The organism is Cupriavidus alkaliphilus (assembly GCF_014191175.1).
Taxonomy (GTDB): Bacteria; Pseudomonadota; Gammaproteobacteria; order Burkholderiales; family Burkholderiaceae; genus Cupriavidus; species Cupriavidus alkaliphilus.
This window is the reverse complement of the sequence record NZ_JACHWE010000004.1, coordinates 281,704-336,555: the sequence shown is the minus strand read 5'-3', so window position 1 is coordinate 336,555 and position 54,852 is coordinate 281,704. Positions and strand designations below refer to the sequence as shown.

The 54,852-nt window shown below is 69.7% G+C and carries 54 protein-coding genes (2 of these 54 cut by a window edge); 27 read left to right on the top strand and 27 right to left on the bottom strand.

Annotated features, from left to right (window positions below; genetic code table 11):
* The 3 genes in view from fdhF to FHX60_RS16395 are tightly spaced (at most 30 nt apart) and all read right to left on the bottom strand, a layout consistent with a single transcriptional unit that may run on beyond the window.
* On the bottom strand, positions 1-973 hold the 5' portion of the coding sequence (gene fdhF / locus FHX60_RS16405; RefSeq protein ID WP_183283929.1) for a formate dehydrogenase subunit alpha. The gene continues 1,907 nt to the left of window position 1, outside the view; only the first 973 of its 2,880 coding nucleotides appear in the window; its start codon is at positions 971-973; the stop codon falls past the left edge of the window.
* Between the two features lie 30 nt (positions 974-1,003).
* Positions 1,004-2,566, bottom strand: coding sequence for a formate dehydrogenase beta subunit (locus FHX60_RS16400; RefSeq protein WP_183283928.1), 1,563 nt, complete (start codon positions 2,564-2,566; stop codon positions 1,004-1,006).
* A complete protein-coding gene (locus FHX60_RS16395; RefSeq protein ID WP_112773641.1) occupies positions 2,563-3,102 on the bottom strand; it encodes a formate dehydrogenase subunit gamma in 540 nt (179 codons plus the stop codon). The genes FHX60_RS16400 and FHX60_RS16395 overlap by 4 nt, the downstream gene beginning before the upstream one ends.
* 160 nt (positions 3,103-3,262) lie before the next feature.
* Here FHX60_RS16395 and FHX60_RS16390 point away from each other — a divergent pair, with 160 nt between their 5' ends.
* Complete coding sequence (locus FHX60_RS16390; RefSeq protein ID WP_112773642.1) at positions 3,263-4,363, top strand: substrate-binding domain-containing protein; 1,101 nt, start codon at positions 3,263-3,265, stop codon at positions 4,361-4,363.
* On the opposite strand, the gene fdxA is transcribed toward FHX60_RS16390, so the two are convergent.
* Positions 4,360-4,689: a ferredoxin FdxA gene (gene fdxA / locus FHX60_RS16385; protein WP_183283927.1), complete on the bottom strand. Its 330-nt coding sequence runs from the start codon at positions 4,687-4,689 to the stop codon at positions 4,360-4,362. The two genes, FHX60_RS16390 and fdxA, sit on opposite strands and share 4 nt — an antisense overlap.
* Before the next feature lie 141 nt (positions 4,690-4,830).
* The gene (locus FHX60_RS16380) at positions 4,831-5,298 is read right to left on the bottom strand and encodes a hemerythrin domain-containing protein (RefSeq protein WP_092307953.1); all 468 of its coding nucleotides are present in this window, start codon (positions 5,296-5,298) and stop codon (positions 4,831-4,833) included.
* Between the two features lie 260 nt (positions 5,299-5,558).
* On the opposite strand from FHX60_RS16380, the gene FHX60_RS16375 reads away from it, so the two are divergent.
* Positions 5,559-6,299 carry a recombinase family protein gene (locus FHX60_RS16375; RefSeq protein WP_243419793.1) on the top strand — a complete coding sequence of 247 codons (741 nt, stop codon included), beginning with the start codon at positions 5,559-5,561 and terminating at the stop codon, positions 6,297-6,299.
* 73 nt (positions 6,300-6,372) lie between these two features.
* On the top strand, positions 6,373-6,822 hold the full coding sequence (locus FHX60_RS16370) for a hypothetical protein (protein WP_112773908.1): 450 nt from the start codon (positions 6,373-6,375) through the stop codon (positions 6,820-6,822).
* Positions 6,823-6,838: 16 nt separating this feature from the next.
* Here FHX60_RS16370 and FHX60_RS16365 read toward each other — a convergent pair whose 3' ends face one another.
* From FHX60_RS16365 to FHX60_RS16330, 8 genes are all read right to left on the bottom strand, one after another.
* Positions 6,839-7,786 carry a glycosyltransferase gene (locus FHX60_RS16365; protein WP_092307949.1) on the bottom strand — a complete coding sequence of 316 codons (948 nt, stop codon included), beginning with the start codon at positions 7,784-7,786 and terminating at the stop codon, positions 6,839-6,841.
* A complete protein-coding gene (locus FHX60_RS16360; RefSeq protein WP_243419794.1) occupies positions 7,779-8,780 on the bottom strand; it encodes a glycosyltransferase family 9 protein in 1,002 nt (333 codons plus the stop codon). The genes FHX60_RS16365 and FHX60_RS16360 overlap by 8 nt, the downstream gene beginning before the upstream one ends.
* Positions 8,781-8,905: 125 nt before the next feature.
* Positions 8,906-9,913, bottom strand: coding sequence for a glycosyltransferase family 2 protein (locus FHX60_RS16355; RefSeq protein ID WP_183283926.1), 1,008 nt, complete (start codon positions 9,911-9,913; stop codon positions 8,906-8,908).
* Entirely contained in the window at positions 9,879-11,660 is a 1,782-nt protein-coding gene (locus FHX60_RS16350; RefSeq protein WP_183283925.1) for a carbamoyltransferase family protein, read from the bottom strand. Before FHX60_RS16350 ends, FHX60_RS16355 begins: the two co-directional genes overlap by 35 nt.
* Positions 11,641-12,879 carry a glycosyltransferase family 9 protein gene (locus tag FHX60_RS16345; protein WP_183283924.1) on the bottom strand — a complete coding sequence of 413 codons (1,239 nt, stop codon included), beginning with the start codon at positions 12,877-12,879 and terminating at the stop codon, positions 11,641-11,643. Before FHX60_RS16345 ends, FHX60_RS16350 begins: the two co-directional genes overlap by 20 nt.
* Complete coding sequence (locus FHX60_RS16340; protein WP_183283923.1) at positions 12,876-13,517, bottom strand: D-glycero-alpha-D-manno-heptose-1,7-bisphosphate 7-phosphatase; 642 nt, start codon at positions 13,515-13,517, stop codon at positions 12,876-12,878. Before FHX60_RS16340 ends, FHX60_RS16345 begins: the two co-directional genes overlap by 4 nt.
* On the bottom strand, positions 13,514-14,284 hold the full coding sequence (locus FHX60_RS16335) for an SDR family oxidoreductase (RefSeq protein WP_112773649.1): 771 nt from the start codon (positions 14,282-14,284) through the stop codon (positions 13,514-13,516). The genes FHX60_RS16340 and FHX60_RS16335 overlap by 4 nt, the downstream gene beginning before the upstream one ends.
* A gap of 183 nt (positions 14,285-14,467) precedes the next feature.
* Complete coding sequence (locus tag FHX60_RS16330; RefSeq protein ID WP_112773650.1) at positions 14,468-14,980, bottom strand: hypothetical protein; 513 nt, start codon at positions 14,978-14,980, stop codon at positions 14,468-14,470.
* A 392-nt stretch (positions 14,981-15,372) separates the two neighbouring features.
* On the opposite strand from FHX60_RS16330, the gene FHX60_RS16325 reads away from it, so the two are divergent.
* The 4 genes from FHX60_RS16325 to FHX60_RS16310 are packed head-to-tail and all read left to right on the top strand — an operon-like array spanning position 15,373 to position 19,461.
* On the top strand, positions 15,373-16,644 hold the full coding sequence (locus tag FHX60_RS16325) for a glycosyltransferase family 4 protein (protein WP_183283922.1): 1,272 nt from the start codon (positions 15,373-15,375) through the stop codon (positions 16,642-16,644).
* Between the two features lie 51 nt (positions 16,645-16,695).
* The gene (locus tag FHX60_RS16320; RefSeq protein WP_183283921.1) at positions 16,696-17,724 is read left to right on the top strand and encodes a UDP-glucuronic acid decarboxylase family protein; all 1,029 of its coding nucleotides are present in this window, start codon (positions 16,696-16,698) and stop codon (positions 17,722-17,724) included.
* Positions 17,725-17,751: 27 nt separating this feature from the next.
* Entirely contained in the window at positions 17,752-18,537 is a 786-nt protein-coding gene (locus FHX60_RS16315) for a PIG-L family deacetylase (RefSeq protein ID WP_183283920.1), read from the top strand.
* 15 nt (positions 18,538-18,552) lie between these two features.
* Positions 18,553-19,461 (top strand): glycosyltransferase family 2 protein, encoded by a 909-nt coding sequence (locus tag FHX60_RS16310; RefSeq protein WP_183283919.1) that lies wholly within the window; start codon positions 18,553-18,555, stop codon positions 19,459-19,461.
* Between the two features lie 30 nt (positions 19,462-19,491).
* On the opposite strand, the gene FHX60_RS16305 is transcribed toward FHX60_RS16310, so the two are convergent.
* Positions 19,492-22,200, bottom strand: a complete 2,709-nt coding sequence (locus FHX60_RS16305; RefSeq protein ID WP_112773655.1) for an ABC transporter transmembrane domain-containing protein — start codon at positions 22,198-22,200, stop codon at positions 19,492-19,494.
* 191 nt (positions 22,201-22,391) lie between these two features.
* On the opposite strand from FHX60_RS16305, the gene FHX60_RS16300 reads away from it, so the two are divergent.
* The gene (locus FHX60_RS16300; protein WP_183283918.1) at positions 22,392-23,000 is read left to right on the top strand and encodes a UdgX family uracil-DNA binding protein; all 609 of its coding nucleotides are present in this window, start codon (positions 22,392-22,394) and stop codon (positions 22,998-23,000) included.
* A gap of 4 nt (positions 23,001-23,004) precedes the next feature.
* On the opposite strand, the gene FHX60_RS16295 is transcribed toward FHX60_RS16300, so the two are convergent.
* The gene (locus tag FHX60_RS16295) at positions 23,005-23,286 is read right to left on the bottom strand and encodes a hypothetical protein (protein WP_183283917.1); all 282 of its coding nucleotides are present in this window, start codon (positions 23,284-23,286) and stop codon (positions 23,005-23,007) included.
* Positions 23,287-23,544: 258 nt separating this feature from the next.
* On the opposite strand from FHX60_RS16295, the gene FHX60_RS16290 reads away from it, so the two are divergent.
* The gene (locus tag FHX60_RS16290) at positions 23,545-23,928 is read left to right on the top strand and encodes a hypothetical protein (RefSeq protein ID WP_092307923.1); all 384 of its coding nucleotides are present in this window, start codon (positions 23,545-23,547) and stop codon (positions 23,926-23,928) included.
* A gap of 13 nt (positions 23,929-23,941) precedes the next feature.
* On the opposite strand, the gene FHX60_RS16285 is transcribed toward FHX60_RS16290, so the two are convergent.
* Entirely contained in the window at positions 23,942-24,883 is a 942-nt protein-coding gene (locus FHX60_RS16285; RefSeq protein ID WP_183283916.1) for a zinc-binding dehydrogenase, read from the bottom strand.
* A 212-nt stretch (positions 24,884-25,095) separates the two neighbouring features.
* On the opposite strand from FHX60_RS16285, the gene FHX60_RS16280 reads away from it, so the two are divergent.
* The gene (locus tag FHX60_RS16280; RefSeq protein ID WP_112773659.1) at positions 25,096-26,109 is read left to right on the top strand and encodes a LacI family DNA-binding transcriptional regulator; all 1,014 of its coding nucleotides are present in this window, start codon (positions 25,096-25,098) and stop codon (positions 26,107-26,109) included.
* A 75-nt stretch (positions 26,110-26,184) separates the two neighbouring features.
* Entirely contained in the window at positions 26,185-27,132 is a 948-nt protein-coding gene (locus tag FHX60_RS16275) for a LysR family transcriptional regulator (protein ID WP_183283915.1), read from the top strand.
* 922 nt (positions 27,133-28,054) lie between these two features.
* On the opposite strand, the gene FHX60_RS16270 is transcribed toward FHX60_RS16275, so the two are convergent.
* The 5 genes from FHX60_RS16270 to xseA form a co-directional block, all read right to left on the bottom strand.
* A complete protein-coding gene (locus FHX60_RS16270; RefSeq protein WP_260163941.1) occupies positions 28,055-29,734 on the bottom strand; it encodes an amidohydrolase in 1,680 nt (559 codons plus the stop codon).
* 93 nt (positions 29,735-29,827) lie between these two features.
* Entirely contained in the window at positions 29,828-30,808 is a 981-nt protein-coding gene (locus tag FHX60_RS16265; protein ID WP_112773662.1) for a tripartite tricarboxylate transporter substrate binding protein, read from the bottom strand.
* A 53-nt stretch (positions 30,809-30,861) separates the two neighbouring features.
* Complete coding sequence (locus tag FHX60_RS16260) at positions 30,862-31,956, bottom strand: porin (protein ID WP_112773663.1); 1,095 nt, start codon at positions 31,954-31,956, stop codon at positions 30,862-30,864.
* Between the two features lie 463 nt (positions 31,957-32,419).
* Complete coding sequence (sodB, locus tag FHX60_RS16255; protein WP_012351891.1) at positions 32,420-33,001, bottom strand: superoxide dismutase [Fe]; 582 nt, start codon at positions 32,999-33,001, stop codon at positions 32,420-32,422.
* A 200-nt stretch (positions 33,002-33,201) separates the two neighbouring features.
* The gene (gene xseA, locus FHX60_RS16250; protein WP_183283913.1) at positions 33,202-34,587 is read right to left on the bottom strand and encodes an exodeoxyribonuclease VII large subunit; all 1,386 of its coding nucleotides are present in this window, start codon (positions 34,585-34,587) and stop codon (positions 33,202-33,204) included.
* 1,083 nt (positions 34,588-35,670) lie between these two features.
* Here xseA and FHX60_RS16245 point away from each other — a divergent pair.
* The 7 genes from FHX60_RS16245 (at position 35,671) to FHX60_RS16215 (ending at position 41,023) form a co-directional block, all read left to right on the top strand.
* Positions 35,671-36,291 (top strand): MotA/TolQ/ExbB proton channel family protein, encoded by a 621-nt coding sequence (locus tag FHX60_RS16245; RefSeq protein WP_026164567.1) that lies wholly within the window; start codon positions 35,671-35,673, stop codon positions 36,289-36,291.
* A 23-nt stretch (positions 36,292-36,314) separates the two neighbouring features.
* Positions 36,315-36,740, top strand: a complete 426-nt coding sequence (locus FHX60_RS16240; RefSeq protein ID WP_092307908.1) for an ExbD/TolR family protein — start codon at positions 36,315-36,317, stop codon at positions 36,738-36,740.
* A gap of 154 nt (positions 36,741-36,894) precedes the next feature.
* Positions 36,895-37,998, top strand: coding sequence for a tetraacyldisaccharide 4'-kinase (gene lpxK, locus FHX60_RS16235; protein WP_092307907.1), 1,104 nt, complete (start codon positions 36,895-36,897; stop codon positions 37,996-37,998).
* Entirely contained in the window at positions 37,979-38,182 is a 204-nt protein-coding gene (locus FHX60_RS16230; RefSeq protein WP_012351886.1) for a Trm112 family protein, read from the top strand. The genes lpxK and FHX60_RS16230 overlap by 20 nt, the downstream gene beginning before the upstream one ends.
* Positions 38,183-38,193: 11 nt before the next feature.
* On the top strand, positions 38,194-39,003 hold the full coding sequence (gene kdsB / locus FHX60_RS16225) for a 3-deoxy-manno-octulosonate cytidylyltransferase (RefSeq protein WP_112773666.1): 810 nt from the start codon (positions 38,194-38,196) through the stop codon (positions 39,001-39,003).
* 402 nt (positions 39,004-39,405) lie between these two features.
* Complete coding sequence (gene adk, locus FHX60_RS16220; protein WP_018008913.1) at positions 39,406-40,071, top strand: adenylate kinase; 666 nt, start codon at positions 39,406-39,408, stop codon at positions 40,069-40,071.
* 193 nt (positions 40,072-40,264) lie between these two features.
* Positions 40,265-41,023 (top strand): 3-hydroxyacyl-CoA dehydrogenase, encoded by a 759-nt coding sequence (locus FHX60_RS16215; protein WP_183283912.1) that lies wholly within the window; start codon positions 40,265-40,267, stop codon positions 41,021-41,023.
* 18 nt (positions 41,024-41,041) lie between these two features.
* On the opposite strand, the gene FHX60_RS16210 is transcribed toward FHX60_RS16215, so the two are convergent.
* A complete protein-coding gene (locus FHX60_RS16210) occupies positions 41,042-41,851 on the bottom strand; it encodes an MmyB family transcriptional regulator (RefSeq protein WP_183283911.1) in 810 nt (269 codons plus the stop codon).
* Between the two features lie 159 nt (positions 41,852-42,010).
* Here FHX60_RS16210 and FHX60_RS16205 point away from each other — a divergent pair, with 159 nt between their 5' ends.
* Positions 42,011-42,790, top strand: a complete 780-nt coding sequence (locus FHX60_RS16205) for a class I SAM-dependent methyltransferase (RefSeq protein WP_183283910.1) — start codon at positions 42,011-42,013, stop codon at positions 42,788-42,790.
* A 33-nt stretch (positions 42,791-42,823) separates the two neighbouring features.
* Here FHX60_RS16205 and FHX60_RS16200 read toward each other — a convergent pair whose 3' ends face one another.
* A complete protein-coding gene (locus FHX60_RS16200; RefSeq protein ID WP_112773670.1) occupies positions 42,824-43,741 on the bottom strand; it encodes a LysR family transcriptional regulator in 918 nt (305 codons plus the stop codon).
* Positions 43,742-43,844: 103 nt separating this feature from the next.
* Between FHX60_RS16200 and FHX60_RS16195 the strand changes: the two genes are divergently transcribed.
* The gene (locus FHX60_RS16195; RefSeq protein ID WP_112773671.1) at positions 43,845-44,870 is read left to right on the top strand and encodes a bile acid:sodium symporter family protein; all 1,026 of its coding nucleotides are present in this window, start codon (positions 43,845-43,847) and stop codon (positions 44,868-44,870) included.
* 68 nt (positions 44,871-44,938) lie between these two features.
* Here the strand turns inward: FHX60_RS16195 and FHX60_RS16190 are convergent, their stop codons facing one another.
* Together FHX60_RS16190 and tsaE are read right to left on the bottom strand one after the other, a co-directional pair.
* The gene (locus tag FHX60_RS16190) at positions 44,939-46,441 is read right to left on the bottom strand and encodes an N-acetylmuramoyl-L-alanine amidase (RefSeq protein WP_112773672.1); all 1,503 of its coding nucleotides are present in this window, start codon (positions 46,439-46,441) and stop codon (positions 44,939-44,941) included.
* Positions 46,435-46,947, bottom strand: a complete 513-nt coding sequence (tsaE, locus tag FHX60_RS16185) for a tRNA (adenosine(37)-N6)-threonylcarbamoyltransferase complex ATPase subunit type 1 TsaE (RefSeq protein WP_112773673.1) — start codon at positions 46,945-46,947, stop codon at positions 46,435-46,437. The genes FHX60_RS16190 and tsaE overlap by 7 nt, the downstream gene beginning before the upstream one ends.
* Positions 46,948-46,963: 16 nt before the next feature.
* Between tsaE and queG the strand changes: the two genes are divergently transcribed.
* The gene (queG, locus tag FHX60_RS16180; RefSeq protein ID WP_183283909.1) at positions 46,964-48,178 is read left to right on the top strand and encodes a tRNA epoxyqueuosine(34) reductase QueG; all 1,215 of its coding nucleotides are present in this window, start codon (positions 46,964-46,966) and stop codon (positions 48,176-48,178) included.
* 21 nt (positions 48,179-48,199) lie between these two features.
* On the opposite strand, the gene FHX60_RS16175 is transcribed toward queG, so the two are convergent.
* Positions 48,200-49,093, bottom strand: coding sequence for an AEC family transporter (locus FHX60_RS16175; RefSeq protein WP_092307889.1), 894 nt, complete (start codon positions 49,091-49,093; stop codon positions 48,200-48,202).
* A 182-nt stretch (positions 49,094-49,275) separates the two neighbouring features.
* Here FHX60_RS16175 and FHX60_RS16170 point away from each other — a divergent pair, with 182 nt between their 5' ends.
* The 6 genes from FHX60_RS16170 (at position 49,276) to plsY (ending at position 53,787) form a co-directional block, all read left to right on the top strand.
* On the top strand, positions 49,276-49,947 hold the full coding sequence (locus FHX60_RS16170) for a chalcone isomerase family protein (protein WP_244981286.1): 672 nt from the start codon (positions 49,276-49,278) through the stop codon (positions 49,945-49,947).
* 102 nt (positions 49,948-50,049) lie between these two features.
* Positions 50,050-51,018 carry a tripartite tricarboxylate transporter substrate binding protein BugE gene (locus tag FHX60_RS16165; RefSeq protein ID WP_092307885.1) on the top strand — a complete coding sequence of 323 codons (969 nt, stop codon included), beginning with the start codon at positions 50,050-50,052 and terminating at the stop codon, positions 51,016-51,018.
* A gap of 105 nt (positions 51,019-51,123) precedes the next feature.
* A complete protein-coding gene (locus tag FHX60_RS16160) occupies positions 51,124-51,603 on the top strand; it encodes a methylated-DNA--[protein]-cysteine S-methyltransferase (protein ID WP_092307883.1) in 480 nt (159 codons plus the stop codon).
* Positions 51,600-52,538: a site-specific tyrosine recombinase XerD gene (gene xerD, locus FHX60_RS16155; RefSeq protein WP_183283907.1), complete on the top strand. Its 939-nt coding sequence runs from the start codon at positions 51,600-51,602 to the stop codon at positions 52,536-52,538. Before FHX60_RS16160 ends, xerD begins: the two co-directional genes overlap by 4 nt.
* A gap of 24 nt (positions 52,539-52,562) precedes the next feature.
* The gene (locus tag FHX60_RS16150) at positions 52,563-53,054 is read left to right on the top strand and encodes an aminoacyl-tRNA deacylase (protein WP_183283906.1); all 492 of its coding nucleotides are present in this window, start codon (positions 52,563-52,565) and stop codon (positions 53,052-53,054) included.
* A gap of 124 nt (positions 53,055-53,178) precedes the next feature.
* The gene (plsY, locus tag FHX60_RS16145) at positions 53,179-53,787 is read left to right on the top strand and encodes a glycerol-3-phosphate 1-O-acyltransferase PlsY (protein WP_092307877.1); all 609 of its coding nucleotides are present in this window, start codon (positions 53,179-53,181) and stop codon (positions 53,785-53,787) included.
* 203 nt (positions 53,788-53,990) lie between these two features.
* Here the strand turns inward: plsY and FHX60_RS16140 are convergent, their stop codons facing one another.
* A protein-coding gene (locus tag FHX60_RS16140) for an ATP-binding protein (RefSeq protein WP_183283905.1) crosses the window boundary here: on the bottom strand, positions 53,991-54,852 show its 3' portion. The gene runs 410 nt beyond the window's last position; only the last 862 of its 1,272 coding nucleotides appear in the window; its start codon lies beyond the right edge, outside the window; the stop codon is at positions 53,991-53,993.

The following is a 54,852-nucleotide window of genomic DNA, read 5'->3' as shown; positions in this document are numbered from 1 at the left end:
AGTCGATCGCCTCTTCCCACGACACCTCGCGCCACGGGTCGGTGATCTTCGCGCGGATCATCGGCTTGAGGATGCGGTCCTTGTGCGTCGCGTAGCCCCAGGCAAAGCGGCCCTTGACGCAGGCGTGACCCTCGTTGGCCTTGCCGTCCTTGTACGGCACCATGCGCACCACTTCATTGCCCTTCATCTCGGCCTTGAACGAACAGCCCACGCCGCAATAGGCGCAGGTGGTCACGGTGCTGTGCGAAGGCTGGCCCAGCTTGATGATGGACGTTTCGGTCAGCGTCGCGGTCGGGCAGGCCTGCACGCAGGCGCCGCACGAGACGCAGTCCGATTCCATGAACGACTGGCTGGTGCCGGGCGAGACGCGGGAATCGAAGCCGCGTCCGCTGATGGTCAGCGCGAAGGTGCCTTGCGTTTCCTCGCAGGCGCGCACGCAGCGGTTGCAGACGATGCACTTGGAGGGATCGTAGGTGAAGTAGGGATTGGATTCGTCCTTCTTCATCTGCGTGTGCGTCGCGATCGGCGCAGATGCCGGGCCGCCGTCGTTGTAGCGCACTTCGCGCAGGCCGACCACGCCGGCCATGTCCTGCAGTTCGCAGTTGCCGTTGGTGGGGCAGGTCAAGCAATCGAGCGGGTGGTCGGAGATATACAGCTCCATCACGCCGCGGCGCAGGTCGGCGAGCTTGTCGCTCTGGGTCTTCACCTTCATGCCGGCTTCCACCGGCGTGGTGCACGAGGCCGGATAGCCGCGCCGCCCTTCGATCTCGACCAGGCACAGCCGGCACGAGCCGAAGGCTTCCAGGCTGTCGGTGGCGCACAGCTTGGGTACGGCGATCTGCGCCTCCATCGCGGCGCGCATCACCGACGTGCCGGCCGGCACGGTGACGCTGACGCCGTCGACCTCCAGGGTGACCATGTCGGTCGAGGGGCTGGCGGGTGTGCCGAAATCAATGTCGTTGCGGGCGTTCATGGCGGTTGGTCTCCCGTGTCTCTGCCTGGCTCAGGCGGCCCTGGCCGGATTGGATGCGAGGCCGAAGTCCTCGGGGAATTCGTTCAGCGCGGACAGCACCGGGTACGGCGTCATGCCGCCCATCGCGCACAGCGAGCCGTTGAGCATGGTGTCGCACAGGTCGCGCACCAGCTGCACATGCCGCACCGGCTGCTCGCCGGCAATAATGCGGTCCATCACTTCGACGCCGCGGGTCGAGCCGATCCGGCACGGCGTGCATTTGCCGCACGATTCGATCGCGCAGAACTCCATCGCGTAGCGCGCCTGCCTGGCCATGTCGACGGTCTCGTCGAACACCACGATGCCGCCGTGGCCGACCACGCCGCCGAACGCGGCATAGGCCTCGTAGTCCAGCGGCACGTCGAAGCGCGACTCGGGCAGGTAGGCGCCCAGCGGCCCGCCCACCTGCACCGCGCGGATCGCGCGGCCGCTGCGGGTGCCGCCGCCGTAGTCGACCAGCAGCTCGCGCAGCGTGACGCCGAACGCCTTCTCCACCAGCCCGCCGTGCCGGATGTTGCCGGCCAGCTGGAACGGCAGCGTGCCGCGCGAGCGGCCCATGCCGAAGTCGCGGTAGAACTGCGCGCCGCGCGCCAGGATCACCGGCACCGTGGCCAGCGAAATCACGTTGTTGATCACCGTGGGCTGGCCGAACAGGCCCTTCAGCGCCGGCAGCGGCGGCTTGGCGCGCACCACGCCGCGGCGGCCTTCCAGGCTCTCCAGCAGCGCGGTTTCCTCGCCGCAGACATAGGCGCCGGCGCCCTTGCGCACTTCAAGGTGGAAGCGCCTGCCGCTGCCGCGGATGTCGTCGCCGAGCCAGCCCGCGGCGCTGGCGATGCCGATCGCGCTTTCCAGCACGGCGATCGCGTGCGGGTATTCGGAGCGGCAGTAGATGTAGCCCTGCTCCGCACCCACCGCCAGGCCGGCGATGGTCATGCCTTCGATCAGCATGAAGGGATCGTCTTCCATCACCATGCGGTCGGAGAAGGTGCCCGAGTCGCCCTCGTCGGCATTGCAGACGATGTACTTGATTGCGGACTGGGCGCCGAGCACCGTCTTCCACTTGATGCCGGTCGGGAACGCCGCGCCGCCGCGGCCACGCAGGCCCGAGTCGGTGACTTCCTGCACGATCTCGGCGGGCTGCATGGCCAGCGCGCGCTCCAGGCCGGCGTAGCCCTCGTGCGCGCGGTAGTCGTCCAGCGACAGCGGGTCGGTGATGCCGACGCGGGCGAAGGTCAGGCGCTCCTGCCGTTGCAGGAACGGGATCTGGTCGGTCGGGCCGTGCGCCAGCGCGTGCGCACCGCCCTGCAGCAGGCCGGCATCGAACAGGCCCGGCACGTCGGCCGCGCTGACCGGGCCGTAGGCGACGCGGCCGGCGGCGGTCTGCACCTCGACCAGCGGCTCGAGCCAGAACATGCCGCGCGAACCGTTGCGCACGATGCGCACGGTCTCGCCGCGCGCGGCGGCTTCGCTGGCGATGGCGCGCGCGACCTCGTCGGCGCCCAGCGCCAGCGCGGTGGAGTCGCGCGGCACGAACAGGGTGGTGACGGTGCTCATGCCTGGGCCTCCGCTTTTGCCGGGGTGGACGACGCGCGCAGCGCGCGCACCAGCGCGTCGAAGCGCGCGCCATCGACATAGCCGTGCAACTGCTCGCCGACCATCACCGCCGGGCCGCAGGCGCACTGGCCCAGGCAATAGACCGGCTCCAGCGTCACCTGCCCGTCCGCGCTGGTTTCATGGAAGCCGCAGCCCAGCGCGCGCTGCGCGTGCTCGGCCAACGCCTCGGCGCCGACCGCCTGGCACGCCTCGGCGCGGCACACCTGCACCACGTGGCGCCCTGCGGGCTGCTGGCGGAAGTGATGGTAGAAGGTGATCACGCCATGCACCTCGGCGCGCGACAGGTTCAGGGCGCGGGCGATCACGGGCACGGCGGTGTCGGGGATAAAGCCCTGGGTGTCCTGGATCTCGTGCAGGATCGGCAGCAAGGCGCCCGGCATGTGCTGGCGTGCCGCGACGATGGCGGCGATGTGCGCGGCATCGGCGGATGCCGTGGCACCGGGGGCACGGGGTGCGTGGGGGGCGATGTCTGGCATGGCGTCTCCTGTGAGGGCTCGCCAGGACCGGCCGAAGTGCCTGCCGGATCCCGCTTATATGCTATTTTTTTCCTATTTCCGGGCTAGCGGATCGCCGTTTCGCCCGTTAGGCGGACTATATTGGAGTGACAGCGGCCCTTCAATAAGCTATTTTCTACATATGATCCGCATCTCGATCCAACCTCACCTGCAAATCCGGGACGACGCCCGGCCCGGCACCGGGCCGCTGGACGTGTCGCGGCTGGTGGCCCTGCTCGGCCATATCGGGGAATCCGGCAGCATCAGCCAGTCGGCCCAGGCGGTGTCGCTGTCGTACCGCTATGCCTGGGGCATCCTGCGCGACGCCGAGGCGCTGTTCGGCGGTCCGCTGATCGACAAGACCCGCGGGCGCGGCAGCGCGCTGACGCCGCTGGCGCAGCAGCTGGTGTGGGCCAGCAAGCGGATCGGCGCGCGGCTGTCGCCGACGCTGGACAGCCTGGCGTCCGAACTGGAGATCGAGCTGAAGAAGCTGATGGCGCAGCCCGAGGCCACGGCGCGGCTGCATGCCAGCCACGGCTTCGCGGTGGCGGCGCTGCGCGACTTCCTCGACGAGCAGCAGGTGCGGCACGACCTGAAGTACTGCGGCAGCGTCGAGGCCGTGGCGGCGCTGGCCGAAGGCGCCTGCGACATCGCCGGCTTCCATGTGCCGGTGGGCGAGTTCGAGCATGGCATGTGGCGCCACTTCACCACCTGGCTCAAGCCCGAGACCCACTGCCTGGTGCACCTGGCGGTGCGCAGCCAGGGCCTGTTCGTGCGCCCGGGCAACCCGCTCGGCATCCATACGCTCGAGGACCTGACCCGGCGCGAAGTGCGCTTCGTCAACCGGCAGGTCGGCTCGGGCACGCGGCTGCTGCTGGACCTGATGCTGGCGGCGCGCGGCATCGACGGTGCGCGCATCGAGGGCTACAGCAATGGGGAATTCACCCACGCCGCGGTGGCGGCGTACATCGGCAGCGGCATGGCCGACGTGGGCTTTGGCGTGGAAACCGCGGCGCGGCGTTTCGGGCTGGCCTTCGTGCCGGTAATCAAGGAGCGCTACTTCTTTGCCATCGAGCGCGCCAAGCTGCGCAGCGCGGCGCTGGCCGGCGCGGTCGGGGCGCTGACCAGCGAGGCCTTCCGCCAGCGCGTCAATGCCCTGCCCGGCTATGACGGCACCCTGACCGGCACCGTGCTGACCTTGCCGGAAGCCTTCCCTGATTACCGCGACACACCGCCGCGCTAGCGTTGCAGCAACGACAGCCGGTCAGGATGGCCGGCCCACGGCTCATGGTCCGGCAGCGGTCCCTTCGCCTGCATCAGCGGCAGCCAGTCCGGCCGTCGCGACAGCTCGGCGTTGAGCGCAAGGAAATGGCGCTGGTCTTCCGGCAGGTCATGCTCGGAATAGATCGCGCCGACGGGGCACAACGGCACGCACATCGAGCAGTCGATGCATTGGTCGGGATCGATGGCAAGGAAGTTCGGCCCTTCGTGGAAGCACGACATCGGGCAGACTTCGACGCAGTCGGTATGGCGGCACTGGATGCAGGCATCCGTCACGACAAAGGTCATGGGGCAGTTACGGCACGGCGGGAAATCAGTGCGCGATGTTAACGCCCGGCCGGCGCGCGTGGGCGGCACCGGCTTTGTGCGAGTCCTTCAAATCCGCTGAAGCGGCGGGGCGCCGCGCGCGCCCCGCCCTGGCCCGCCGCGTCAGGCGGTCTCGCGCATCAGCGCTTCCTTGCGCGCCGCCATGGCCTGCGCCACGTCGCGCAGGTTGATCTTCTCCTTGATCACGTTCTTGAACAGCTCGCCTTCCTCTTCCTCGATGTGGTGGGAGACATATTCCGACAGCACTGTGTAGTTGGCCTCGAGCATGTCGCCGGCCGGGTCTTCCTCGATCGCCGCGATCAGGTCCTTGGCTACCTGGTGCTCGACCTGGGCCTCGTCCAGCATGTCGTCGATCTCGTCGCTGACGCCCCGCAACGCCGGGTAGAAGATTTCTTCCTCGATGGTGGCGTGCACCGTGAGCTGGTGGCACACGTCCAGCGCGATCGACTCCTTCTCGTCGCGGTCGTCGGTGTCCTTGAACGCCTTGAACTGCTTCTTGACCGCGCGGTGGTCGTCCATCAAGGCACCGAGCGCCTCGGCCTGGTCTGCGGGGATCTTCGACTTGTCCACGGTTTTCTCCTGGTGGGGGAGCCGGCACTGCGGCTTCGCCCCGCAACGCAGGCAGGTTCCGTGCCCGCGCAACCTCCAGCGCGGTGGCGCGCGCGCGGGCGGCCGGCCTGCGAGTCATTGCAATTCCTGCGCGAAGCCTTGTAATTGTGCCCGCGGCGGCGCGCGGGGCAACGCCCTGGGTCCCGCATCGCATGGCCGCGCCGGCAGAACGTTGCGCCGCCACGGCCACGAGGCGGAGCGCGCGGCATGAAAGTTGCGGCATGACCCGCAAGCCGGAACAGAGCCGCTGTCCGCAGCGCGCGCTGTCCGAACCGAATCACCAGCGCACGGCGTCCGCGCCGTCCGACACCATCATGCCGACCACCTTCCTCTACTCGAATTGCGCCGATGCACCGTCGGCCGTCCAGGATGAACTGCAGGCCGCCAGCGCCGCCGGCTATGGCGTCGACCCGCAACACGTATTCTGGGAAGTCGCGCCGGCTTCGGTGCCGGCGTTGCAGCGCCCGCGCCTGCGCGCGCTGCAGCACCAGGCCCAGCCCGGCGACGCGGTCGTGGCATTGCGCCTGTGCAGCCTCGGCTGGAGCGTGCCCGAAGTGCTCGCCACGGTCAGGCGCTTCCGCCTGCTGGGCGTGGCGCTGTACTGCGTGCAGCTGTCGCGCGACGACCTGGCCAGCGCCACGCCGCCCGAGGCGGTCGAGGTGTTGCGCGCGGTGGCCGCGCTGGAAGGCGCGACGCGCAGCGTGCGCGTACGCGAGAGCCTGGCCGCGGCCAAGGCCATGGGGCGCCAGGTCGGCCGGCCGCCCAAGCACACGCCCGAGCAGCGCCACGCCATCCTGAGCGCGCTGTCGGCGGGCTATTCGGTCAGCGAGACCGCGCGGCGCTTCAGCACCTCGCGCCAGACCGTGCTGCGCATCCGCGCCGCCGAGCCGATGGCGCAGCGTGCGGCCGCCGTGGCCATCGCCAACGCCGAAGAATCCGCCACCGAAGCGGCAACGGAATGAAACCCGCTGTCGCAACGTGCCGCGCGGCGGTATCGCGCGCGGCCGCATGCCTGGCACCCTTCGGCTGTCTGCCATGACCATGCGCCCACCCGACGCCACGCCCCTGCCCGCGGCGCTGGTCGATACGGCGGCGCCAGCCGTGCCGGCGTCGTCCCCTGCGGCAGCCGCGCACGAGCCCGCGCCGCCCGCGCGCTTCGCGCGGCCCACCATGCTGCTTGAAACGCTGCTGGCGACGCGACTGGAATTGCTCAGCCGCGACCACACCTGGCCCCCGCATACGCTGGCGCAGCGGCGTGCCGTGCTGATGCGGCTATGGGAGCAGCGCGCGCCCGGGCTGTTCGAGCAAGGCGGCACCGCCGACAGCATCGCGCGCTGCCTGCAGGCGGCATTTGCCGAGGCCGCCGAGGGCCGCAGGCTGGAAGCCGCGCTGCAGTTCAAGCGTGCGTACTATCTGGTGTGCTGCACGGCATCGTCAGGCAGCCGCGCGCGGCTGCACGGCGGCAACAACGGCGAGCCGGGCTAGCCGGCGCGTGTGGCGGTCACGCGCAGACCGCGCGCAGCGTCTCGTCCCACTCCGCCACGAAGCGGCCGATGCCGAAGCGCTCGCGCGCCACCCGGCAGCCGCGTTCCCCCCACACCCGCGCCAGTTCCGGATCGTCGAGCAGTTCGCGCATCACGCTGACCAGCACCTCGATGCGCGTATCGACATAGCCGTTGTTGCCGCTCTGGATCACCGTGGCCAGTTCGGTCGTGGCCAGGCCCACCACCGGCACCCCTAGCATCATCGCCTCCACCACCGCCAGCCCCAGGCTGGTGTAGCGGATCGGGTTGAAGAAGAAGCGATAGCGCGCGACGAACGCCGCCAGGTCGGGGTTGGCCACCTCGCCCAGCCCGCCCGCCTCCTGCGCCGCCATGCCGACCAGGTCCAGCGGCACCTGCTCGCGCACGCGCGCGAACAGGTCCGCGCCGAGCCGGCGGCCGCGCCGCGACAGGTGGTTGACCACGCTGATGCCGCGCGCCAGTTCGCCGCTGTAGCGCACCGCCTCGTCGACCAGCACGCCGTGCTCGATCACGCGGCAGGGCGTGACGCCGCTGTCCCACATCAGCGCGTTGAACGGGGTCACGTGCACCAGCAGCATCGACGGATCCTGGACCGGGTGGCGCGTGTTGGTCGGGTGTTCCTGCGGCGGATCGTGTTCCAGGTAGAGCGCCGGCAGCGCGCGCTGCGCGGCGCTGAGCAGGTCTACGCGGTCATGCTCGTAATGGTGGCGGTGCTGGTACAGCACGCAGTCGAAGCGGCCGGCCGGGACCGCGTCATAAGGCACCTCATGCACGTTGGCGCCCCACGGCAACGCGCCGCCGGCGCCGGCATAGCCGGGCGTGCCGTCATCGCGCGTGACCAGGTACAGCTCGTGCGGGATCTGCGACAGGTAATACAGGTAGTTCCCGTGCACGTGCCAGGTGAGAATGCGTAGTCGCCTAGCCATGGCCGCGCTCCTGAGCCGCCAGCGCCAGCGCGGCCTCCACCACGCTGGCCACGCTGATATTCGACGCGCACGGGTGCCCGGCGAGCGGGCAGCGCTGGTGCATGCACGGGCGGCATGCGGGCTGGTCGGCCAGCACGCGATGCAGCGTGGTGTCGAGCGGCGCCCAGCGCGCGCTGTCGCTGCCGCAGGACACCACCACGCTGGGCGTGCCCACCGCCGCGGCAATATGCGAGGCGCCGGTGTCATTGCACAGCAGCAGGCGCGCATCGCGGATCAGCGCAGCCAGTGTGCCCAGCGCGGTCTGCCCGCACAGGTTGACCACCGGCTTGCCCAAGCGCCGCGCCAGCTGCCCCACCAGCGCGGCCTCGTCGCGGCTGCCGGTCAGTACCACCTTCCAGTGGCGCCGCAGCGCGCGCCCGGCCTCGGCAAAGCGCTCCACCGGCCAGCGCCGCGACAGCATGCGCGCGCCGGCGTGCAGGCAGACGTATTCGCCGGCGACCAGGCCGTGCTCGGCGGCCAGCAGCCGCCAGCTGGCATGGTCGAGCGGGCGCAGCGGAAACGCCAGGCTGCGGTCCGCGCACGGATAGCCCAGCGCCTGCATCAGCGCCAGCAGCCGCTCGACCTCGTTGCCCTGCGGCCATGGCACCAGCACGCCGGCGCGGCTGCAGCGCGCCGCCGCGGGGTCCGGACAGAAGCCGGCCATGCGCCGGGCGCCCAGGCGCTGCACCACGGCGTTGGTCAGCGCGCCGCTGCCGTGCAGCTGGATCGCCAGGTCGAAGCGCGCCGCGTGCGCGGCCGCATAGAACGGTCCCGCCGCCGCTTCGGCGCAAGGTTGCTCGGGCATTCCCGGTGCGCCGGGAAACACCATCAGGTCATCCACCAGCGCACTGAAGCGCGACACGAACTCCTGTGCCCAGGGCAGGCCGATCAGCGTGATGCGAGCATCGGGCTCGCCCGCGCGCAGCGCCCGCAGCGCTGGTACCGCGCACAGCATGTCGCCCAGCTGCAGCGCGCGGAACACGGCGATGCGCCGCACCCGCGCCGGCGCCGCGCGGCGCCGCACCGCATGCTGCGGATGCCGGGCGAGGGGCAAGGCCGTGAGCGGCCCGACGCATGCGCTCACAGGAACACCACCCGGAAGGCCAGCGCGCCGCGCAGCCGCCAGTACAGCGACAACGGCGGTATCAGCATCGAGGTAAACGCCATCTCGGCCACATGCGCCGGCGTCAGCGCCGCGCCGCGCAGGCGCCGCGCGCAGAATGCCGCGGTAAATCCGAGCCACAGCAGGCCCGCCGCCGCGGCCACGGCGGGCGCGCCCGCCAGCCATGCGATCGGCACGGCCAGCAGCGCCAGCACCGTCACGTAGTAATGCCAGGGCGGCACGCGGCGGATGCGTTGCCGGTACAGGCGCGGATGCTTCTTGTACAGCAGCGCGTCGAAGTACACCTTGGCCTGCGCCGCCACGCTGCTGCCCCAGGCGGCAGGCCGCACCGGATGCGCCACCACGGCCGCGGGCGCGCGGCCCACCGGGCAGACCTGCTGCATCAGGCGGAACTGCAGGTCCGAATCCTCGCGCCATGCGCGCGTGAAGCGCTCGTCGAAGCCGCCGATGCGCAGCAGCGCGTCGCGCCGCACGAAGCAGTTGGCGGTGACGAACTCGGCGTGCGCAAGGCCGCCGGTATCGCGCTCGTGGTCAGTGGGGCGCGCCGGCAGCGGCACGTGCACGGTGCCGGCCACCGCGCAGCACTCCGGCTGGTCCGCAAGCGCGGCGCAGCCCGCTTCGAGCCAGCCCGGATCCGGCACGGTGTCGTCGTCGGTAAAGGCAATCACGGACGCGCGCGCGCGGCGCCAGCCCGCATTGCGCGCGCCCGACGGCCCCTGCGTGCCCGGCACCGGCACATAGCGCAGCGCATGCTGCGGATGCTGCGCGGCCATCAGCGCCACCAGCCGTTCGATGCGGGCCTCGCAGCCATCGTCGGCCACGATGATCTCGTACGCCTGCGCGGGCAGGCGCTGTGCGCACAGCGCCTGCAGGCAGCGCGCCAGCAGCGCCGGCCGGCGCCAGGTGGGCACGACCACCGAGACGCTTGGCTCAGGCCTGCCCATGCGCGCCTCCCGTCTGTCCATGGGCGCCTTCGGCGGAGGGCTTTTCCAGCAGGAACGGGCCGATCACCAGCGCGTCCAGCGGCGAGGTCCAGAAGCACTCGACCGCATCGCGCGGCGTGCACACGATGGGCTCGCCGCGCGTGTTGAACGAGGTGTTGACCAGGATCGGCACGCCGGTGCGTTGCTCGAACGCGGCCAGCAAGTCGTAGTAGGCCGGGTTCTGCTCGCGCCGCACGGTCTGCACGCGCGCGGTGCCGTCGACGTGGCAGACCGCGGGGATGCGCGCCGCCTGCTCGGGGCGCACGTCGTAGATAAACAGCATGAACGGCGCTTCGCCGCGGCCGGGCTTGGCCGCGCTGAACCAGTCCGGCGCGCGCTCCTGCATCACCACCGGCGCCACCGGGCGGAAGTCTTCGCGGTCCTTGATCTGGTTCAGCCGCTGCTGCATGCCGGGATCGATCGGCGAGGCCAGGATCGAGCGCGCGCCCAGCGCGCGCGGGCCGAATTCCATGCGGCCCTGGAACCAGCCGATGATCTTGTTCTGCGCCAGCAGCTCGGCGGTCTGCCCGGCCAGGTCGTCGAGCCGGCGGTAAGGCAGCTTGGCCCAGTCGAGGAAGGCCGCGATCTCGTCCTCGCCATACGCCGGCCCCAGGTAGGCATGTTCCATCGACCATTGCCGCGCCGGACGTCCGCGTTGCAGGAAGTCGATCCACAGCGCCGCGCCCAGCGCGGTGCCGGCATCGCCGGCGGCGGGCTGCACCCAGACCTCGTCGAACGGGCTCTGGTCGCGCACGCGCGCGTTCATCACGCAGTTCAGCGCCACGCCGCCGGCCATGGCCAGCTGCCGTTCGCCGCTGGCCTCGGCCAGCCAGGTGGTCATGCCGACCACGGTTTCCTCCAGCACCTCCTGCAGCGAGCGCGCGATATCGAAATGCGCCGCGCCGAAGGCCTCGCCGCGCTGGCGCGGCGGGCCCAGCAGGGCTTCCAGGTCGGGCTGCGCCACGCGGTAGCCGCCTTCGGCATCGCGCCGGACCATGTCGCGGAACACGCCGAGATGCGCGGGCTTGCCGTAGGAGGCCAGCGCCATCACCTTGTACTCGTCCGACGAATGCAGGAAGCCCAGGTGGCGCGTGACGCGTTCGTACAGCAGGCCGAGCGAGTCCGGCAGGTCGATCTGCTTGATGCGCCGGTATTCCTTGCCGTCGAACACGCCGTAGCTGGTGGTGGCACGCTCGCCGCGGCCATCCATGGTCAGCACCGCGCAGCGCGCGAACGGCGCCGCCAAGAAGGCGCTGGCTTCATGCCCCATGTGGTGCTCGACGAAATGCCAGCGGAACGGCCCGTCGTGGCGCACGCCGCGAAAGCGCGCGGCCAGGTGGTGCGGCGCGCCGCTGGCCAGTTGCCGCGGCGCGTTGACCACGTACGACAGGAACAGCGGATCCCACGGCGACTCGTGCCCGCCGGGCGCGCCTTGCGCCGATGGCTCCAGCGGCAGCGTCACGGTGGCGTCATGCCGGCGCGCACCCAGCATCAGCGCGGGGTCGAAGGCGTAGGCGACATGGTCGACTTCGCGCAGCGCGATGCCGGCTTCGCCCAGGCAATAGTCGATGGCGTGGAACGGCAGCTCCCAAGCCGTGAACGGCACCGGGCGCTTGCCGTGCTTGATATGGGTAAAGCGCTCGTCCTCCGCCGCGGCGATGACCGCGCCATCACGCACCAGGCAGGCGGCGGAGTCATGGTAGGCGGCGTTAATGCCAAGGGTGTACATGGTCTGCCTCGTCGTGGGGGATGTGGCGGATGGGATTGCCTTCAGTCATGGCCGGCCCGGCGTCGGACTGCCGGGGCGCCGCGGCGGCGAGCGCGCCCGGCCAGGGCAGCTCGACCGCGGGCATGCTGTCCGGATCGCCCAGCAGCGCCAGCGCGGCCTGCACCGCGTGCGCGGCCGGCACGTCTTCCAGGCAGCGATGGTGTCCCTGCGGGCACATGCTCTTGTAGCAATAGCGGCACGGCACATCGGCAAACAGCGTGCGGTGCGGCACCTGCCAGGGCGTGTGCTGCGGGTTGGTCAGCGCGTACAGGTCCACCACCGGCGTGCCCAGCGCGGCGGCCAGGTGGACCGGCCCGGTGTTGTTCGACACCAGCAGGTCGGCGGCTTCCAGCAATGCGCCCATTTCGCCCAGGCGCAAGGCGCCGGCGAGCGGCACCACGCGCGCATGGCCGGCGGCGGCGCAGACCGCGCGCACGATGTCTTGCTCGGCGGCATCGCCGGTCACCAGCACGTGCGCGCCGGCCTTCACCGCCAGCGCGTGCGCCACCTGGGCAAAGCGCGCCGGCGGCCAGCGCCGCGACGGCGCGCTGGCGCCGGGATGCACCACTACCACCGGCCCGCTGCGCCCGGCACGGATCGCGGCCAGGCGCCCCGCGACCGCGGTGCGGTCCGACGCCAGCACGCGAAAACGCAGGCGCGTGTCGCGCGGGATCGCTCCCACTTGCGCCACCAGGTCGAGCTGGCGCTGCGTCTCGTGGCGCGGACGCTGGCCCGGCTGCGTGCCCGGCTCGGTGTCGGGGACCCAGTCGCTCAGCAACGTGTACGGGTTCTCGCGGCAGCAGGCCAGCCGCAGCGGAATGCCCGCCAGCGCGCACAACACCGCGGCGGGCAAGGGGCTCTGGCTGTAGACGGTAAAGATCACGGCCGCGTCGAAGCGGAAGCGCGCCAGCCAGCGCGCGCACGCGGCGATCTCCGGCCCGGGCGCCGGTGCTGCCGCCTGGTCTCCGGCATGCCTGGCCCAGGGCGCGTCCCAGGCCAGCACGCGGCTGACCATCGGCAGGTGCGGCGCCAGGGCCGCCGCGCTGTGCGAAGTCAGCAGCGTCAGCCGGCGGCCCGGCGCCGCATCGGCCAGGGCCTGCATCGCCGGCGTGCTCATCAGCACGTCGCCCATGTTGTCGAGGCGCACGCACAGCACGCTGCGCGCGGATTGCCAGTTCATGGCGCCTCCGCACGGCATGGTGACGCGCCCGTCGAGGCTGCCGCGCCGGCATGGTCCGCGCTGCGGGCGCGCGCAACCACCAGGCGCGCGGCGGCGTCAAGCGTGGGCACTACGTAATCGGCCTGGCGCGCGGGCGACAGCTGCCACTCGGTCTCGTTGCCGCAGTCGACCAGCACGGTGGTGCAGCCGGCGCGGTTGCCGGCCTCGACGTCGTTGAGGATGTCGCCGATCATCCAGGACCGCGCCAGGTCGAGCCGCCATGCCGCGGCCGCCTGCAGCAGCAGCCCGGGCATGGGCTTGCGGCACGGGCACGCGCGCGCGTAGGGCGCCACCTGCCCTTCCGGATGATGCGGGCAATACAGGAAGCCGCTCAGCGCCGCGCCATGCTCGGCAAACATGGCCGCCAGCCGTTCGCGCACCGGCACCAGTTCGGCCTCGGTATGCAGTCCATGGGCCACCCCGGGCTGGTTCGTCACCACCAGCAGCGGCAGGCCCAGGCCGCCCAGCAGCCGCAGCGCGGCGGCCGCGCCTGGCGCAAGCCGCATGCGCGCCGGATCGACGTTGTAGGGGACGTCGTGCAGCACCGTGCCGTCCTTGTCCAGCAGCACGGCCGCCCGGAGCGCGGGGGCGAGGCTCATGGCCACGAGGTCTCCTTCATGGGCAGCACCATCACCTCCGGGATCACGGTTTCTTCCGGCTGCGTCAGCACGAAGCGCACCGCGTTGGCGACATTGGCCGGATCCTGCAGGTTGCCCTGGTCGATGTCGGGAAAGCGGTCGAGCAGGAACGGCGTGCGCATGCCGCCCGCGACGATCGCCGACACCTTGATCCCGTGCGGCCGCAGTTCCGCATGCAGCGCGTGCGAGAAGCCGAGCAGGCCCCACTTGGTGGCGTGGTAGGCGGAGGCATTGGGCCACGCGCGCTTCGACGCGGTCGAGGCGATGTTGACGATATGCCCCCCACCCTGCGCCTTCAGCACCGGCACGGCGGCATGCGCCATCAGGTAGGGGCCGTACAGGTTGACCATCAGCACCTTGCGCCAGGTCTCGGCATCGACCTCGTCCACCGGCAGCGTGATGTCGATGGCGGCGTTGTTGACGATGCCGTCGAGGCGCCCGCCGCGCGCGCGCAGCGACTCGAAGGCGGCGCGCACGGAAGCGGGGTCGGAGACATCCAGGTGCAGCGGCCACGCCTGCGCGCCGGCCTCGGCCAGCTCGCCGGCGCTGTCGTGGGCGAGCTTGTCGTCGATATCGGCCACGATCACGGCCGCGCCGGCCGCGCTCAGCGTGCGGCAAATCGCGGCGCCCAGTCCCCTGCCCGCGCCACTGACGAGATAGGTGCGGTCGAGCAGCGGATCGGTGGTGTCGGAGTGCGCGGCAGGGCGCGGGGGCTGCGAAGTCTGCATGATTGGCTTCCTTGGCGATCGGGTGGTGTGTGGTCGATGGTGATTCGGACAACGCATCGGACATCGGCACTGGTGCCTTGGCGGCATGGGCACGCTGCGTCCCGGACAGGCACCCCTGGTACGCAGGCTTGCTGCCGGTGCGAAATGTGTGCCAACCGTCAGGCGAACGCGCGGGCGCCGCCATCAGCCAGCCGGCTGTGCCTGCACGCACGCGCCTTGCGCCACGGCCCGCAGCAGCATCGCCACGCAACCGGCAAAGGCCTCGTCGTACCAGGCATTGGCCCCGCTGACGGCGACCACGATGCCATCGACCACGGCGGCGCCGCCGAGCAGCGTGTCATCGCTGCGCAGCCGGTGCGGGCTGCAGTGGACCACCTGCGCACTGGCCATGCCGGTGCGCCAGCTCAGGCTGGCCTTGGCGCGCGCATAGCGGCTGTAGTCCGCATCCCAGGCCTCGCGCGACGGCAGCGAATGCTCATAGAGGATCGCTTCCTCGAAGGCGCAATCGCCGGGCTGCAGCGTCGGATCCATCACGACCACATGCATGCAGCCGCTTTCGCCGACGGCCTTGTCGCGCAGCGAGGCCTGCAGCATCGGCAACGCCAGCTCGACCGCGCGCCGTGCCGCGGCGGGATCGCTGAAGCGGCTGGCGCCGGCGTGGGAGGCGCGGGACGGCTGGCCCGCATCGGGGGTCATTGGCATGGGCAACTCCAATCGATGGTTGAACGGCAGGCCACTGCGGCAGCGCGTGCAGCAAGGCCTGCATGAGCGCCATCGACGCAGCAAACATTGGGCCGGTTGCAACGCTGCGCGACGCGGGTCCACATATGAAAGATCCGTAAGCGCAAATTACAAAGGGGCGGCGTAAGAATGACCAAAGCGCGAGCGCCGCCGCTGGTGCGTCCTCGGCGCTATGCGGTCCCGCATGGCGGGCGAGAACCGCTATATCGCTTCTCCATCGGTTCCCTGTGCGAAGGCGCGGAGGGCATGGCAGCCGGCGTCGCACTGGCACACTAGCTGCAGGGGCCACCACCTCCCCGACCCCTGTCCGCGTGGCAGGCACGAGCGCAAAACACCGGAGGCCCACCATGCGCAAGATCGCGCTGATCAGCGAACATGCCTCGCCACTCGCCAGTGTCGGCAGCACCGACTGCGGCGGGCAGAACATCTATGTGGCGCATCTTGCAAGGCAGCTTGGCAGTCGCGGCTACCAGGTCGATATCTTTACGCGGCGCGACAAGGCGCTGCTGCCCGAGGTGGTGGCCTTCGCACCCAACGTGCGCGTGATCCACGTCACCGCCGGGCCGCCGGTGCAGATCCCCAAGGAACAGCTGCTGCCCTATATGGAGGACTTCGGCGCGTTCCTGGCCGACTTCGTGCGCGGCGATGCCACCGGCTACGACGTGCTTCATGCCAACTTCTTCATGTCCGGGCTGGCAGCGCTGCGCGCGCGCCACACGCTCGGCATCCCGCTGGTGATGACCTTCCATGCGCTGGGCAAGGTGCGCAGGTTGCACCAGGGCAGCACCGACGGCTTCCCGGACGACCGCTTCGGCATCGAGGACACGCTGGTGCGCGAGGCCGACTGCGTGGTGGCGGAATGTCCGCAGGACCTGGACGACCTCGTCAACCTCTACGGCGCCGATCCCGCGCGCGTGCAGACCGTGCCGTGCGGCTTCGACGCGGCCGAGTTCGCGCCGGTGCCGCGCGACGCGGCGCGGCGCGCACTGGGCTGGCCGCAGCATGGCTTCCGCGTGCTGCAGCTGGGCCGGCTGGTGCCGCGCAAGGGCATCGACAACGTGATCCGTGCGCTGGGCTGCCTGCGCCGCGACACCGGCCTCGACGCCACCCTGTACGTGGTCGGCGGCAACGCCGAGCAGCCGAGCGTGCAGGCCACGCCTGAAATCGGCCGGCTGCAGGACGTGGCCAGCGCCGAGGGCGTGGCCGAACGCGTGGTGTTTACCGGCCGGCGCGGGCGCGACACCCTGCGCCTGTTCTACAGCGCCGCCGATGTCTTCGTGACCACGCCGTGGTACGAGCCGTTCGGCATCACGCCGGTGGAGGCGATGGCGTGCGGCGCGCCGGTGATCGGCGCCGACGTCGGCGGCATTCGCTCCACCGTGGTGGACGGACACACCGGCTTCCTGGTGCCGCCCAAGGCGCCGGCGGCGCTGGCGGCGCGGCTGGCACAGCTGGCCGCCAACCCCGCGCTGGCGCGCAGGCTGGGCGAAGCCGGCCGGCGCCGCGCGCAGGCGCATTTCACCTGGGCCGGCGTGGCCCGGCAGATGGAGGCGGTCTATGCGCGCGTGTGCGCCGGCGCGCCGGCGCTGCAGGCCGGGGCCCGCCGTGTCGCGGCCTGATGCGGGCGCAGCGGCCAGCCCGCACGAGCAAGCAATCCAAGGAGAGCGGAAATGAAGGAAAGCGATCGCAAGCGCATCCTGGTCACCGGCGGCGCGGGATTCCTCGGCTCGCACCTGTGCGAGCGGCTGGTGCGCGCCGGGCAGGACGTGCTGTGCGTGGACAACTTCTACACGGGCACCAAGGAGAACATCGCGCACCTGCTGGGCCGGACCAATTTCGAGCTGCTGCGGCACGATGTCACCTTCCCGCTGTATGTGGAAGTCGACGAAATCTACAACCTCGCGTGCCCGGCATCGCCGGTGCACTACCAGCACGACCCGGTGCAGACCACCAAGACCAGCGTCAACGGCGCCATCAACATGCTGGGACTGGCCAAGCGGCTCAGGGCGCGCATCCTGCAGGCCTCCACCAGCGAAGTCTATGGCGACCCCGAGCATCATCCGCAGCAGGAAGCGTACTGGGGCCACGTCAATCCGGTGGGCATCCGCTCCTGCTACGACGAAGGCAAGCGCTGCGCCGAGACCCTGTTCATGGACTACCACCGCCAGCATGGGCTGGACGTGCGCATCGCGCGCATCTTCAACACCTACGGTCCGCGCATGCACCCGGCCGACGGCCGCGTGGTCTCGAACTTCATCACCCAGGCACTGGCCGGGCAGCCGCTGACGGTTTACGGGGACGGCTCACAGACGCGTGCCTTCTGCTATGTCGACGACATGGTCGACGCGCTGATCCGGCTGATGGAAGCCCCCGCCAGCGGCACGCCGGTCAACCTGGGCAACCCGCGCGAGACCACCATGCTCGAGATCGCGCAGGCGGTGCTGCGCGCCACCGGCTCGCAGTCGCGCATCGAGATGCGCCCGCTGCCGGCCGACGACCCGCACCAGCGCTGCCCCGACATCTCGCTGGCGCGCCAGCTGCTGGGCTGGGAGCCCCACACCGCGCTGGAAGACGGCCTGCGCCGCACCGTCGACTACTTTGCCGCGCGGCGCGCCGCGCAGGCGCATGCCGAAGGGGCGCCGGGCAACGTGGTGCCGGTGTCGGCCACCGCGCGCGAAGCGCGTGCCGCGCTCAGTTGACGGCGTGCCGTAGCGCGAGGGGGCGGCATGGGCACGGCGATGGTGGTCGATCTCGCCGCCGCGGTGACCGTGATCTCGCCGCACCTGGACGATGCCGTGTTCAGCTGCGGCGGGCTGATCGCGGCCGCGCGCGCGGCGCGCGTGGTGACCGTGTTCGCGGGCGTGCCGCCGGCGGACATGCCAGCACCGGACTGGGACCAGGCCGCCGGCTTCGCCAGCGCCGAGCAGGCGGTGCTGTCGCGCCGGCGCGAGGACAACCACGCGCTGACCATGCTAGGCGCGCACGCGGTGTGGCTGGATTTCTGGGACAGCCAGTATGGGCGCCGCTACACCGCCCGACAGCTTGCCGACGCCCTGCGCACCGTGCTGCTGACGCAGACCGAGGGCGTGGTGGTGGCACCGCTGGGACTGTTCCATTCCGACCATGCGCTGGTGCATGACGCCTGCCGGCTGCTGATGCTGGCCGCGCACGCGCATGGCCCGGCCTGGAGCGCGCCGCTTGCCGCCGCACCGACCGCCGCACCGACCGTCGCACCAACAGCCGCACCGCCGCCCGTGCAGTGGCTCTTTTACGAGGACGCGATCTACCGCCGCATGCCCGGCCTGCTGCAGCAGCGGCTGGTGCAATGCCGGGACAGCGGTCTGCTCGCCACGCCCGTGAATTTGCCGGTGGCGCAGTACCTGACGCAGAAGAGCTACGCGCTCAACGCCTACCAGAGCCAGCTGCAGCTGTTCAGCGAAGACCGGCTGTGCGACCTGTGCGCGCCCGAGCGCTACTGGATGCTGCAGCCGGCCGGCGCCGGCCCTGCCTGAGCCATGCCAATCCCCATGCCGATACCAGCCACCGCTTCCCCTGCCCGCCTGTCCCCGCGCGCCCGTCCTTGCGACATCAGCGTGGTGGTGCTGACGCACAACCGGCGCGATTCGGTGCGCACCGCGCTGGCGCGCCTGAGCGCGCTGCCGGAGCGCCCGCCCATCGCCGTGGTCGACAACGCCTCGGACGACGGCACCGACGCCATGGTGCGCAGCGAATTCCCGCACGCCGCGCTGCTGCGCAGCGCGCGCAACCTCGGTGCCGCCGGCCGCAACCTGGGCGCGGACTGGGCCCGCACCCGCTACGTCGCCTTCTGCGACGACGACTGCTGGTGGGCCCCCGGATCGCTGTCGGCGGCCTGCGCCATGTTCGAGCGCCATCCGCGCGTCGCCGCGCTGACGGCGCGCATCCTGGTGGGCGAGCACCGCGGCGAAGACCCCACCTGCACGCGCATGGCCGCCAGCCCGCTGCCCTCGGCAATGCTGCCGGGCCGCGCTATCCTGGGCCTGATGGCGGGCGCCACCGCGTTCCGCACCGATGCCTTCCGCCAGGCCGGCGGCTACCATCCGCGCTTCTTCCTCGGCGGCGAGGAAACGCTGCTGGCGCTGGACCTGGCCGCGCATGGCTGGCAGCTGGTGTACGCGCCGCAGCTTGTGGTGCACCACCATCCCAGCCCGCTGCGCAATCCCGCGCAGCGCCGCTCGCTGCTGGCGCGCAATGCGATCTGGTCCGCATGGCTGCGGCTGCCCTGGCATGTGGCGCTGGGCGAGACCGCGGCGGCATTGCCGCAGCTGTGGCGCTGCCAGGGATGGCGCGGCCTGGCCGAGGTGCTCGGCGGCATGCCATGGATATGGCAGGAGCGGCGCGTGATCCCCGCGGAAGTGCTGAAGCTGCGCCGCCGGCTGCGCGAGCCGCGCGCCTGAGGCGCGGCCGCTGCGGTCAAGGTGGCCGCGCTACGCTTCCTGCTCGTCCTGCGTCGAGCGCACCGCCAGCGAACGGATCGCCGCCACCAGCTCGCCCACCCGCACCGGCTTGGACAGGTGCAGCTGGAACCCCGCCATCAGCGCGCGCATGCGGTCCTGCGGCTCGGCGTGCCCGGACAGCGCGATCGCGGTCATGCGCTTGCCCAGCGGCACCTGCATCTGCGCCTCGAGCCGCCGCACCCGGCGCAGCACGGTGTAGCCGTCTTCCTCGTCGAGTGCGAGGTCGCACAGCAGCACCTGCGGCCATTGCCCCGGATGCGTGCCGGCCAGCAGCGCGATCACGTCGTCGCCGCGCTGCTGCGCGATGGCGTGGGCGCCGTAGTCTTCCAGCGAGGCGCTCAGCACCTCGCGCGTGGGCTCGTCGTCGTCCAGCAGCAGCACGCGCAGGCCCTTGAGCGCCTGCGCATCCGGGGCCTCGGGCGCGGGCACGGGTCCGGCGCCTGGCGCGGCGGCGGGCGCGCGGCGCGGCTCAGGCTCCTGCACGGCGCGCATCGGCATCAGCAGCTGGTAAGCGTGCGCGGGTCCGTCGGCGCTCAGCGTGACGCCGTGCTCGGCCAGCCATTCGTGCAGGCCCTGCGCATCCGGCAACGGCAGTTCGCCCGGCGTGGCGGACAGCCGCAGGCCGGCCTGGCCGTCCAGCCGCTCGAGCCGCAGTTCCAGCCGCCCGCCCGGCTCGATGGTGGCGATCATGTGCTGGCACAGCTCCCAGATCGCCTTCTGCAGCACGCCCGGATCGCCGGTGACGCGCAGCTCCGACTCGCTCTGCACCGTGAACAGGTTGATATGGCGCTCGGCGATCAGCTCGCGCAGCCCGTCGACCACGCTGGCCAGCAGGATCTCCAGGCGCACCGGCTGCAGCGCCAGGCGCCGTTCGGCGCGCTCCAGCTCCCGCTGCTGCTGCTGCAACTGCCACATCTGGGTGTAGATGCCGCCGCGCTCCAGCAGCGTGGCGTGGTTGCCGTCTTCGACGATGCGGCCATGCTCCATCACCAGGATGCGGTCGGCATCGACGATGGTCGAGAGCCGGTGCGCGATGATCAGCGCGGTGCGCCCGCGCGCGACCTCGGACAGCTCGTGCTGGATCGCGCGCTCCGAGCGCGTGTCCAGCGCCGAGGTGGCCTCGTCGAAGACCACGATGGGCGGGCGCTTCAGCATCGCGCGCGCAATCGCCACGCGCTGGCGCTCGCCGCCCGACAGGCGCACGCCGCGCTCGCCCACCTGGGTTTCGTAGCCGTCGGGCAGGCGGTCGATGAAGGCGTCGAGCTGAGCCGCGCGCGCCGCGGCGACGATGTCGGCGCGGGTGGCGCCTTCGCGCCCGTAGCCGATGTTGTAGGCAATGGTGTCGTTGAACAGGATGGTGTCCTGCGGCACGATGCCGATCAGTTCGCGCAGGCTGCGCTGGGTCACCAGGCGCAGGTCCTGGCCGTCGATGCTGATGCTGCCGCTGTCGGGCTGGTACAGCCGGAACAGCAGGCGCGCCAGCGTCGACTTGCCCGAGCCGCTGCCGCCCACCACCGCCACGGTCTGGCCGGCGCCGGCGCGGAAGCTGACGTCCCACAGGGTCTGGTGGCTGGGGTCATAGCTGAAGTTGACGCGGTCGAACACGATCTCGCCGCGGCTCACGCGCAGCGGGCGCGCGGCCGGCGCGTCACTGTCCTCGCCGGGCTTGCCATGCGCGTCGAGCAGTGCGAACAACCGCTCGACGTTGGTCATGGCATCGTTCGACTCGCGGAAGATAAAGCCGAGCGTATTGAGCGGCAGCACCACCTGGATGATGTAGGCATTGATCAGCACCAGGTCGCCCACCGACAGCGAGCCCTGGATCACCCGCTGCGTGGCCAGCAGCATCACCGCGCCGACCCCCACCGCGATGCACAGGCTCTGCCCGATATGCAGGGCCGACAGCGCATACTGGTTTTCCACGCTGATGCCGATCCAGCGCTGCAGCATCTCGGACAGCCGCCGGGTCTCGAACGACTCGCGCGCGAAGAACTTGACGGTGTCGTAGTTGAGCAGGCTGTCCACCACCTTGCTGTTGGTGGTGGCCTCGACCGCATTGACCTGGCGCTGCACGCGCATGCGCCGCTGCGTGAAGACATAGGTAAAGCCGGCGTACAGCACGAACACGCCCAGGATGATGGCGGCGAACGCCGCGCCATAGGCGCCGATCATGATCGCCAGCACCGACACGATCTCCATCAGCGTGGGCACGATGGTGAAGACCGCCACGCCCAGCAGGAAGCCGATCGCCGCGGTGCCCTTCTCCAGGTCGCGGATCACGCTGCCGGTGGCGCGCTGCGCGTGGAAGCGCGCGCCCAGCGCATGCAGGTGCGCGAAGGCGCGTTCCATGAAGCCCGCCACCGTGCTCTGCGTCACGTAGGCAAAGACCACGTCGCGCAGCTCGCTGAAGGCGTTGCCGAGCAGCCGCAGGATGGCATAGGCCAGCACCAGGAACACCGGCATCGCCACCAGCCCCAGGCGCGCGGCATCGGTGCCGGCCGCGGCCGGCGTGACTTCATCGACCACCAGCTTGAGCAGCAGCGGCACCGCCACCGCGCACGCCTTGGCCAGCAGCAGCAGCGACACCGCGATCAGCACGCGGGCGCGGAAGCGCCAGATCGCGCGGAACAGTTCGGCGGCGATGCGGCGGCGCGAGGCGGGACGGATGGTCTGGGGCATGCGCGCGGTTCAGGCGTCAGTCGTTCGGTGCGGCACGGCAAGGCGCGCGGTGGCGTGGCCGGCGCGCGGAGTTGGGAGGAGCAAATTCGGGAGGAGGCAAATTCCATACCGATCGCAACGCCGCGCCATGGCGCGAAACCTGCAGCGGATCGGCTGCAGCGCCGGTGCGCGCTGCACCACCGTCATCCGCCATGCCCGAGCGCAACAAGCCGCCTGTCAGCCGCGGCGAACTGAACGAATGCCGGCGCTGCCCGTTGTGGCGCAACGCCACCCAGGGCGTGCCCGGCGCCGGCGCGGCCCACGCGCGCATCATGCTGGTGGGCGAGCAGCCCGGTTCGCAGGAAGACCTGCAAGGCTCGCCCTTTGTCGGGCCGGCCGGGCACTTGCTGGATGAAGCGCTGCAGGCCGCGGGCCTGGACCGCGACAAGCTCTTCATGACCAACGCGGTCAAGCATTTCAAGTTCGAGTGGCGCGGCAAGCGCCGGCTGCACAAATCGCCGGCGCAGCAGGAGATCGAGGCCTGCAACCTGTGGCTGGAGCGGGAGCTGGAGAAAGTGCACCCGACGGTGGTGGTAGCGCTCGGCGCCACCGCGGCGCGCGCGGTGCTGGGCCGCAAGAGCGTGACGCTCGCGGGCATGATGGAGACACCGGTGGAGCATGAGGGGCGGCTGGTCATCGCCACCTACCACCCCTCCTTTGCCCTGCGCCAGCGCAGCGACGAAGCGCGTACCGCGGCCTTCGACCGCATCGTGCGCAGCCTGCGCGCCGCCGCGCGGCTGGCGCGCGGCGCGCATGCCTGACCGGTCAGGACCGGTTCACGGTCGGCGGTGCGTCGGGATCGCGGCTGCCGGGATCGTGCAGGTCACGCGAACCGACGCCGGGCGGGATTTCGCCCTTGCCGGACTGCCCGCTCCCGGGACGTTTCGGCTCCTGCTTGCGGTGTGACGCGGCATTCTCCCAGTCCGCGCGGGCGCGTTCGCGGGCGCGCTGGTTTTCCGCAGCGTTTTCCTTCAGCTCACGGTCATCCAGCCCCTGGCGCTTGTCGAGCGAAGGGTTGTTCGAGGTGTCGTGCTTGCTGTGCTTCATAACGCCTCCGGTAATGCCGGCGACAAGTGCCGGCCAACACCGCAAGCGCGCAACTTCCGTTCCCACCCCTTCCCGCACGCTACGCCGGCATCCGGCTGCCCCGCGGCCACGCATGCTTGTAACAACCGCCGGCGCTTGTAGAAAGTGCTTTGCGCCGGTCAGCCGCCGCGCCGTGCGCGGCAGCGCGCAGGTTGGCCCGGCAAATGCTTTTCCCGTACCACCAGTCTGCGCTTGTTTACCTTTACCAGGAGAATCCCGATGCGATCCACCATCCCCCATGCCGCAGCGCTCGTGCTGCTATCCGCGTTTGCAGGCGCGGCGCTCGCGCAGCCGGCCGATACCGGCGTGCGCACCGACAAAGGCCCCAAGGGCAGCCAGACGATTCCGCCCCCCGGTGCCAGCACCACGCCGGGCAGTACGCCGGGCGCCACCCCGACCAATCCCGGCGGCCTCGCCAAGGATCTCGGCGACGTCCCGAAGGAGCCGCACACCGCGGGCGGCCTGCCCGGGCGCGACAAGCCCAAGCCGGCCTCGGAAAGCGCCGGCAAGGCCGACCGCGACGGCCTGCACGGCAAGCCGCGCACGGGCAGCGGCGGCGCCTCGATCGACCAGACCCGCGTGCCGGACGCCAAGGGGCGTTGATCCCGACGCGCCTTCAGGGCACGAGCACGAAGCGCTGGCGCGCGCCCCTGGCCTGCGCCGCCCACACGCGCCCGACCGCTTCCAGCGGCTCGGCGACGATATCGATCTCCATGCGCCCGGCGGCGGTATGCCGGCACAGTTCGGCGTAGGCCTGTGCCTGCGCCGCGATGGGCGCGTGGTAGTAGGCGAAGCCCATGATGTCGAAGCACGCCTGGCGCGCGGCGGCGCCGGCAAAGGTGATGGTCGGCGCGACCGTGGTGCCGATATGGACCAGCCGGCCGCCGTGGCGGAGCGCCAGCAGCGCGGCCTCGGCGGGCGCGCCGCACAGGTAGTCCAGCACGATATCGACGCTGCCGTCGGCCGCATTGCGATAGGCGTCGAGCAGGTCGCCGGGCTGGTCGAGCGGGACCACCGCGTCGGCGCCCAGCCGGCGCGCACGCTGCAGCGCGTGCACGTCGCGGCCGGCGGCGATGACGCGGCCGGCGCCCAGCAGCTTTGCCGCGGCCACGGCCAGCAGCCCTGAAACGCCGGTCGCCCCCAGCACCAGCACGGTCTCTCCCGGCTGCATGCGTGCGCGCCACGACAGTGGCAGCCATGCCGCCAGGCCGGCGTTGCCCAGCGCGGCCGCGCGCGCGTCGTCGATGCCGTCAGGCACCGCGAAGGTGAGTGCCGGGTCCACCAGCGCGCGCTGCGCCATCGAACCGTACGGTGCGTGCGGCGCATTGACGTTGAAGTAGACGCGCCGGCCATCGGCGAGGCGCCCCACGCCCTCGCGCCCCACCACGAAGCGGCCCGCGCCCGGCTTGAGGTAGTGGCGTCCTTCGGCAATCGCCATGTCCAGCCGCGTCAGCGCCGCCGCCGCGACCTCGACCACCATCTTGCCCGGCCCTGCGGCCGGCTCGTCGAATTCCTGGTACACCGGCGCCTGGCCGGCCAGCGAAACCGCTGCTTTCATCTCCGTCTCCTTCTGCTGGGGCCCGGCCGGCCACGGCTTGGCATGACCGCGTCGGGCAGATTACAATGCAATCGATTGCACGACAAGGGCAAGGCGGCGCGCATCGGGGCCGATTCTAGGAAGCGCCCATGGCCAGCGTCCAATCCACTTTTTGTCGGTATCTCCATAACCAGGCGGTATGGCGCGGCGCCTGCCGCACGTAGCACATAGCGATGAGCAAGCCCACCATCAAGCAGATTGCCGAAGCGCTCGACGTGCATCCGTCAACCGTGTCGCGCGTGCTCAACCCGCAGACCCGCCACCGCATCGGCGACGAACTGGTCGCGCGCGTGCTGAAGGCGGCGCAGGACCTGCACTACTCGCCCAACCGCATTGCCGCGGCGCTGCGCACGCGGCGCTCCGGCACCATCGGCGTGGTGGTGCCGGACATCGGCAGCCCGGTGTTTCCGCCGATCGTGCTCGGCATTGAAAACGCCTTGTCCCGGCACCGCTATATCCCGATCGTTGCCAATGCCGGCGGTGACAAGGCGCGCCAGACCTTTATCGTCGACCAGCTGCTGGCGCGGCAGGTCGACGGCCTGATCCTGGCCACCGCCGAGCGCAACGACCCGGTGGTGGACCATTGCCTGGCGCAGGGCGTGCCGCTGGTGATGGTGAACCGCAGCGACGATGCCGGGCGTGTATCCAGCATCGTCGGCGACCACCGCCAGGCGATGGCGCTTGCCGTCGGCCACCTGCACGCGCTGGGCCACCGGCGCATCGGGCATATCGCCGGCCCGTCCAGCCTGTCGACCGGCCATGAACGCGAAGCGGGCTTCCTGCAGGCGGTGGCCGACCTGGGCCTGTCCGTGTCGCATTGCCCGGTGGTGCGGGCGCCCGCCTACACGGAAGCCGCGGGCCAGGCCGCGTGCGCGCAACTGCTGGCGCAGCGCCGGCGCGTCACCGCGGTGGTGGCAGCCAATGATTTCCTGGCGCTGGGCTGCTATGCGGCCGTGCGCGCCGCCGGCGGCAGCTGCCCGTCCGACCTGTCGGTGGTGGGGCACAACGACATGCTGCTGATGCATGCGGTGGCCCCGGCGCTGACCACCATCCGTGTGCCGTTCTACGAGATGGGCACGCGTGCCGCCGCGTTGATGCTGGGCGCGCTGGACGGCAGCATCGCCACCACGGCGCGGACCCTGCTGGCGCCAGAGCTGGTAGTGCGGGCCTCGACACAACCTGTGTAAAGCGGGCGGCTGAAAGCGCCCGCTTTTTTTTAAAATTTTGTGCAATCGATTGCACAAATCACGGAAGCACCGGCCATGGACCTTCGACAACTTCGCTACTTCAAGGTGCTGGCCACGCTGCAGCACTTCGGCCGCGCCTCGGCTGCGCTGCATATCGCGCAGCCCGCGCTCAGCCGCCAGATCCGGCTGCTCGAGGAAGAGCTGGGCGTGCGGCTGCTGGAGCGCCACGTGCGCGGCGCCACGCCGACGCCCGAGGGACTGGTGCTGCTGGACCGCGCGTCGTTCCTGCTGCGCTATGCCGACCAGGTCAAGGTGGACATCGCCGACCTCGCTGCCTCGCCGCGCGGGCTGGTGGCGCTGGGGCTGACGCCCGCTTTGGCGCCGCTGCTGTTCATCCCGCTGGCCGAGGCGTTGCGCGAGCAGTATCCGGAGATCCGGCTGCGCCTGGTGGAGAACTTTGCTCCCGCGCTACAGGATGCGCTGCTGCAAGGCACGCTCGACGTCGCGCTGCTGAGCGGGCCGGTGTCGAGCCCCGGGGTCTCGGTGGTGCCGCTGGTGGCGGAGAGCCTGTGCGCGATCGGCCCGTGGGGCGATGCGGCGCTTGGGGATGGGCCGGTGGACATCGAACAGCTGCGGGGCCTGCCAATGATTTTGACCGGGGTGCCCAAGTCGGGCGTGCGGCTGGCGCTGGAAGCGCTGGCGGCGCGCCAGGGGCTGGAGCTGCAGGTCACGATGGAAGTTGAATCGATCGAGGTGGCCAGGCGTCTGGTGGCGCGCGGGTTCGGGTGGACGGTGCATTTTGCCGCGGCGATACGGGATGAACTGCAGGCGCAGCGGCTGCAGGCCGTACCGATTCGTGGGCTCGAGCTGCAACGGATGATCGGCTATGCGGCCGCGCGGCCGCCGTCGCGGGCTTCGCTTGCTGTGATGGAGACGTTGAGGGGGGTTGCTACGGCGTTAACGGTGGAGGGGAAATGGCCTCATAGCAGGTTGTTGGGGGAGATGGGGGATGGTGGCTCTTAGTGGGCGCGGTTGATTCGGTGGCCTACTTCTTCGGCCGTTGTTGGCGTTTTTTTGGGGTAGTCGCTGTTGGTGACATGCTGTCGGCTTTTGAACCGTATGGTTCCGCCCTCCTGGGCGGGTCACTTTTTGGCCGAGCGCCAAAAAGTAACCAAAAAGCGCGTTTACTGCCCTGCGGGCGGCATGTCTTATCGTAGTGTGCCCGGGCGTTTTCGTACGGGGCTGGGCTTCCTCACATAGCTAGACTGCCTGCCGCGGTGGTGCGCGACGGTGGCAGGGGCGTTGGAGTGGTGATTGAACGAGCCCAGAGCGCTCGGTGGCCGCCTGCTGCGGGCCTTGTCGTAGGAACGCCTACGGCTGCTGCGCCGTCAGTATCGAAGGGCGTCGGCCCTGGCACGGAACGCGTCGCTGCGCTCGCTTGGCGCTTTCGCACGGTTCGCTTTCGCTTCCGCGCCGGGGACCTCCGGAGGGACGTGTCGCCACGCTTGCCCGCGTACGCGCCGCAACAGCGCGTGCGAGCGCAGCGACGCACTCCGTGCCCGAGCCCACGACCTGAGATAGGGAGCGCGCGCAGCGCAGCCGAAGGCGTCCCACCAATAACGCCGTTAGCAGGCTGCCACCGACCTAAAGTCGGGTTCGTCCATCCGACCTCGAACGCCAGGCACCTCCAGGTAGCGTCAGCAGGGTCGAACCACCAATCGCCTGACCGCAAGTCACCGCCGCCGGAACCACCAACACCGCCTTAGCCAGCCGCTTAGGCGACGCGTTTTTTGGTTACTTTTTGGCGCTCGGCCAAAAAGTGACCCGCCCAGCAGGGCGGAACCACGCGGGTCAAAGGCCAACAGCATGTCACTAAACGCGTCCGCATTTGACGATCATCGGTGCGACATGCACCTCCCGTCCCCTGCCCTGCGGCGCCGCCAAACTATCGCATCTTGAGCGAAGCGAAGCCGCCATCGCTATGCACCACCTTCCCATCGACCATCGTCAAGACCGACCGAATACGGTGAATATCCTCCACCGGCACGGTCAAGTAAGGCTTGTCCAGCACCGCTAAGTCAGCCAACTTCCCAGCCTCCAGCGTGCCACGCGACCCCTCGTCGAACGAAATCCACGCCGCATTGGCGGTGTAAAGCCGCAACGCCTCCAGCCGCGAAAGCCGGAAATCTGCATGACGCCGAACCTCCCTGCCAATCGAATAGCCCCCGACATGGAACTCCAGCGCACGCCAGACGCCAGGGATACCGATGCGCGTGGCATCCGTGCCCCCTGCCACCTTCAGCCCGTGCTGCAGGGCCAGCCGCACCGGCGGCGCGGCCTCGGCCACATGATGGCCATTGGCATGGCCGATGGCGCCGGCCTCGAAGTACGGCCCCATCTGCACCGTGTAAGCCAGCCCTAGCGCCTTCATGCGCCGGAAGGTCTCTGGCTTGCCGGTGTTCAGGTGGGCCATGGCCCAGCGCAGCTTGCCCAGGTCATGGTGTCTTGCCACTTCCTCGAAGACATCGAGGATCGCGTTGGCGGCATCGTCGGTATAAGCGTGGATCTCCACCGGATAGCCGCGGCTGGCGGCAAAGGTGGCAACCTTGAGCAGCTCCTCGCGATCCTTCGCCGCGGGGCGGAAGCCGGGGCCCATGGTGACGCCGTCGTCCATGCCATGCACCAGCATCTCGCCCGGCCCGAGGAAACGCAGCCTGCTGTCGCCCATGCGCGGCGGCAGGTAGGCCAGCGTGTTGCGGAACCACTCGGCCTCGTTGCCCGCGACCAGGGTCGGGATGCGATAGCCGACCCGCACCGACAACCGGTCTTCGCGCCACAGTGCGAACAGCGGATCGTACGCAGCGCCCGGACCCGCGGTCGGGTCGATCAGCGCGGTGACACCGAGGCTGTTCAGCCGGCCGAAGAAGGCCTGCAGGCTGGCCTTGGCATCGACCTGGCTCTGCGCCAGGATGCGCCCGAACAGTGCCGACAGCGGCCGGATCGCGCCGAAGATCCGGCCGGTGAGACGGCCTTCGCTGTCGCGCTCCATGCGGATGCCGGGCGGCAGCGCGTCGGGCTGGTCGAGCCCGAGCACCTCGATCGCCTTGGCGTTGACCAGCGCGTAGTCGTACAGGTACTGCACGTAGGCCGGATTGTCGGGCAGCAGCGCCGTCAGCTCAGCCGGGGTCGGTGCGCGTTTCTCGGTGAACTGGTCGGGGTGCCACGAACCGGTCACGGCCACCCACTTGCCCGGGCCGCGCGCCTGCGCGGTCTGCCGCAGCTGCGCCAGCCCGGCGGCCAGGCTGGTGGTTTCGCCTTCGTACCAGTAGGTCTCGAAGGCATAGCTCTGGCCGCCGCGGATGGCGTGGATATGAGTGTCGATCAGCCCGGGAATCACGGTGCGCCCGCGCAGGTCGATCACCTCGGTAGCCGGACCGGCCAGGCGGCGGATCTGCGGGTTGGCGCCTACTGCGACGATGCGCTCGCCGCGGATGGCAATGGCCTGCGCCACCGTGTCGGCGGCGTCCATGGTGAGCACCGTGCCGTTGACCAGGATCCGGTCCGCATGCGCGGCGGCGGCCTGCGCCGGTGTTCCCCAGGCCGCCATCAGGCAACCAACCGCCATGGCATGCGCCAGGGCCCGTGCAATGCATCGCATAACGGTGTTCCGTGTGTCAGTGGAAGCGGCGCCCGGAGAGCGGGCGCCAGCGTCCCCGCGTTACTGGCCAGGCTGCGCGCCCGAGCGCTTGACGATGGGCTCGAGCTTGGCGATGTCGGCGGCGATCAGCCTGTCGAACGCGGCCGGGGTCGATGGCTTGGCCTCGGCGCCTTGCGCCATCAGCTTGTCGCGCGTCGCCGGCGCGCCCAGCGCCTGCTGCATCGCCGTGTTCAGGCGTGCCACGATGTCCTTGGGCGTGCCCGCCGGCGCCAGCACGCCGAACCAGGCATCGAACACATAGCCCGGCACCCCCGCCTCGGCAATGGTGGGCACGTCCGGCAGCGACGGCACCCGCGCCGCCGTGGCCACGCCCAGGATGCGCAGCTTGCCGTCCTTGACGAACTGCAGCGCGGTGATCGACGGGGCGAAGAACATGTCGACGCGTCCGCTGATCACGTCGGTGATCGCGGCCGGCGCGCCCTTGTACGGGATATGCCGGGTCTGCACGCCCGCGGTCACGTCGAACAGCTCGCCGCTCAGGTGCGACGAACTGCCGCTGCCCGCCGAGCTGTAGGTGACCGAATCCGGCCTGGCGCGCGCGGCGGCCAGCAGGTCCTTGAGCGTGCGGTACGGGCTTGAGGCGCTGACCACCAGCAGGTAGGGCATGGTCGCCACGGTCGAGATGCCCTTCAGGTCGCGCGTGGTGTCGTACGGCAGCTTCGGATAGAGCGTGGGATTGACGGCATGGCCGGCGGACGTCAGCAGCAGCGTGTAGCCGTCAGCGGGCGCCTTGGCCACCACCGCGGTGCCGATGGTGCCGCCGGCGCCGGGCCGGTTGTCGACGACGATCTGCATGTTCGACGAGGCGCTCATCTCGGCGCTGACGATGCGCGCGAGCAGGTCGGTGGCGCTGCCGGCGGCAAACGGCACCACCATGCGGATCGGCTTGTCGGGATAGGTGTCGGCGTGCGCCGCGCCCGGCAGCAGCGGCAGGCACAGTGCGGCGGCCAGCGCCGCGTGCAGCATGTGGCGGAATTTCATGTGGGGTCTCCTGGATCCTGGGGATCTTGATAATGGCCTGAGGCGCAGCGCGTTCAGAACACGTGGCGCATGCCCAGTGCAAAGGTCTGCGGATCGGCGCCGGCGGAAATGCCCAGCTCATTGATGGCAAAGTCGTAGGTCGCGTTCTTCTTGTTGAAGATGCGGCTGTAGAAGCCGAACACCGAGGTGCGCTTCGACAGCGGGTATTCGTAGCCAAGCGTGGCCTGCACCGCGCCGGTATCCGGACCGCTGCGGAAGAAGCCGACGGTCTCGGTGGCACTGCCGCGGCCGTTGCCGGCAAAGCCGACGCCCGCACGCAGGCTGCCAGTCCACAGCTTCTGCACCACCGAGGCGTAGTAGGCATCGCGCTTGAGGTCGCCGGTGGCGGTGCGGTAGTGCAGCCGCTCGTAGATGGCGGACACCCTGGTGGTCGGGAACTGGTACGACAGGCCGATCTTCATGCCTTCGTCGTCGCGGCCCGCGGCCTGGTAGTTGTTGTGGCGCTCGTAGGCCAGCACCACGTTCAGCGGGCCGTTGTCATAGGCGCCGGCGAACGACCACAGGCTGGGGTTGCGCGGCACCGTGGCGCGCTCTTCATTGACGCCCCAGGTCACGCCGCCGCTGAAGCCGTTCCACTTCGGGCTGCGGTAGTGCAGGCTGTTCTTCTGACGGCGGTCGAAGGCGCTGGTGTCCTGGATGTTGTCGGAAGTCGGGGTCGAGCCATTGCCGATCAGCGCCATGTAGCCCGCGGTGGTCGGATAGAACGGGTCGTAGGAAGACGTGGCTTCCAGGTAGGGCGTGGTCCAGTTGCCCATGAAAAAGCTGCCGGCTGAGCCGGCCAGTCCAAGGCGGGTATTGCGGCTGGCCAGTTGCCCACTGCCCGTATCCAGCGAGATATTGCTTTCGATCTGCCAGATCGCCTTGAGGCTGCCCACCAGCGCTTCCTCGCCGCGCATGCCGAACACCGAGCGGTTGTTGGTGAGGCGGCCGGTGCCGTCCAGCCTGGTGCCGTCGGTCGCCGTCGACGCATCCGAATATTCCATCGACGTATTCAGCCGGCCATACAGCGTGGCGTGGTTCTGCGCCGAAGCGACGGTGCAGCAGGCCGCGAGCGCCGCAAAGGTGGCGCCCGCAAGGGGGTTCTTCATGTTGTCTCCAGTGTCTGTCTTGCGCCTGTCCGAATCGATACGGGGATGCCTGCCCCGCCCCGTGCACGAAATCGCAGGCAGCAGCAACCCCTGCCCGGACTACGGCATCAGCAATTTCTGGATTCTTGATTGCGCTATCTCATGCGGCGGATGTACGCGGCGATGCAGCGTGAGGGGATTCTAGAAATCGGGTATCGCAGCGTCCATTCGCATTTTCTTTTGGTCACCATATCGATTTGTTATCGTGATGGCGGATCCTGCTGGCATGGACATCCGCAGCTTAGGGCGCGGGCGCGGGACCCGGTAGTGGGCGCTGGTGTGTCGCTGTGTTCCAGCCATGGGACGCCGTGAACACAGGCAATGCGGGAAGTGCGCGAAGCGTGCGCGAAGTGCGGAATCGGAGGGCAACAAAAAAGGGCCTGGCGGCCCTTTTTTGATTTCTGCGGTGCGGACGATCCGTGGATCAGCCAGCGAAGTTCTTGCCGGCGAAGTCCCAGTTCACGACATTCCAGAATGCCTCGACGTACTTCGGGCGGGCATTGCGGTAGTCGATGTAGTAGGCGTGCTCCCACACGTCGCAGGTCAGCAGCGGCTTGGCGTCGGTGGTCAGCGGCGTGGCGGCGTTGGAGGTCGACACCAGGTCCAGCGAGCCGTCGGCCTTCTTGACCAGCCAGGCCCAGCCCGAACCGAAGGTGCCGACGGCAACCTTGGTGAACTCTTCCTTGAACTTGTCGAACGAGCCCCACTTGGCGTTGATGGCATCGGCCAGTGCGCCGGTCGGCTGGCCGCCGCCGTTGGGCTTCAGCGAGTCCCAGTAGAAGGTGTGGTTCCACACCTGGGCGGCGTTGTTGAAGATGCCGCCCGACGACTTCTTTACGATCTCTTCCAGGGTCGCGTTCTCGAACTCGGTGCCCTTGATGAGGTTGTTCAGGTTGGTGACGTAGGTCTGGTGGTGCTTGTCATGATGGAACTCCAGGGTCTCCTTGGAGATGTGCGGAGCCAGGGCATCATGCGCGTACGGAAGCGGGGGGAGCTTGTGTTCCATTGTTCTGTCTCTGTGGGTTGGGGTTGTAGGGTCCGGAATTGCCGATTGTAGGGGACTTGCAAGACCCGCGCAAACCGCGGCGCAAAGCCCCCTGCTCCGATGTTAGTTTGTCCGCGCGCGGCTTTCCGGGAGATTTCGGCGCGGCCTTTCGGGCCTGTGCCGCACGCGAATGGGAGGCGTTCCCGGCGCCGCGCGGCGGCTCAGAATTCCGGCAGCTTGGCCTGCACGCCGGCGATCGCCAGGTCGGCCACGCCTTCGGCCAGGTGCGCTTCGACCACGCTGCCGGCGCGGATCTCGGCGGGGGCGCGCAGCGCGCGTCCGCGCTGGTCGAGCAGCACCGCATAGCCGCGTTCGAGTGTGCGTTGCGGCGCCAGCAACTCGAGCGCGCCGGCGCTGCGCGCCAGGCGCTGGCCCGCGCGCTCGTGCTGGCGCAGCGCGGCCGCCTGCAGCCGCTGCCACAGGCGCGCCACGTCGGCGTGGGCCGCGGCGGCGTCGGGGCGGCATGCGCGCCAGCGCATCGTGAGCAACTGGTGGCGATGGCGCTGCGACACCACGGTGTCACGCAATGCCGAACGCAAATGTCGCGCCAGATTGTCGACCTGCGCGCGGCGCTCCTGCAGTTGTGCCTGCGGGCTGCGCACGCGCCGCGCCAGCCAGTCCAGGTGTTGCGCGCGCAGGTCCAGCCCGCGGCGCAGGCATTGCCTGAGCGCATCGCGCGCGCGCTGCGTCTGCGCGAGCAGGTGCGCGCGATCCGGGCTGACCAGCTCGGCCGCGCCGGTGGGCGTCGGCGCGCGCACGTCGGCGACAAAATCGGCGATGGTGAAATCAGTCTCGTGGCCGACGCCGGATACCACCGGCAGCGTGCAGCGCGCGATCGCCTGCGCCACCACCTCTTCATTGAACGACCACAGGTCTTCGATGCTGCCGCCGCCGCGGCACAGGATCAGCACGTCGCATTCGGCGCGTGCGGCCGCCGCGTCGAGCATGTCCGCGATCTTCTGCGCCGCGCCCGTGCCCTGCACCGGCACCGGATAGACCACCACCGGCACATGCGGCGCACGCCGCCGCAGCGTGCTCAGCACATCGCGCAACGCCGCGGCCTGCAATGACGTGATCACGCCGATGGTGCGCGGCTGCGCCGGCACCGGGCGCTTGCGCTCCGGCGCGAACAGCCCCGCTTGCGACAGCTTTTCCTTGAGCCGCAGGAAGGCTTCATAAAGGTTGCCGAGGCCGGCGCGGCGCATGGCCTCGACCCCCAATTGCAGCTCGCCGCGCGCCTCGTACATCGAGACCACGGCGCGCACTTCGACCGCCTCGCCCTCGCGCGGCTGGAAGTCGACATGCTGGTTGCGCCCGCGGAACATCACGCAGCGGATCTGCGCACGCGCGTCCTTCAGCGAGAAATACCAGTGGCCGCTGGCGGCGCGCGTGAAGTTTGAGATTTCGCCCCGTACCCAGGCGAGCGGGAAACTGCGTTCGAGCACGCGTGCGATCGCGTGGTTGAGTTCGCCGACGGGGATGACCTCGCGGCCGCTGCGCGGCGTAGTGGTGGAAGCGTCACGCGAAAAATTCGGCAAGTCAGACATGGCGAAGCCGCGGGCACGCGGCGTGGATCAGACATGTCCACAGCATAACTGCAATGTCAAGGGGGTATCACTGATGGCCGACGGCCACCCTGGAAGCCGCATGGATTCGTGCAAGCCTTTGATTCTTATGTGGTTTATGAATACAACAAAAATTAGGCAATATAACCATTTCTCTTTTGCATCAACCACTTACATGCCCGGCCAAGAGCTTGTTCACAAAGTTATCCACAGCTTCTCTGGATAAAATGCGGCGCGGAAAACACTTTGTCGGTACGCGTGGCGCCTGGTCCGCTTAGCGGATGCGCCAAGCGCCTCGCCCTGCGCCCGGCCAACGGGCACCTGAAACCGGCACCTTCCCGGTACGCTTCTGCTGCATTTGCACATTTTCTCGGCAGCGCCAAAAAACCCTTTGATATTCAAAAGCTTGGGTATCTTCTCCCGGATTTGTCCACAAGCCATCCACAGTACTCTCCCTGATCGCTGTGGACAAACCCCGCTTTTGACCGCCCCAGCCCGCTACAGCGCCGGCCCGTGCGGAACAAGCCCGTCTGCCTGTTTTTTAAGCAGGGGATTGGACTTCCTTTGAAATCAACACCTTATGAAATCTCTCAGTCACCTTTCCACAAGCCCTCCACAGTACTGTCCCGCTGCATTGTGGAAAGTCGTGTCGAAAAGTGCGCCTGCGCACTGAAACATGCCCTCATCCCGTGGCAGAGGTCGCCTCGGCACGTGCCGGATGCGCCGCAGCCGCTGCGGAGCGTCATTGCACAAAATTTAAGCAGCGACTGCTTTACCCTTTCCGATCAATGGCTTAGCCATCTTGTCCGGCAGCTTTCCACAATCGATCCACAACACTGTCCCTGCCGGCTGTGGACAGCGGCAGCCAGCGCGGCAGGGACACGATGCGCGCCGGAGACAGGCGTGCGTCGTCCCTTGCCGCGCGCCAGGCAGCGGGTTAGAGTGGCGCCTGTTTTTTCAGAGCAATGCCGGAGCGCGCAGCAAGGCATCATGCCCACGCGCCTCAAGGCATGCCGGCTGGTGGTTTGGGGTTTCGTAATTCGGTTGTCGATCCCGGGGGTCCAATTGTTTTCCATCATTCAAGCGGCCGGCTGGCCGATCTGGCCGCTGTTGCTCGCCTCGGTCATCGCGCTGGCGCTGATCGTCGAACGCTTCCTGTCCCTCAAGCGCAGCAAGGTGCTGCCCGCCAAGCTCTATGAAGAGGCGCTGGCGGCCGCGCAGCAGCGCCGCGCCACGCCGGAAGTGGTCAACACGCTGGAACAGAATTCACCGCTGGGGCGCGTGCTGGCCGCGGGGCTGCGCCACGTGGTGCTGCAGCCGCATACCTCGCGCGATGCCGCCAAGGACGTGGTCGAGGAAGCCGGCCGCGTGGTCGCGCACGAGCTCGAGCGCTACCTGAACGCGCTCGGCACGATCGCCTCGGTGGCGCCGCTGATGGGGCTGCTGGGCACGGTGATCGGCATGATCGAGATCTTCGGCAGCCAGGGCGGCACCGGCACCAGCCCCGAGCAGCTGGCGCACGGCATCTCGGTGGCGCTGTACAACACCGCCTTCGGCCTGATCGTGGCGATCCCGGCGCTGATCTTCTGGCGCTACTTCCGCCGCCGCGTCGACGACTACGTGGCCGAACTGGAATTCCGCGCCACCTCGTTCCTCGACGCCATCCTGCCGCAGCGCCGCGCCTGAGCGCCGCACGCACCCCGACCGCCATGCACTTCCGTTCCCGCCAGCGGCGCGAAGAGCCGGAGATCAACCTGATCCCGCTGATCGACGTGCTGCTCGTGATCCTGATTTTCCTGATGATCACGACCACGTACTCGCGCTTTACCGAGCTGCAGATCCAGCTGCCCACCGCCGACGCCGAGCGCGCGCGCCAGCAGCCGCAGGAAATCGTGGTGTCGGTGTCCGCGCGCGGGGTCTACTCGGTCAACAAGCAGGTGATGGAGCACAAGGACGTCACCAGCCTGGCCGACCAGCTGCGCACCGTCGCGGGCGCCGGCGGCCAGCCGCCGGTGGTGATCGTCAATGCCGACGCACAGGCGACGCACCAGGCCGTGGTCAATGTGTTGGAGGCCGCTCGGCTGGCCGGGCTGTCGCGCCTGACCTTCGCCACGCAGAGCGCGCAGCCGCGCTGACCCCCGCACGGGCCTGCGCGCCAGCATTCGCCGGCGGCCGGCGGGCTTGCCCCATGCGCACGGCAATGCCCATAATGGTTGGGCCGCCCCGAGGGGCGAAGCCGCGAGCGCACTACAATCGCATCCCGACCATCGACTCTCGCCCGCCGCGTCCATGCCCGTTCCCCGCCATGCCCTTGCCGACTTCGTGACCGCCCAGTGGCAACGCCGCGGCTGGTTCGCGTGGGTCATGCTGCCGTTCTCGCTGCTGTTCGGCCTGGTCGCGCGGGTGCGCCGCCATGGCTACCAGCGCGGCTGGTTCAAGTCGACGCGGCTGCCGATGCCGGTGGTGGTGGTCGGCAACGTCACCGTGGGTGGCACCGGCAAGACCCCCGCGGTGATCGCGCTGGCGCATGCGCTGACCGAGGCCGGGCTGCGGCCCGGCGTGGTCTCGCGCGGCTACGGCGTGGCGCTTAAGCACCCGCGCCGGGTCAAGCCGACCTCGCAGGCCGGCGACGTCGGCGACGAACCGCTGCTGATCGCGCGCGCCACCGACGTGCCGGTCTGGGTCTTCCCCGACCGTGCGCTGTGCGCGCAGGCCATGCTGGTGTCGCACCCCGGCATCAACGTGCTGCTGCTCGACGACGGCCTGCAGCATTACAAGCTGCAGCGCGATTTCGAGATCGTGATGTTCGACGCGCGCATGGGCGGCAACGGCCTGATGCTGCCGGCGGGTCCGCTGCGCGAGCCGCTCTCGCGCCCGCGCGACGCCACCCTGATCAACGACCCCAACTTCCGCGCCACGCCCGACCGCCCCGGCGTGTACGGCATGCGCCTGGAACTGGATGACGCCTGGCAGCTTGCCGATCCCACCATGGCGCGGCCGCTCAGCGCCTTTGCCGGACGGCGCGTGCTGGCCGCCGCCGGCATCGGCAACCCCGAGCGCTTCTTTGCCAGCCTGCGCGGCGCCGGCCTGGCGCCCAGGACGCTGCCGCTGCCCGATCACTATGACTTCGTCGCCGACCCGTTCGTCGACCATCCCGATGCGCTCGATGCCGACGTGATCCTGATCACCGAGAAGGATGCCGTAAAATGCGAGCGCTTCGACGACCCGCGCATCTGGGTCGTGCCTACCAGGCCCGTGATCGATGCGGGCCTGATCGATAAAATCCGCCGCGCCGTGCAGGCGCAAATCCAACCCGCGCCGACCGCGCCGGCCGCCGCGAGCGGCGCCGCCGGGCGCAACGAGGAACACAGAGATGGACAACCGGCTGCTTGAAATCCTGGTCTGCCCGCTATGCAAGGGCAAGCTGGAATACGACCGCGCCGCGCAGGAGCTGATCTGCCACGCCGACAAGCTGGCCTACCCGATCCGCGACGGCATCCCCGTGATGCTGGCCGACGAGGCCCGCCAGTCGGTGCCGGGCCGCGTCATCGAGCCGGACGCGCCTGCAGGCAACTGAGCAGCGCGGCCATGACCCTCCCCGCATTTACCGTCGTCATTCCCGCGCGACTGGCTTCGACCCGCCTGCCCGACAAGCCCCTGGCCGATATCGGCGGGCGCCCGATGGTGGTGCGCGTGGCCGAGCGCGCGCACGCGTCGTCGGCGCAGCGCACCGTGGTCGCCACCGACGCGCCCGCGGTGGCGCAGGCCTGCGCCGCGCATGGCATCGAAGCCGTGCTGACCCGCGCCGACCACCCGTCCGGCACCGACCGCCTGTCCGAGGTCGCCGCGCACCTGGGCCTGGCCGATGACGCCATCGTCGTCAACGTGCAGGGCGACGAGCCGCTGATCGAGCCGGCGCTGATCGACGAAGTCGCGCTGCACCTGGCGCACCACGCGGATTGCGCCATCGCCACCGCGGCCCATCCGCTGCACGACAGCGCCGAGGTGTTCAATCCCAACGTGGTCAAGGTGGTGTGCGACGCCGCCGGGCGCGCGCTGTATTTCTCGCGCGCGCCGATTCCGTGGGCGCGCGACGCATGGTCCGGCGTGCCGTCCATGCCCGCCGCGTCGGCCCGGGTGCCCCTGCCGGACATGCCGGTGCTGCGCCATATCGGCCTGTACGCCTATCGCGCCGGATTCCTGCGCCGCTTCCCGACGCTGGCCGCGGCACCGCTGGAGCAGGCCGAGGCGCTGGAGCAGCTGCGCGCCATGTGGCACGGCGAGCGCATCGCCGTGATGCAGACCGCCGCCGCGCCCGCGCCCGGCGTCGACACCCAGGCCGACCTCGAGCGGGTGCGCGCGCTGTGGGCGCAGTCGATGGCGCAGGAAGGGCCCTGAGCGCCATCCCCCGGCGTTTGCGCCGGCACCGGCCGGGCCACCATGCGGGCGCCCGCCCGCTGCGGTCGATTCTGCTGCAACCGAACGGGGGGGCCGATTTCGGGCCGAATCCCCGCTGCCTCATGGCATAATGCTTGCCGATACAGAGCCGCCCCGCCGGCGCGAGCAATCGCGCCGGCGGCCAAGGCTCGGTGGGGAGATAAAGATAGAGCCCGTCCGGTGCGCCGCGCCGCCATCCCCCTGGCAGCCGCCGCCGGCCGTACGCGTGGGTACGCCTGAGCCGTGCCCGCGCTGAACGCAGTCAGCGCGCACCGGGACCGCAGTCAGTCTCGCGTCAAGTTACGGCGTTACCCTCCTTCTGATCTCCCGCCATACCGGATTAAAAACTCTGAGGACCCGTAAATGCGTTTGATCCTGTTGGGCGCGCCTGGCGCCGGCAAAGGCACGCAAGCCAAGTTCATCTGCGAGAAGTTCGGCATTCCGCAAATCTCCACTGGCGACATGTTGCGCGCCGCGGTGAAGGCCGGCACGCCGCTGGGCGTGGAAGCCAAGAAGGTCATGGACGCGGGCGGACTGGTGTCGGACGACATCATCATCGGCCTGGTGAAGGACCGCCTGAAGCAGGACGACTGCAAGAGCGGCTACCTGTTCGACGGTTTCCCGCGCACCATTCCGCAAGCCGAGGCGATGAAGGACGCGGGCGTGGCGATCGACTACGTGCTCGAGATCGACGTGCCGTTCGACGCCATCATCGAACGCATGAGCGGGCGCCGCGTGCACGTGGCATCGGGCCGCACCTACCACCTCAAGTACAACCCGCCCAAGGCGGAAGGCGTCGACGACGAGACCGGCGAGCCGCTGATCCAGCGCGACGACGACAAGGAAGAGACCGTCAAGAAGCGCCTCGACGTCTACTCGCAGCAAACCCGCCCGCTGGTCGACTACTACTCGGCATGGGCCGCCAACGGTGACGCCGCGGCCAAGGTGGCGCCGCCGAAGTACCGCAAGATCCTGGGCGTCGGCAACGTGGACGAGATCACGGCGCGGGTGTTCGAGGCGCTGAAATAACCGGTTCTTCGCCAGTGCACCACGATTGAAAAGCGGCCCTCCGGCCGCTTTTTCATTTTTAGCCCCTCTTTTTCATTTTTAGCCCCATATACAGCCCACACGAAACCACCCTTGATACCCCTTGCATGCCACGCCTTGGCCCGTACAATGTTGACGTTTACGTAAACGGCAATCACACCGAGGAGACACCATCGTGGAAATCAAGGACAACGTATTCATCATCACCGGCGGCGCGTCCGGCCTTGGCGCCGGCAGCGCCCGCCTGCTGGCCGAATCCGGCGCCAGGGTCGTCATTGCCGACCTGAACGAGGCCGCCGGCCAGGCCCTAGCAGCCGAAACCGGCGGCCAGTTCGTGCGCTGCGACGTGACCTCGGAAGCCGATGGCCAGGCCGCGGTCGCGGCGGCCCAATCCCTTGGGCGTCTCGCCGGGCTAATCAATTGCGCCGGCATTGCCACGGCCAACAAGACCGTCGGCAAGAACGGCCCGCACCCGCTCGATGCCTTCGACAAGACCATCCGCATCAACCTGATCGGCACCTTCAACATGATCCGCCTGGCCGCCGCGGCGATGGTGCAGAACGCCCCCGACAGCGAGGGCGAGCGCGGCGTGATCATCAATACCGCCTCGGTGGCGGCCTTCGACGGACAGATCGGGCAGGCCGCCTATGCCGCGTCCAAGGGCGGGGTGGTCGGCATGACGCTGGCGATCGCGCGCGACCTGGCGCGCGACGGCGTGCGTTGCATGACCATCGCCCCGGGGCTGTTCGAGACCCCGATGCTGCTGGGCATGCCGCAGGAGGTGCAGGACGCGCTGGGCAAGATGGTGCCGTTCCCGTCGCGGCTGGGGCGGCCCGCCGAATATGCGAAGCTGGCGCGCTCGATCATCGAGAACCCCATGCTCAACGGCGAGGTGATCCGCCTGGACGGGGCGATCCGGATGCAGCCCAAGTAAATGTCGACCGCTGCCCGCTCAGCCGGGCAGCAGCATCACCAGCATCAGCCCCGGCGCCGCCGCCGGCACCAGCGTCAGCTGCTCGAACTGCAGCGCGCCCTGGCGTGGATGGCGAAAGCCGCGGCGCCCGCCCTCGCGCTCTTCCACGTCCTGCGACAGCCAGGCGGCGCGGAAGTCCGTGCTCTGCGCCATCAATCCCTCGATCAATGCCCGCGTCGGCGCCGCATCGGCGTGGCGGATGCTGTGCGCGCGGAATTCGGCCACCAGGCGCGCGGCGCGGTGCGGCCAGTCTTGCACCAGTGCCTGCAGCGCCGGCGACAGGAACATCGCGCGCAGCAGGTTGCGCTCGGTGGCGGCGTCGTCGAGCCAGCCGGTGAACAACTCCGCGGCCGCGGCGTTCCAGGCCAGCGCGGTCCATTGACGGTCGAGCAGGTACGCCGGTCCGTCGATGGCATGCACGCTGGCCAGCACCGCGGGCGGCACCGGCTCGCCGGCGGCGTGCTGCGGTTCGCGCCGGCCGGCCAGCTCGAACAGGTAGGCGCGCTCCGCGCGCGACAGCCGCAGCGCCGCGGCCAGGCTGGCCAGCGCGCGCGCCGACAGCGCCACCGGCCGGCCCTGCTCCAGCCATGTCACCCACGTTGTGCTCAATCCTGCCAGCTGCGCGACTTCCTCGCGGCGCAGCCCGGGCGTGCGCCGGCGCCGGCCTGGCGCCAGGCCCACATCCGCCGGCGCCATGCGTTCGCGGTGCGCGCGCAGGAAGGCGCCGAGCACGGCTTCGCGCGAGGCTGGCGAGGATGACGGATCTTCAGGTCGGGTGAATGGCGGCATGGCAGGCTGGTGGCGCTTATACCAGGATAAAGCGGTGACTTGTACCGGGAAAATGGCCCGCCTACAGTATGCCGAACCCGCCTCGCGGGCAAGTCCCCTCCCTGACAACGACAGCGCCCGCCCGACCTGCCTCGGCCGCGGCCCAAGGAGCCCAGCACCATGCAGCAACAGGAACTCGTCGCCGCCCAGTTCGGCGCCACCGCCAGCGCCTATCTCACCAGCGCGGTCCACGCCAGCGGCGCGGACCTGCAGCAACTGAAGGACGAACTCGCCGCGCTGATTCCCGCGGCCAAGCGCGCGCGCAGCCGCGTGCTCGATCTCGGTTGCGGCGCCGGCCATGCCAGCTTTGCCGCCGCCGCGGTGGCGGGCGAGGTGACCGCTTACGATTTGTCGGCCGACATGCTGGCCGTGGTCGAGGCCGCGGCGCGCGAGCGCGGGCTGGCCAACGTGCGCACCCGCCAGGGCGCGGCCGAGCAACTGCCGTTCGACGATGCCAGCTTCTGCGCGGTGGTGTCGCGCATGAGCGCGCACCACTGGCGCGACGTGCCGGCGGCGCTGGCCGAGATCCGCCGCGTACTCAAGCCCGGCGGCAAGGTGGTGCTGATCGACATCGCCGGCGCGCCGGACCCGCTGCACGATACCTGGCTGCAATCGGTCGAGTTGCTGCGCGACCCTTCGCACGTACGCGACTACACGCCGGCGGGCTGGCGCGCGATGTTCGAAGCCGCGCGCTTTGCCGCGGATGGCATTGCCGTATCCGAGACATGGCGCATCGGCATCGATTTCGACAGCTGGGTGCAGCGCATGCGCACGCCGGCGGTGGCGGTGGACGCGATCCGGCACCTGTGGCAGGTCGCGCCAGCGGAAGTGCGCGAGCACTATCGCGTGCAGGCAGACGGCAGCTTCGAGCTGGAAGCGGTGATGGTCACGGCGCGCTGACCGGACCTGGCCGGACGCAGGCGCTTCAGCGATTCAGGCCGCGGCGCTGATCGCCGGCGCCTCGGCCCGAACCGTCAGGCGCCGCACCAGTTCCCACACCGCCGCCGCGGCCGGCGACAAGGAGCGGTCCTCGCGCCGCACCATGACGATGCTGCGTTCCTCGCGCGGCACCAGCGGGCGCCACACCAGCGGCGACGCCGCCGGCAGCGGCAGCGAGAACGACGGCAGCACCGACGCGCCGATGCCGGCCTCGACCATGCCGAACACGCTGGCCGAATGGCCCAGCTCCTGCACCACGTGCGGCACCACGCCATGGCGGCCGAACACGCGGTCGATCAGCGGCCGGCTGCCGGAGGCGAAGTCCAGCAGCACCAGCCGCATCCCATGCAGCGCCGACCACGGCACCGATTCCGCCTGCGCCAGCGGATGGTCGCGCCGGCATACGAAGCAGAACGGGTCGGTCGCCACCGCCTCGACCAGCAATCCGTCGCGCACCAGCGGGTCGATCAGCACGCCGAAGTCCACCGCGCCGGCGCGGACCTGCTCCAGCCCGTCGGCCTGGACGTTATCGCGCACGGTCAGGCGGATTTCCGGATATTGCGCGGCGCAGGCGGCCACGTAGAGCGGCATCAGGCGGGCGGAGATGGTCGGCGCACCGGCTATCACTACACGGCCGCGATAGCGCTCACCGAGCTGCCGCGTTTCTTCGAGGGTGTCGTCCAGTTGCCCGAGCAGCCGCTCCAGCGCCGGTGCCAGCGCATGGCCGGCCTCGGTCAGCACCACTTCGCGCGTGGTGCGGTCCAGCAGGCGCACGCCGAGCGCGTCTTCCAGCTCGGCAACGCCGCGGCTGACTGCCGGCTGGGTCAGTCCGACGGCGTCCGCGGCCCGGCTGAAACCGCCACTGCTGGCAACCGCCAGGAACACGCGCAACTGACGCAATGTGTAATTCATGCAACAAGCGGATAAATAGATTCTATAAATGAATTTGCATTCTAGACCCGGCTAGCGTCCAATACTAGGCAAAACCCTAACATCGCAGGATTTCACCGCAGTCATGTCCCGTATTGTCCGCAATCTCAAGAAGCTCTATGACCTGATCGACGGCTTTGTGCTCGTCATGCTGACCGCCATCGCCATCGCGCTGGCCGCGCCCGAACTGGGCACCGGCGACGGCCCGCTGCACCTCGGCGTGGTGACCAGCCTGGGCGTGGCGCTGGTGTTCTTCCTGCACGGCGCGGCGCTGTCGCGCGACAAGCTGGTGGCAGGCGCCAAGCACTGGCGCCTGCATGTGTTCGTGCAGGTCTTCACCTACGTAGTGTTCCCGGTGGTGGGCGCGCTGCTGATGCTGTCGCTGCGCAATACGCTGCCGGCCGACCTGCTGCTGGGCGTGTTCTTCCTGTGCGCGCTGCCGTCCACGGTGTCGTCGTCGGTGGCCATGACCTCGATGGCGCGCGGCAATGTCTCGGGCGCGATCTTCAACGCCACCATCTCGGGCCTGATCGGCATGCTGGTGACGCCGCTGCTGATGGGGCTGGTGATCAGCGCCAGCGGCGCCTCGATGCCGCTGGGCAAGGCGCTGACCGGCGTGGCGCTGCAGCTGCTGCTGCCGTTCGCGCTGGGGCAGTTGCTGCGTCCGCTGATCGGCAGCTGGCTCGCCAAGAAGAAGCACATCACCAACAAGATCGACCGCGGCGTGATCGTGCTGATCGTCTACTCGTCGTTCTGCGACGCCACCGCCGAAGGCCTGTGGCACCAGTACCAGTGGCAGACCATCGGCGCGGTGATGGGGATTGCCGCGGTGCTGCTCTTCGTGGTGCTGGGCTTCACCACGCTGACCGCGCGCCGCCTGGGCTTTTCGGTCGAGGACGAGATCACCGCGGTGTTCTGCGGCTCGAAGAAGAGCCTGGCCAACGGCATCCCGATGGCCAAGATCCTGTTTGCCGGCCATCCGGCGCTGGGCTTGCTGGTGCTGCCGCTGATGGTCTACCACCAGCTGCAGCTGATCGTCTGCTCGGTGATCGCGTCGCGCTATGCCAACCGCGATGCGCTGCTGGAGGATCAGGCCCCGGCGCGCGCCTGAAGCCCGCCGCCATGAAAAAAACCGGGGCGTGCCCCGGTTTTTTTTGTGCCCGCCGCCCGCGCGGCGGATCAGACCGACGGATTCTTCGACAGCGGCGGATTGCGCGCGAAGTACGAGCGGATGCCCTTCAGGATGGCATTGGCCAGCTGTTCCTGGTGCGCGTTGTCGTTGAGCTTGCGCTCTTCCTCCGGATTGCTGATGAAGGCGGTCTCGATCAGGATCGAGGGAATATCCGGGGCCTTCAGCACGGCAAACCCGGCTTGTTCGACGTGGGCCTTGTGCAGCTTGTTGATGCCGCCGATCTCGCCCAGCACGGCCTTGCCCACCAGCAGGCTGTCGTTGATCTGCGCGGTGGTCGACAGGTCCAGCAGCACGCGCGCCACCTGCGCATCCTTGTTGCCCATGTTGGCGCCGCCGATCAGGTCGGAGGCGTTTTCCTTGTTGGCCAGCCAGCGCGCCGCGGTGCTGGACGCGCCGCGCTCGGACAGCGCGAACACCGACGCGCCGCGCGCCTCGGGCGACAGGAAGGCGTCGGCGTGGATCGACACGAACAGGTCTGCCTGCACGCGGCGCGCCTTCTGCACGCGCACGTTCAGCGGCACGAAGAAATCGGCGTCGCGCGTCATCATCGCGCGCATATTGGGTTGGGCGTCGATCTTGGCGCGCAGCCGGTGCGCGATCTGCAGCACCACGTCTTTCTCGCGCGAGCCGGCCGCGCCGATCGCGCCCGGGTCTTCGCCGCCATGGCCGGGGTCGATCGCCACGGTCAGCAGGCGGCGCATCTTGAACGGTCGCTCGGCGGTGGGATTGTCGCGCGCGACCGGCGGCACCACGGGGGCGTTGGGAGCCGGCACCGGCGGTGCCGACGGCTTCGGCCGGGCCGCAGCCACCGGTGGCGGCAGTGGCGCGGTGGTGGGCGGCACCTCGCCCTTCTCGTCGAAGCGGCGCACCAGGGCGCCGATGGCGTCTTCCTCCGCGCCGGCCGGAGCGCCGGCGATGCCTTCGGCGCCTGGCGCCGGGTCGGATGTCGCAAAGCGGCGCTGCTTTTCCTCGGTGTCGCGCACCAGCTTCCACAGCGGGTCGGGCGGGTTGACCGGGTACAGGTCGAACACCAGCCGGTTGCGGTAGCTGCCGATGGGCGCCAGCGTGAACACCTGCGGTGCCACGTTTTCCTTCAGGTCGAACACCATGCGGACCACGCGCGGGCGGTTCTGGCCGACGCGCACGGTCTGGATATACGGGTCGTTCGGCGTGATCTTGGCCACCAGCTCGCGCAGCGTGGGCGACAGGTCGAGGCCGTCGATGTCCACCACCAGCCGGTCGGGGTCGCGGATCATCTGGTGCACCGCGGCCAGCGGCGTATCGGATTCGATGGTGACGCGGGTGTAGTCCTCCGCCGGCCACACGCGCACCGCGACGATGCCGGCGCCGAACGCGATCTGCGGACCGGCCAGCGTCAGGACGGCGGTGCCCGCGCCCAGCTTCAGTGCCTGCGCCATCCATTTGCGGCGCGCCTGCAGCAGGCCGTCGGGTCCATCGGGGCGGTCGGTGGCAAGTCGCTTGATCAGCATGCGTTCAGCAAGGTAAGTCCAGTGGGAGTATAGGCGCGCATCGTCGCGATCCGCCGCTCGCCGGTGTCATCGGCGCCGGCCATGTCCGATTGGAGCAACACGTGCAGGTCGGGTTCCCCCAGCAGGCGCCCGGCCTTTTCCGGCCACTCGACCAGGTTGAAGGCCGGTTCGGCGAAGCAGTCGCGAAAACCCGCGTCGAGCCACTCTTCGGGATCGGCAAAGCGGTACAAGTCGAAGTGGTAGACCGTCAGCGGCGAGCCGTCGGCGCGAGCGACGTCATAGGGCTCGCACAGCGTATAGGTAGGGCTGCGGACCTTGCCCGCATGGCCCAGCGCCCGCAGCACGGCGCGCGACAGCGTGGTCTTGCCGGCGCCCAGGTCGCCGGACAGCTGCACATGCACCGTGCGCGGCGGCATCGCCTGCACGGCGGCGGCCAGCGCGGCGCCCAGGCGCGCGGTGGCGGCTTCATCGGGCAGCGTCAGGGTGCGTTCTTCGAGCAAGGGCATTGCGTACAATTCAGGAATGATCGACCGAGTCGCCCCCGGGCAGGCGGATGCGCCGCCCACACCAGTACCAGACGCCAGCGGCCATGCGGCCGCGGGCCCGGGGGAGCTTGCGGCACTGGCCGCGTCGATCCGCGCATGGGGCGCGGCGCTGGGCTTTGCCTCGGTGCGCATCGCCGATGTCGACCTCGCGCACGCCGAGCCCGGACTGCTGGCCTGGCTGACGCAGGGCTACCACGGCGACATGGATTATATGGCCAACCACGGCCTGCGGCGCGCCCGTCCGGCGGAACTGGTGCCCGGCACGGTGCGCGCGATCGTGGCGCGCATGCCCTATGTCCCGGTCGCCGGCGCGCACGCGCAGGCCGCCGACTGGCGCCGCCACGAGCTGGCGCGGCTGGACGACCCGGCCACCGCGGTGGTGTCGCTGTACGCACGCGGACGCGACTATCACAAGGTGCTGCGCAGCCGCCTGCAGCAGCTGGCCACCCGGATCGAGGCCGAGATCGGCACGTTCGGCTACCGCGTCTTTACCGATTCGGCCCCGGTGATGGAAGTGGCGCTGGCCAGCCAGGGCGGACTGGGCTGGCGCGGCAAGCATACGCTGCTGCTGGACCGCGACGGCGGCTCGATGTTCTTCCTCGGCGAGATCCTGGTCGACATCCCGCTGCCCGCCGATCCGCCCGAGTCGGGCCATTGCGGCAGCTGCCACCGCTGCCTTGATATCTGCCCCACGCGCGCCATCGTCGCGCCCTACCGGCTGGATGCGCGCCGCTGCATTTCCTACCTCACCATCGAGCACAAGGGCGCGATCCCGGTGGAATTCCGCGCGCCGATGGGCAACCGCGTCTACGGCTGCGACGACTGCCAGCTGGCCTGCCCGTGGAACAAGTTCGCGCACGTGGCCACGGTGCCGGACTTCGACGTGCGCAATGGCCTGGACGCACCCGACATGGTGGCGCTGTTCCAATGGACCGAAGCGGAATTCAACCAGCGCCTCGAGGGCAGCCCGATCCGCCGCATCGGCCACGAGCGCTGGCTGCGCAACCTGGCGGTGGGACTGGGCAACAGCCTGCGCACGGCGCTGTCGGGCATGCGCGCCGAGGACGCGGCACTGGCCGCGCGCATCCGCGCCGCACTGCTGGCGCGGCGCGAGACCGCCACGCCCATGGTGCAGGAACATATCGACTGGGCGCTGGCGCAGGGCGGCCCGCCGGCGCAACCGGGCGGCTGATCTCCGGCCGCCCCGCTCGGATCAGCTCACCAGCGCCAGCCACAGCGGCGTGGTGACGATCGCCGCCACCGTCATCAGCGAGATCGTCGCCGCCACCATCGGCCCGTTGCCGCCCATGCGCACGGCCAGGATGTAGGCACTGGAGGCGGTCGGCAGCGAGGCGTACAGCACCACGATCTGGTACTGCAGCGCGGTCAGCGGCAGGTGCCGCCCCACCAGCCATGCCACGCACGGCATCGCCACCAGCTTGACCCCGGTCCACCACGCCACCGGCCCGGCGGTGCCGGTGGCGCCGCTCATCTGCAGCCCGGCGCCCACCGTCATCAGGCCCAGCGCGGTCGACGCCGAGCCCAGCCGGTTCAGCGTCATGCCCAGCACCTCGGGCGCGTGCAGCCCCATCAGGTTGGTCGCCAGCCCGCCGGCGGTGGCCAGGATCAGCGGATTGCGCGCCAGTTCCTTCCACAGCGCGGCCTGGCCATGCCGGGCCAGCGCCCACACCGCCGCCACGTTGCACAGCGGCACGGTGCAGCCGACGATCAGCGCCATCAGCGCCAGGCCTTCGGAGCCGCCCAGCCGCGCGGCCAGCGCCAGCCCGATATAGGAATTGAAGCGGAACGCGGTCTGCAGCCCCGAGGCAAAGCTGACCGGGTCCGGGCGCAGCACCCATTTGACGGCGTAGCCGCCGGCCAGGCCAGTGGCCAGCACCAGCAGCGCCAGCCCCAGCATGGCCGAGGTCGACGAGAAATCGAGCACCGCGGTATTGGTCGACTGCAGCAGCAGCGCCGGGAACAGCACGAAGTAGACCAGCCGCTCCACCCCGCCCCAGAAGGCGCGGTCGAAGGGGGAATAGCGCACCAGCAGCCAGCCGATCAGGATCAGGCTGAAGTCCGGGACCAGCAGGAGGGCGGAAGACATCTAGGGTTGTTGTTGTGGTGGCAGTGGCATGGCGCTGCAACGGCCCGGGCAGCCGTCGCACAGAAACAGCGGCGGCGAGGGATAACGGCAACAAAGCCGGAATGTGCAGACTAGGGCAGATACGGATAGGTATTTTTCCAGATTTCGGGCAGCATGGCATGCCAAGTTGTACGCCTGCCGCCATGTTGTCCCGCATCCGTTCCGCGCGCATGCGCGCGGACACCCTCCTCCGCTCCCGCTTCCGCCCTGGCTTCCGGCCGGGCCACCGCCTGCGCCTGGCCGTCGTGCTGGCGGCGCTCGGCGCCGTGGCCGTGGTGCATGCCGTGCCGGGGCCAGCGCGCGCGGTCGAGATCGCCGGCGTGCGCTTCGACGATGCGGCGCGCGTGGGCGGCAAGGAACTGCAGCTCAACGGCGCGGCGCTGCGCACCGGCTTCCTGACCAAGGGCTACGTGGCCGCGCTGTACCTGGAGGAAAAGGCCCGCAACGCGGCCGTGGTACTGGGCACTTCCGGCGCCAAGCGGCTACAGTTACGCATCCTGCGCGAGACCGAGCCGCCTGCGGTGGTGCGCGCGATCCGCCAGGGCATGCGCGACAACCACAGCGAGGCGCAGATGCAAGGCCTGGCGGCGCGGCTGGTACAGTTCGAGCGCACCCTGGGCGAGATCGGCACCGCGCACAAGGGCGATGTCATCAACCTGGATTTTTCCCCGCAAACGGGGACGGTCGTCGCCATCAACGGCACGCCGCGCGGCCGGCCGATTCCCGGCGAAGACTTTTACCAGGCCCTGCTGCGGGTGTTCCTTGGCGAACGCCCGGTCGACGCCGGCGTCAAGCGCGGCCTGCTGGGCGGCTGACCAGATTACGCTGCCGACGCACCGCCCGACCTGTGGCACTGCGACGGTTTTTTTGCTTCCGGGCGGCACCCTGCCCGGATTTCTGACGGGAGACATGATCTCATGCAAGCTGGCAAACTCGCACTGACCCTGGCCCTGGCGGCCGCCGCCACCGCGGCGCAAGCCCAGAGCTACCCCACCAAGCCGATCCGCCTGATCATTCCGTTCGCCCCCGGCGGCACCACCGACATCGTCGGCCGTGGCGCGGCGGACCAGATGAGCCGCATCCTGGGCCAGCCGGTGGTGGTGGAAAACCGCGCCGGCGGGGGCGGTTCGATCGGCGCCGACGCCATCGCCAAGGCCGCGCCGGACGGCTACACCATCGGCATCTCGACGGTCTCGACCATGGCCGTGAACCCGGCCTGCAACCCCAAGCTGTCGTACGACCCGATCAAGGACTTCAAGCCCATCACCAACCTGGCCAACGTGGCCAACGTGATCGCGGTGAACCCGAGCTTCCCGGCCAAAGACTACAAGGAGTTCCTGGCCGTGCTGAAGGCCAACCCGGGCAAGTATTCGTACGCATCGTCGGGCACCTGCGGCTTCGGCCACATGCTGGGCGAGCAGTTCAAGGTCTCGACCAAGACCTTCATGGTCCATATCCCGTACCGCGGCGCGGGCCCGGCACTGAACGACGTGCTGGCCGGCCAGGTGCCGATCATGGTCGACAACCTGCCTTCGTCGATGCCCTACATCAAGGCCGGCAAGCTGCGCCCGCTGGTGGTGGCCTGGAACAAGCGGCTGGACTCGCTGCCGGACGTGCCGACCTTCGGCGAAATGGGCCTGAAGGAGCCGAACGATCCGGCCTGGTACGGCCTGGTGGCGCCGGCCGGCACGCCTGACGAGGTCATCAAGAAGCTCAACGAAGCCGCGGTCAAGGCCCTGCAGGACAAGGACTTCCAGCAGCGCCTGCGCACCGCCGGCGCCGAGCCGTCGGGCAACACGCCGGCGCAGCACGCGGCCGAGATCAAGAAGGAATTCGACAAGATGAAGAACCTGGTCAAGGTGCAGAACATCAAGCTGGAGCAGTAATCCGGCCGGTGTGACACCAACCGCCAAAGGGCCGCCGCAAGGCGGCCTTTTTTCTGCCCCCGCCAAAAAGCACTAAAATCCAGCATTCGCCCCAGCCTGACCGCCATGCCCGCAACCTACGACGCCATCCTTACCGCCCCGTTCGGCAAGATCGGCGTGCGCACGGACGGCGCGCGCATCCGGGGCATCGTGTACCTTCCCGGGCACGTCGAGGCGCTTGCGCCGGCCGATGCGCTGACGCAGCGGCTCGCGGCGCAGCTGGCGGCCTATTACGACGATCCCGACACCGCCTTCGACGTGCCGCTGGCCGCCGCCGGCAGTGCCTTCCAGCAGCGCGTGTGGCAGGCCATCTGCGCCGTGCCGCGCGGGGCGACCACCACCTACGGCACCATCGCCGAAGCCATCGGCGCGATGCCGCGCGCGGTCGGCCAGGCCTGCGGGCAGAACCCGTTCCCGATCCTGGTGCCATGCCATCGCGTGGTCTCGGCGCGCGGCATCGGCGGGTTCTCGCACCATGCCGAGGACGGCTTCTACCTCGACGTCAAACGCTGGCTGCTGCGCCATGAGGGCGCCATGCTGATATGAGCGGCACCCCGGCGCCAGCCGAGCTCACCGCCGCCGCCAGCGCTGCCGACGTGGCCCTGGTCAGCCGCTTCTGCGATGCGCTGTGGCTGGAAGACGGGCTCTCGCGCAACACCATCGACGCCTACCGTCGCGACCTGACGCTGCTGGCGCGCTGGCTGCAGCAGGAGCAGCGCGGCGAACTGCTCGGCGCCGACGACGGCGCGCTGTCGGCGTACTTCAGCGTGCGCCATCCGCAGACCCGCGCGTCGTCGGCCAACCGCCGCCTGGCGGTGTTCCGCCGCTTCTACCAGTGGGCGCTGCGCGAGCACCTGGTGCAGACCGACCCCTGCCTGCTGCTGCGCCCCGCCAAGCAGCCGCCACGCTACCCCAAGACCCTGACCGAGGCCCAGGTCGACGCGCTGCTGGAGGCGCCCGACACCGAGACCCCGCTGGGCCTGCGCGACCGCACCATGCTCGAGCTGATGTACGCCAGCGGCCTGCGCGTGTCGGAACTGACCCAGATGAAGACCGTCGAGATCGGCCTGAACGAGGGCGTGGCGCGCGTGGTCGGCGGCAAGGGCGACAAGGAGCGCCTGGTGCCGTTCGGCCAGCAGGCCGGCGACTGGCTGCGGCGCTACCTGGCCAGCGCACGTCCGGTGCTGCTGGCCGGGCGCGCCTGCGACGCGCTGTTCGTCACGCAGCGCGGCGAGGGCATGACGCGGCAGGCGTTCTGGCACCTGATCAAGCGCCATGCGCGCGACGCCGGCGTGCATGCCCCGCTGTCGCCGCACACGCTGCGGCATGCCTTTGCCACGCACCTGCTCAACCACGGCGCCGACCTGCGCGTGGTGCAGCTGCTGCTGGGCCACGCCGATATCTCCACCACCCAGATCTATACCCACGTCGCACGCGAGCGCCTGCGCGAGCTGCACCAGCAGCACCATCCGCGCGGCTGAGCGGCACTGAGCGACCCCATCGCCATGAGCAAGAACAAGCACGTTTCCGAAACCCCTGCCACCCAGTTCCTGCGCAAGCAAGGCGTGGCCTTCGGCGAACACCCCTATGACTACGTCGAGCATGGCGGCACCGGCGAATCGGCACGCCAGCTGGGCGTGCCCGAGCATGACGTGATCAAGACCCTGATCATGGAAGACGAGCGCGCGCAGCCGCTGGTGGTGCTGATGCACGGCGACTGCTCGGTCTCGACCAAGAACCTGGCGCGCCAGTCCGCGCGCAAGAGCGTGCAGCCGTGCAAGCCCGAGGTGGCGCAGCGGCACAGCGGCTACCTGGTGGGCGGCACCTCGCCGTTCGGCACCAGGAAGCGCATGCCGGTGTATGTGGAAGCGACCGTGCTGGAGCTGGCGCGCATCTATATCAACGGCGGGCGCCGCGGCTACCTGGTCAGCCTGGACCCGAGGCTGCTGCCCGCGCTGCTCGATGCCCAGCCGGTGCAGTGCGCGCTGCCGGACTGAACTTGCCAGCCGCGTGGCGCCGCTTCAGACCGAAGCAAGCCTCCACGCCAATCCGGGTAGTCACGGTCGTGGCCAGGCCCCCGCCGCGCTACAATCGCGCCAGCCTGAAAACATCCCACTCCACATGGCCAATCTGCTTTTTGCCCTTGCCGCCTACCTGATCGGCTCCGTTTCCTTCGCTGTGGTCGTCAGCAAGCTGATGGGGCTGCCGGACCCGCATTCCTACGGCTCGGGCAACCCCGGCGCCACCAACGTGCTGCGCACCGGCAACAAGAAGGCGGCGATCCTGACGCTGATCGGCGATGCCCTGAAAGGCTGGCTGGCGGTCTGGCTGGCGGCGCGTTTCGGCCCGGCTTACGGCCTCAACGACACCGGCCTGGCCATGGTGGCGCTGGCGGTGTTCCTCGGCCACCTGTTCCCCGTGTTCCACCGCTTCGCCGGCGGCAAGGGCGTGGCCACCGCGGCCGGCATCCTGCTGGCGATCAACCCGATCCTGGGCCTGGGCACGCTGGCCACCTGGCTGATCATCGCCTTTTTCTTCCGCTATTCGTCGCTGGCGGCGCTGGTGGCGGCGATCTTCGCGCCGTTCTTCCATGTGCTGATGAACGGCGTCGACGTGATGGCCGGCGCGATCTTCGTCATCAGCGTGCTGCTGATCGCGCGGCACCGGCAGAACATTGCCAAGCTGCTGGCGGGCAAGGAGAGCCGGATCGGGGAGAAGAAGAAGGTTTGAAGCATTGACGCAAACGGCTGTGCGCGTCCGCATGCGGCCGGTTTGCTCCCCTCTCCCGCTTGCGGGAGAGGGGCCGGGGGAGAGGGCAGGCGCCGGCCATTGCGACGGCCGGTACTTCGTTGATGTTCCCGCCCTCTCCCCAACCCTCTCCCGCAAGCGGGAGAGGGAGCAGGCAAGCGGTCATCGGGCCACAGCCGCCCGCATCAAGCCGTAGCCGCCCCAAACAGCATCTCCACCCTCAACCCGCCCCCCTCGGCATTCACCAGGTTGAGCTTCCCCCCCGCCTGCCGCACCAGCCGGTCGACGATCGCCAGCCCCAGCCCGGAGTGCGCATTGCCGCCGCGCGCCGGGTCGAGCCGCACGAACGGCAGCGTGGCGCGTTCCATGTCGTGGTCTGGAATGCCGTCGCCCTGGTCTTCCACCACCAGCATGTAGCCGTCGGGCGTGCGCGAGGTCGCGATGCAGACCGGCGGCTTGCCATAGGCGTAGGCGTTGTCGACCAGGTTGCCGACGATGCGGTCCAGCTGCGTGGCGATCATGCGGAAGCCCTCGCCCGCGCCCAGCGACAGCACCACCTGGCGCTCCTGCTCGGCCAGCGAGGCGGCCAGCTCGTTGACGCGCCGGTCCACCGGCACCGGCCGCGCGGTGGACTCGCTGGTCTGCGCAAAGCTCAGGAACTGCTCGACGATGGCCGCCATCGAATCGACGTCGCGCGTGACCCCGGCGGCGGCCTTGGGATCGGCCAGCATCTCGGCGCGCAGGCGCAGCCGCGCCAGCGGCGTCTTCAGGTCGTGGGCGATGCCGGCCAGCATGGTGTTGCGTTCCTGGTCGATGCGCGCGAGGTCGGCCACCATGCGGTTGAAGCGCTCGATCAGCTGGCGCAGCTCGTGCGGGCCGCGCTCGCGCAGCGGCGGTACGGCGTGCTGGCGCGACAGCAGCGCGGCCGCGTTGGCCATGTCGCGCACCGGGCGCTGGATCTGCCACGCGATCAGCACGGCGAACACGATCGCCACGCCCACCACCAGCATCACCCCCGGCACCAGCCGGTTGTCCGGCGGCGGGTTG

Excerpts from the sequence above, each read along its gene's own strand:
- FHX60_RS16400 (WP_183283928.1), bottom strand. The coding sequence starts at position 2,566 with ATGAGCACCGTCACCACCCTGTTCGTGCCGCGCGACTCCACCGCGCTG.
- FHX60_RS16395 (WP_112773641.1), bottom strand. The coding sequence starts at position 3,102 with ATGCCAGACATCGCCCCCCACGCACCCCGTGCCCCCGGTGCCACGGCA.
- FHX60_RS16390 (WP_112773642.1), top strand. The coding sequence starts at position 3,263 with ATGATCCGCATCTCGATCCAACCTCACCTGCAAATCCGGGACGACGCC.
- fdxA (WP_183283927.1), bottom strand. The coding sequence starts at position 4,689 with ATGACCTTTGTCGTGACGGATGCCTGCATCCAGTGCCGCCATACCGAC.
- FHX60_RS16375 (WP_243419793.1), top strand. The coding sequence starts at position 5,559 with ATGACCCGCAAGCCGGAACAGAGCCGCTGTCCGCAGCGCGCGCTGTCC.
- FHX60_RS16370 (WP_112773908.1), top strand. The coding sequence starts at position 6,373 with ATGACCATGCGCCCACCCGACGCCACGCCCCTGCCCGCGGCGCTGGTC.
- FHX60_RS16365 (WP_092307949.1), bottom strand. The coding sequence starts at position 7,786 with ATGGCTAGGCGACTACGCATTCTCACCTGGCACGTGCACGGGAACTAC.
- FHX60_RS16360 (WP_243419794.1), bottom strand. The coding sequence starts at position 8,780 with ATGCTGTGCGCGGTACCAGCGCTGCGGGCGCTGCGCGCGGGCGAGCCC.
- FHX60_RS16355 (WP_183283926.1), bottom strand. The coding sequence starts at position 9,913 with ATGGACAGACGGGAGGCGCGCATGGGCAGGCCTGAGCCAAGCGTCTCG.
- FHX60_RS16350 (WP_183283925.1), bottom strand. The coding sequence starts at position 11,660 with ATGTACACCCTTGGCATTAACGCCGCCTACCATGACTCCGCCGCCTGC.
- FHX60_RS16345 (WP_183283924.1), bottom strand. The coding sequence starts at position 12,879 with ATGAACTGGCAATCCGCGCGCAGCGTGCTGTGCGTGCGCCTCGACAAC.
- FHX60_RS16340 (WP_183283923.1), bottom strand. The coding sequence starts at position 13,517 with ATGAGCCTCGCCCCCGCGCTCCGGGCGGCCGTGCTGCTGGACAAGGAC.
- FHX60_RS16335 (WP_112773649.1), bottom strand. The coding sequence starts at position 14,284 with ATGCAGACTTCGCAGCCCCCGCGCCCTGCCGCGCACTCCGACACCACC.
- FHX60_RS16330 (WP_112773650.1), bottom strand. The coding sequence starts at position 14,980 with ATGACCCCCGATGCGGGCCAGCCGTCCCGCGCCTCCCACGCCGGCGCC.
- FHX60_RS16325 (WP_183283922.1), top strand. The coding sequence starts at position 15,373 with ATGCGCAAGATCGCGCTGATCAGCGAACATGCCTCGCCACTCGCCAGT.
- FHX60_RS16320 (WP_183283921.1), top strand. The coding sequence starts at position 16,696 with ATGAAGGAAAGCGATCGCAAGCGCATCCTGGTCACCGGCGGCGCGGGA.
- FHX60_RS16315 (WP_183283920.1), top strand. The coding sequence starts at position 17,752 with ATGGGCACGGCGATGGTGGTCGATCTCGCCGCCGCGGTGACCGTGATC.
- FHX60_RS16310 (WP_183283919.1), top strand. The coding sequence starts at position 18,553 with ATGCCGATACCAGCCACCGCTTCCCCTGCCCGCCTGTCCCCGCGCGCC.
- FHX60_RS16305 (WP_112773655.1), bottom strand. The coding sequence starts at position 22,200 with ATGCCCCAGACCATCCGTCCCGCCTCGCGCCGCCGCATCGCCGCCGAA.
- FHX60_RS16300 (WP_183283918.1), top strand. The coding sequence starts at position 22,392 with ATGCCCGAGCGCAACAAGCCGCCTGTCAGCCGCGGCGAACTGAACGAA.
- FHX60_RS16295 (WP_183283917.1), bottom strand. The coding sequence starts at position 23,286 with ATGAAGCACAGCAAGCACGACACCTCGAACAACCCTTCGCTCGACAAG.
- FHX60_RS16290 (WP_092307923.1), top strand. The coding sequence starts at position 23,545 with ATGCGATCCACCATCCCCCATGCCGCAGCGCTCGTGCTGCTATCCGCG.
- FHX60_RS16285 (WP_183283916.1), bottom strand. The coding sequence starts at position 24,883 with ATGAAAGCAGCGGTTTCGCTGGCCGGCCAGGCGCCGGTGTACCAGGAA.
- FHX60_RS16280 (WP_112773659.1), top strand. The coding sequence starts at position 25,096 with ATGAGCAAGCCCACCATCAAGCAGATTGCCGAAGCGCTCGACGTGCAT.
- FHX60_RS16275 (WP_183283915.1), top strand. The coding sequence starts at position 26,185 with ATGGACCTTCGACAACTTCGCTACTTCAAGGTGCTGGCCACGCTGCAG.
- FHX60_RS16270 (WP_260163941.1), bottom strand. The coding sequence starts at position 29,734 with ATGGCGGTTGGTTGCCTGATGGCGGCCTGGGGAACACCGGCGCAGGCC.
- FHX60_RS16265 (WP_112773662.1), bottom strand. The coding sequence starts at position 30,808 with ATGAAATTCCGCCACATGCTGCACGCGGCGCTGGCCGCCGCACTGTGC.
- FHX60_RS16260 (WP_112773663.1), bottom strand. The coding sequence starts at position 31,956 with ATGAAGAACCCCCTTGCGGGCGCCACCTTTGCGGCGCTCGCGGCCTGC.
- sodB (WP_012351891.1), bottom strand. The coding sequence starts at position 33,001 with ATGGAACACAAGCTCCCCCCGCTTCCGTACGCGCATGATGCCCTGGCT.
- xseA (WP_183283913.1), bottom strand. The coding sequence starts at position 34,587 with ATGTCTGACTTGCCGAATTTTTCGCGTGACGCTTCCACCACTACGCCG.
- FHX60_RS16240 (WP_092307908.1), top strand. The coding sequence starts at position 36,315 with ATGCACTTCCGTTCCCGCCAGCGGCGCGAAGAGCCGGAGATCAACCTG.
- lpxK (WP_092307907.1), top strand. The coding sequence starts at position 36,895 with ATGCCCGTTCCCCGCCATGCCCTTGCCGACTTCGTGACCGCCCAGTGG.
- FHX60_RS16230 (WP_012351886.1), top strand. The coding sequence starts at position 37,979 with ATGGACAACCGGCTGCTTGAAATCCTGGTCTGCCCGCTATGCAAGGGC.
- kdsB (WP_112773666.1), top strand. The coding sequence starts at position 38,194 with ATGACCCTCCCCGCATTTACCGTCGTCATTCCCGCGCGACTGGCTTCG.
- adk (WP_018008913.1), top strand. The coding sequence starts at position 39,406 with ATGCGTTTGATCCTGTTGGGCGCGCCTGGCGCCGGCAAAGGCACGCAA.
- FHX60_RS16210 (WP_183283911.1), bottom strand. The coding sequence starts at position 41,851 with ATGCCGCCATTCACCCGACCTGAAGATCCGTCATCCTCGCCAGCCTCG.
- FHX60_RS16205 (WP_183283910.1), top strand. The coding sequence starts at position 42,011 with ATGCAGCAACAGGAACTCGTCGCCGCCCAGTTCGGCGCCACCGCCAGC.
- FHX60_RS16200 (WP_112773670.1), bottom strand. The coding sequence starts at position 43,741 with ATGAATTACACATTGCGTCAGTTGCGCGTGTTCCTGGCGGTTGCCAGC.
- FHX60_RS16195 (WP_112773671.1), top strand. The coding sequence starts at position 43,845 with ATGTCCCGTATTGTCCGCAATCTCAAGAAGCTCTATGACCTGATCGAC.
- FHX60_RS16190 (WP_112773672.1), bottom strand. The coding sequence starts at position 46,441 with ATGCTGATCAAGCGACTTGCCACCGACCGCCCCGATGGACCCGACGGC.
- tsaE (WP_112773673.1), bottom strand. The coding sequence starts at position 46,947 with ATGCCCTTGCTCGAAGAACGCACCCTGACGCTGCCCGATGAAGCCGCC.
- queG (WP_183283909.1), top strand. The coding sequence starts at position 46,964 with ATGATCGACCGAGTCGCCCCCGGGCAGGCGGATGCGCCGCCCACACCA.
- FHX60_RS16175 (WP_092307889.1), bottom strand. The coding sequence starts at position 49,093 with ATGTCTTCCGCCCTCCTGCTGGTCCCGGACTTCAGCCTGATCCTGATC.
- FHX60_RS16170 (WP_244981286.1), top strand. The coding sequence starts at position 49,276 with ATGTTGTCCCGCATCCGTTCCGCGCGCATGCGCGCGGACACCCTCCTC.
- FHX60_RS16165 (WP_092307885.1), top strand. The coding sequence starts at position 50,050 with ATGCAAGCTGGCAAACTCGCACTGACCCTGGCCCTGGCGGCCGCCGCC.
- FHX60_RS16160 (WP_092307883.1), top strand. The coding sequence starts at position 51,124 with ATGCCCGCAACCTACGACGCCATCCTTACCGCCCCGTTCGGCAAGATC.
- xerD (WP_183283907.1), top strand. The coding sequence starts at position 51,600 with ATGAGCGGCACCCCGGCGCCAGCCGAGCTCACCGCCGCCGCCAGCGCT.
- FHX60_RS16150 (WP_183283906.1), top strand. The coding sequence starts at position 52,563 with ATGAGCAAGAACAAGCACGTTTCCGAAACCCCTGCCACCCAGTTCCTG.
- plsY (WP_092307877.1), top strand. The coding sequence starts at position 53,179 with ATGGCCAATCTGCTTTTTGCCCTTGCCGCCTACCTGATCGGCTCCGTT.